This window comes from Gilvibacter sp. (genome assembly GCF_965601605.1).
Taxonomy (GTDB): Bacteria; Bacteroidota; Bacteroidia; order Flavobacteriales; family Flavobacteriaceae; genus Gilvibacter.
The window spans coordinates 1-57,671 of record NZ_CBFCWJ010000018.1 but is presented as its reverse complement, the minus strand read 5'-3'; the positions used below and the strand labels follow the sequence as shown (position 1 = coordinate 57,671).

At 43.8% G+C, this 57,671-nt stretch carries 50 protein-coding genes and 1 pseudogene (1 of these 51 running past the window's edge); 26 read left to right on the top strand and 25 right to left on the bottom strand.

Features of this window, described 5'->3' with window-relative positions; all coding sequences use genetic code 11:
* On the bottom strand, positions 1-249 hold the 5' end (the start) of the coding sequence (locus tag ACSLP7_RS05125; protein WP_435578313.1) for a ribonuclease H1 domain-containing protein. It extends 393 nt beyond the left edge of the window; the window shows 249 of its 642 coding nt (coding positions 1-249); it begins with the start codon at positions 247-249; the stop codon falls past the left edge of the window.
* Positions 250-251: 2 nt separating this feature from the next.
* Positions 252-824 (bottom strand): phosphoribosylglycinamide formyltransferase, encoded by a 573-nt coding sequence (locus ACSLP7_RS05120; protein WP_435578312.1) that lies wholly within the window; start codon positions 822-824, stop codon positions 252-254.
* Between the two features lie 178 nt (positions 825-1,002).
* Between ACSLP7_RS05120 and ACSLP7_RS05115 the strand changes: the two genes are divergently transcribed.
* Genes ACSLP7_RS05115 through pyk form a run of 5 tightly spaced genes read left to right on the top strand, consistent with a single transcriptional unit; the run spans position 1,003 to position 5,202 of the window.
* Positions 1,003-1,236 (top strand): acyl carrier protein, encoded by a 234-nt coding sequence (locus ACSLP7_RS05115; protein ID WP_034259990.1) that lies wholly within the window; start codon positions 1,003-1,005, stop codon positions 1,234-1,236.
* Between the two features lie 8 nt (positions 1,237-1,244).
* Entirely contained in the window at positions 1,245-2,498 is a 1,254-nt protein-coding gene (fabF, locus tag ACSLP7_RS05110; protein WP_272831074.1) for a beta-ketoacyl-ACP synthase II, read from the top strand.
* A 6-nt stretch (positions 2,499-2,504) separates the two neighbouring features.
* Positions 2,505-3,281 (top strand): ribonuclease III, encoded by a 777-nt coding sequence (rnc, locus tag ACSLP7_RS05105; protein WP_435578311.1) that lies wholly within the window; start codon positions 2,505-2,507, stop codon positions 3,279-3,281.
* Entirely contained in the window at positions 3,278-3,775 is a 498-nt protein-coding gene (locus ACSLP7_RS05100; RefSeq protein WP_291187864.1) for an IPExxxVDY family protein, read from the top strand. The genes rnc and ACSLP7_RS05100 overlap by 4 nt, the downstream gene beginning before the upstream one ends.
* Positions 3,775-5,202, top strand: a complete 1,428-nt coding sequence (gene pyk, locus ACSLP7_RS05095) for a pyruvate kinase (protein ID WP_435578310.1) — start codon at positions 3,775-3,777, stop codon at positions 5,200-5,202. The genes ACSLP7_RS05100 and pyk overlap by 1 nt, the downstream gene beginning before the upstream one ends.
* A gap of 39 nt (positions 5,203-5,241) precedes the next feature.
* Here pyk and ACSLP7_RS05090 read toward each other — a convergent pair whose 3' ends face one another.
* The 3 genes from ACSLP7_RS05090 to dinB all read right to left on the bottom strand — a co-directional run bounded on the left by ACSLP7_RS05090 (position 5,242) and on the right by dinB (position 8,585).
* Entirely contained in the window at positions 5,242-6,045 is an 804-nt protein-coding gene (locus ACSLP7_RS05090; RefSeq protein WP_435578309.1) for an SH3 domain-containing protein, read from the bottom strand.
* Between the two features lie 201 nt (positions 6,046-6,246).
* A complete protein-coding gene (locus ACSLP7_RS05085; RefSeq protein WP_435578308.1) occupies positions 6,247-7,434 on the bottom strand; it encodes a hypothetical protein in 1,188 nt (395 codons plus the stop codon).
* A 50-nt stretch (positions 7,435-7,484) separates the two neighbouring features.
* On the bottom strand, positions 7,485-8,585 hold the full coding sequence (dinB, locus tag ACSLP7_RS05080) for a DNA polymerase IV (RefSeq protein ID WP_435578307.1): 1,101 nt from the start codon (positions 8,583-8,585) through the stop codon (positions 7,485-7,487).
* A 43-nt stretch (positions 8,586-8,628) separates the two neighbouring features.
* On the opposite strand from dinB, the gene ACSLP7_RS05075 reads away from it, so the two are divergent.
* Positions 8,629-9,102: a CYTH domain-containing protein gene (locus ACSLP7_RS05075; RefSeq protein ID WP_435578306.1), complete on the top strand. Its 474-nt coding sequence runs from the start codon at positions 8,629-8,631 to the stop codon at positions 9,100-9,102.
* Entirely contained in the window at positions 9,090-9,605 is a 516-nt protein-coding gene (locus tag ACSLP7_RS05070; RefSeq protein WP_435578305.1) for a YciI family protein, read from the top strand. The genes ACSLP7_RS05075 and ACSLP7_RS05070 overlap by 13 nt, the downstream gene beginning before the upstream one ends.
* On the opposite strand, the gene ACSLP7_RS05065 is transcribed toward ACSLP7_RS05070, so the two are convergent.
* The 6 genes from ACSLP7_RS05065 to ACSLP7_RS05040 all read right to left on the bottom strand — a co-directional run bounded on the left by ACSLP7_RS05065 (position 9,602) and on the right by ACSLP7_RS05040 (position 22,116).
* Positions 9,602-10,267 (bottom strand): copper homeostasis protein CutC, encoded by a 666-nt coding sequence (locus tag ACSLP7_RS05065; protein WP_435578304.1) that lies wholly within the window; start codon positions 10,265-10,267, stop codon positions 9,602-9,604. The genes ACSLP7_RS05070 and ACSLP7_RS05065 overlap by 4 nt on opposite strands.
* A complete protein-coding gene (locus ACSLP7_RS05060) occupies positions 10,267-12,588 on the bottom strand; it encodes a beta-N-acetylhexosaminidase (RefSeq protein ID WP_435578303.1) in 2,322 nt (773 codons plus the stop codon). The genes ACSLP7_RS05065 and ACSLP7_RS05060 overlap by 1 nt, the downstream gene beginning before the upstream one ends.
* Positions 12,589-12,615: 27 nt before the next feature.
* On the bottom strand, positions 12,616-14,976 hold the full coding sequence (gene pbpC / locus ACSLP7_RS05055; RefSeq protein ID WP_435578302.1) for a penicillin-binding protein 1C: 2,361 nt from the start codon (positions 14,974-14,976) through the stop codon (positions 12,616-12,618).
* A 3-nt stretch (positions 14,977-14,979) separates the two neighbouring features.
* On the bottom strand, positions 14,980-20,535 hold the full coding sequence (locus ACSLP7_RS05050; protein ID WP_435578301.1) for an MG2 domain-containing protein: 5,556 nt from the start codon (positions 20,533-20,535) through the stop codon (positions 14,980-14,982).
* Positions 20,536-20,734: 199 nt separating this feature from the next.
* Entirely contained in the window at positions 20,735-21,049 is a 315-nt protein-coding gene (locus ACSLP7_RS05045; RefSeq protein WP_435578300.1) for an antibiotic biosynthesis monooxygenase family protein, read from the bottom strand.
* Complete coding sequence (locus tag ACSLP7_RS05040; protein ID WP_435578299.1) at positions 21,049-22,116, bottom strand: isoaspartyl peptidase/L-asparaginase family protein; 1,068 nt, start codon at positions 22,114-22,116, stop codon at positions 21,049-21,051. The genes ACSLP7_RS05045 and ACSLP7_RS05040 overlap by 1 nt, the downstream gene beginning before the upstream one ends.
* A 230-nt stretch (positions 22,117-22,346) precedes the next feature.
* Between ACSLP7_RS05040 and ACSLP7_RS05035 the strand changes: the two genes are divergently transcribed.
* The 4 genes from ACSLP7_RS05035 (at position 22,347) to ACSLP7_RS05020 (ending at position 26,526) form a co-directional block, all read left to right on the top strand.
* Positions 22,347-22,826: a CAP domain-containing protein gene (locus ACSLP7_RS05035; RefSeq protein ID WP_435578298.1), complete on the top strand. Its 480-nt coding sequence runs from the start codon at positions 22,347-22,349 to the stop codon at positions 22,824-22,826.
* A gap of 75 nt (positions 22,827-22,901) precedes the next feature.
* Positions 22,902-23,438: a 3-hydroxyanthranilate 3,4-dioxygenase gene (locus tag ACSLP7_RS05030; RefSeq protein ID WP_291186440.1), complete on the top strand. Its 537-nt coding sequence runs from the start codon at positions 22,902-22,904 to the stop codon at positions 23,436-23,438.
* A gap of 81 nt (positions 23,439-23,519) precedes the next feature.
* Entirely contained in the window at positions 23,520-25,073 is a 1,554-nt protein-coding gene (gene amaB / locus ACSLP7_RS05025) for an L-piperidine-6-carboxylate dehydrogenase (protein ID WP_435578297.1), read from the top strand.
* 52 nt (positions 25,074-25,125) lie between these two features.
* Positions 25,126-26,526 carry an MGH1-like glycoside hydrolase domain-containing protein gene (locus tag ACSLP7_RS05020; protein ID WP_435578296.1) on the top strand — a complete coding sequence of 467 codons (1,401 nt, stop codon included), beginning with the start codon at positions 25,126-25,128 and terminating at the stop codon, positions 26,524-26,526.
* On the opposite strand, the gene ACSLP7_RS05015 is transcribed toward ACSLP7_RS05020, so the two are convergent.
* From ACSLP7_RS05015 to ACSLP7_RS04995, 5 genes are all read right to left on the bottom strand, one after another.
* A complete protein-coding gene (locus ACSLP7_RS05015) occupies positions 26,523-27,248 on the bottom strand; it encodes a metallophosphoesterase (protein WP_435578295.1) in 726 nt (241 codons plus the stop codon). The genes ACSLP7_RS05020 and ACSLP7_RS05015 overlap by 4 nt on opposite strands.
* A complete protein-coding gene (locus tag ACSLP7_RS05010) occupies positions 27,245-28,366 on the bottom strand; it encodes a DNA helicase PriA (RefSeq protein WP_435578294.1) in 1,122 nt (373 codons plus the stop codon). The genes ACSLP7_RS05015 and ACSLP7_RS05010 overlap by 4 nt, the downstream gene beginning before the upstream one ends.
* Positions 28,367-28,386: 20 nt before the next feature.
* On the bottom strand, positions 28,387-29,517 hold the full coding sequence (locus ACSLP7_RS05005) for an SPFH domain-containing protein (RefSeq protein WP_435578293.1): 1,131 nt from the start codon (positions 29,515-29,517) through the stop codon (positions 28,387-28,389).
* A 137-nt stretch (positions 29,518-29,654) separates the two neighbouring features.
* Positions 29,655-30,791: an ATP-binding protein gene (locus ACSLP7_RS05000; RefSeq protein WP_435578292.1), complete on the bottom strand. Its 1,137-nt coding sequence runs from the start codon at positions 30,789-30,791 to the stop codon at positions 29,655-29,657.
* Between the two features lie 3 nt (positions 30,792-30,794).
* A complete protein-coding gene (locus tag ACSLP7_RS04995) occupies positions 30,795-31,553 on the bottom strand; it encodes an SDR family NAD(P)-dependent oxidoreductase (protein ID WP_435578291.1) in 759 nt (252 codons plus the stop codon).
* A gap of 260 nt (positions 31,554-31,813) precedes the next feature.
* Here ACSLP7_RS04995 and ACSLP7_RS04990 point away from each other — a divergent pair, with 260 nt between their 5' ends.
* The 10 genes from ACSLP7_RS04990 to ACSLP7_RS04945 are packed head-to-tail and all read left to right on the top strand — an operon-like array spanning position 31,814 to position 40,740.
* Entirely contained in the window at positions 31,814-32,818 is a 1,005-nt protein-coding gene (locus ACSLP7_RS04990; RefSeq protein WP_291184517.1) for an AAA family ATPase, read from the top strand.
* 43 nt (positions 32,819-32,861) lie between these two features.
* Positions 32,862-33,728, top strand: coding sequence for a DUF58 domain-containing protein (locus ACSLP7_RS04985; RefSeq protein WP_291184514.1), 867 nt, complete (start codon positions 32,862-32,864; stop codon positions 33,726-33,728).
* Positions 33,729-33,762: 34 nt separating this feature from the next.
* Positions 33,763-35,382: a DUF4381 family protein gene (locus tag ACSLP7_RS04980; protein WP_435578290.1), complete on the top strand. Its 1,620-nt coding sequence runs from the start codon at positions 33,763-33,765 to the stop codon at positions 35,380-35,382.
* Complete coding sequence (locus tag ACSLP7_RS04975) at positions 35,382-36,386, top strand: vWA domain-containing protein (protein WP_435578346.1); 1,005 nt, start codon at positions 35,382-35,384, stop codon at positions 36,384-36,386. Before ACSLP7_RS04980 ends, ACSLP7_RS04975 begins: the two co-directional genes overlap by 1 nt.
* Positions 36,386-37,432 carry a VWA domain-containing protein gene (locus ACSLP7_RS04970; RefSeq protein ID WP_435578289.1) on the top strand — a complete coding sequence of 349 codons (1,047 nt, stop codon included), beginning with the start codon at positions 36,386-36,388 and terminating at the stop codon, positions 37,430-37,432. Before ACSLP7_RS04975 ends, ACSLP7_RS04970 begins: the two co-directional genes overlap by 1 nt.
* Positions 37,429-38,259 (top strand): tetratricopeptide repeat protein, encoded by an 831-nt coding sequence (locus tag ACSLP7_RS04965; protein ID WP_435578288.1) that lies wholly within the window; start codon positions 37,429-37,431, stop codon positions 38,257-38,259. The genes ACSLP7_RS04970 and ACSLP7_RS04965 overlap by 4 nt, the downstream gene beginning before the upstream one ends.
* Before the next feature lie 10 nt (positions 38,260-38,269).
* Positions 38,270-39,721, top strand: a complete 1,452-nt coding sequence (locus tag ACSLP7_RS04960) for a BatD family protein (RefSeq protein WP_435578287.1) — start codon at positions 38,270-38,272, stop codon at positions 39,719-39,721.
* Complete coding sequence (locus ACSLP7_RS04955; protein ID WP_435578286.1) at positions 39,690-40,040, top strand: hypothetical protein; 351 nt, start codon at positions 39,690-39,692, stop codon at positions 40,038-40,040. The genes ACSLP7_RS04960 and ACSLP7_RS04955 overlap by 32 nt, the downstream gene beginning before the upstream one ends.
* A complete protein-coding gene (locus ACSLP7_RS04950; RefSeq protein ID WP_435578285.1) occupies positions 40,040-40,360 on the top strand; it encodes a tetratricopeptide repeat protein in 321 nt (106 codons plus the stop codon). Before ACSLP7_RS04955 ends, ACSLP7_RS04950 begins: the two co-directional genes overlap by 1 nt.
* Before the next feature lie 32 nt (positions 40,361-40,392).
* Positions 40,393-40,740 carry a hypothetical protein gene (locus tag ACSLP7_RS04945; protein ID WP_435578284.1) on the top strand — a complete coding sequence of 116 codons (348 nt, stop codon included), beginning with the start codon at positions 40,393-40,395 and terminating at the stop codon, positions 40,738-40,740.
* Between the two features lie 51 nt (positions 40,741-40,791).
* Here the strand turns inward: ACSLP7_RS04945 and ACSLP7_RS04940 are convergent, their stop codons facing one another.
* Together ACSLP7_RS04940 and ACSLP7_RS04935 are read right to left on the bottom strand one after the other, a co-directional pair.
* Positions 40,792-41,088, bottom strand: a complete 297-nt coding sequence (locus ACSLP7_RS04940) for a CvpA family protein (RefSeq protein WP_435578283.1) — start codon at positions 41,086-41,088, stop codon at positions 40,792-40,794.
* A gap of 20 nt (positions 41,089-41,108) precedes the next feature.
* Positions 41,109-41,303, bottom strand: coding sequence for a CvpA family protein (locus ACSLP7_RS04935; protein WP_435578282.1), 195 nt, complete (start codon positions 41,301-41,303; stop codon positions 41,109-41,111).
* Positions 41,304-41,396: 93 nt separating this feature from the next.
* On the opposite strand from ACSLP7_RS04935, the gene ACSLP7_RS04930 reads away from it, so the two are divergent.
* The 3 genes and pseudogenes from ACSLP7_RS04930 to ACSLP7_RS04920 all read left to right on the top strand — a co-directional run bounded on the left by ACSLP7_RS04930 (position 41,397) and on the right by ACSLP7_RS04920 (position 43,234).
* Positions 41,397-41,753: a hypothetical protein gene (locus ACSLP7_RS04930; protein WP_435578281.1), complete on the top strand. Its 357-nt coding sequence runs from the start codon at positions 41,397-41,399 to the stop codon at positions 41,751-41,753.
* 61 nt (positions 41,754-41,814) lie between these two features.
* A pseudogene (gene pheS, locus ACSLP7_RS04925) lies at positions 41,815-42,821 on the top strand (phenylalanine--tRNA ligase subunit alpha).
* A gap of 92 nt (positions 42,822-42,913) precedes the next feature.
* Positions 42,914-43,234, top strand: a complete 321-nt coding sequence (locus ACSLP7_RS04920; protein WP_435578280.1) for a hypothetical protein — start codon at positions 42,914-42,916, stop codon at positions 43,232-43,234.
* Between the two features lie 139 nt (positions 43,235-43,373).
* Here ACSLP7_RS04920 and ACSLP7_RS04915 read toward each other — a convergent pair whose 3' ends face one another.
* From ACSLP7_RS04915 to ACSLP7_RS04885, 7 genes are all read right to left on the bottom strand, one after another.
* On the bottom strand, positions 43,374-45,698 hold the full coding sequence (locus tag ACSLP7_RS04915; RefSeq protein WP_435578279.1) for a T9SS type A sorting domain-containing protein: 2,325 nt from the start codon (positions 45,696-45,698) through the stop codon (positions 43,374-43,376).
* Between the two features lie 177 nt (positions 45,699-45,875).
* Positions 45,876-51,485, bottom strand: a complete 5,610-nt coding sequence (locus ACSLP7_RS04910; RefSeq protein WP_435578278.1) for an HYR domain-containing protein — start codon at positions 51,483-51,485, stop codon at positions 45,876-45,878.
* Positions 51,424-52,206, bottom strand: a complete 783-nt coding sequence (locus tag ACSLP7_RS04905; RefSeq protein WP_435578277.1) for a hypothetical protein — start codon at positions 52,204-52,206, stop codon at positions 51,424-51,426. The genes ACSLP7_RS04910 and ACSLP7_RS04905 overlap by 62 nt, the downstream gene beginning before the upstream one ends.
* Before the next feature lie 105 nt (positions 52,207-52,311).
* Positions 52,312-52,731, bottom strand: coding sequence for a response regulator transcription factor (locus tag ACSLP7_RS04900; protein WP_435578276.1), 420 nt, complete (start codon positions 52,729-52,731; stop codon positions 52,312-52,314).
* Between the two features lie 80 nt (positions 52,732-52,811).
* Positions 52,812-53,456 carry a response regulator gene (locus tag ACSLP7_RS04895; RefSeq protein ID WP_435578275.1) on the bottom strand — a complete coding sequence of 215 codons (645 nt, stop codon included), beginning with the start codon at positions 53,454-53,456 and terminating at the stop codon, positions 52,812-52,814.
* 126 nt (positions 53,457-53,582) lie between these two features.
* Positions 53,583-55,475 (bottom strand): tetratricopeptide repeat-containing sensor histidine kinase, encoded by a 1,893-nt coding sequence (locus ACSLP7_RS04890; RefSeq protein ID WP_435578274.1) that lies wholly within the window; start codon positions 55,473-55,475, stop codon positions 53,583-53,585.
* Positions 55,476-55,589: 114 nt separating this feature from the next.
* Positions 55,590-56,594 (bottom strand): NAD(P)H-dependent glycerol-3-phosphate dehydrogenase, encoded by a 1,005-nt coding sequence (locus ACSLP7_RS04885; protein ID WP_291184487.1) that lies wholly within the window; start codon positions 56,592-56,594, stop codon positions 55,590-55,592.
* Between the two features lie 213 nt (positions 56,595-56,807).
* Between ACSLP7_RS04885 and ACSLP7_RS04880 the strand changes: the two genes are divergently transcribed.
* The gene (locus tag ACSLP7_RS04880; protein WP_435578273.1) at positions 56,808-57,185 is read left to right on the top strand and encodes a hypothetical protein; all 378 of its coding nucleotides are present in this window, start codon (positions 56,808-56,810) and stop codon (positions 57,183-57,185) included.
* Entirely contained in the window at positions 57,157-57,645 is a 489-nt protein-coding gene (locus ACSLP7_RS04875) for a hypothetical protein (protein ID WP_435578272.1), read from the top strand. Before ACSLP7_RS04880 ends, ACSLP7_RS04875 begins: the two co-directional genes overlap by 29 nt.
* Positions 57,646-57,671: the final 26 nt, after the last annotated feature.

The window sequence follows — 57,671 nt, the reverse complement described above, 5'->3', positions numbered from 1 at the left end:
ATATAATTCGGGTTCACCATAGGCTGCCTTCTCTTCTGGAGTTAGTGTTTTTTTCTTGGAACCGCCTTTACCTTTATAGTCTTCATATTCTCCTTGATAATAGGCTTTCTGCGCTTCCAATCTATTTTCAAAAGACTTGTATTGGGCTCCTTTCACCCCTTTAATAGCCTTTTGACAGGCTTCCCAGGTTTCAAAGATGCCAGTTTGAAGGCCGTACCAGACTACATAGTATTTTTTCTTTTTGGCCATTACTATAAGGAGAGGATCAAGTTTTCTAGAACCTGAGGGAAGTGTTCGTATTCCAATTTGTGAATTTTCGCAGCGACATCCTCAGGACTGTCCTCAGGAGTTAAGCGAGTTTTAGCTTGAAAGATGATCCCACCTTCGTCATAGTGTTCATTTACAAAGTGGATAGTGATCCCGCTTTGGGTCTCTCCGTTTTCCACAACTGCTCTATGCACGTGCATGCCGTACATGCCTTTGCCACCGTAGTGAGGTAATAGGGCGGGATGAATATTAATGATCTTATCTGGGAAATCCGTCACCATATATTCAGGGATCTTCAGTAGAAATCCAGCAAGTACAATAAGATCAGGATCAATTTCTGAAAGTCTCTTCCCAATGATCTCCGGGTCGTTGAGGTCGGATTTTGAAAAGGAATCAGCAGTAACGTTTAAAGCCTCAGCACGAGCTAAAACTTTGGCATCCTTCTTGTTAGACAGCACTTGAACCACCTCGGCGGTCTCCGTAGTCTGGAAGTATTTGATGATGTTTTCTGCGTTGGTACCGTTTCCGGAGGCAAAGATCACAATTTTGGGCTTCATAGACCGTAAAATGGGGGGTTTGAAACTAGTAAATTAGTATAAATCACAAAAGTAAGGCAAATCAGAATTACTTCTATTAAAATTGATTACATTGGAGTTACATTTTGTAGCCAAAATGCTGTTTTAATTTAAAATATTTTATTTTTGCCACTTAATTAAAACCTTAAAAACAAACATTATGTCAGACATTGCATCACGAGTAAAGGCGATTATCGTTGACAAACTAGGAGTTGATGAAAACGAAGTAGTTAACGAAGCGAGTTTTACAAACGATCTTGGAGCCGACTCATTGGACACTGTAGAGCTTATCATGGAGTTCGAAAAAGAATTCGATATCCAGATTCCAGATGATCAAGCAGAAAACATTGCCACTGTAGGACAAGCAATTTCATATATAGAGGAAGCCAAGTAAATTTTACTATGGAACTTAAGCGAGTAGTAGTTACAGGACTTGGAGCCTTAACCCCAATCGGAAGTAATATTCAAGAATATTGGGACGGTCTTTCTAATGGAAAGAGCGGCTGCGCTCCTATTACCTATTTCGATACGGAGAAATTCAAAACGAAATTCGCCTGCGAGCTTAAGAACTATAATCCTCAAGATCATTTTGACCGGAAAGAAGCCCGTAAATTAGATCGATTTGCACAATACGCTTTGGTCTCATCAGATGAAGCCATCAAAGACGCTGGTATCAACCTTGAAGCGGTTGATAAATTTAGAGTTGGTGTTATCTGGGGAGCTGGTATTGGTGGGCTGCAGACCTTTCAAGATGAAGTTATAAATTATGCAGAAGGGGATGGAACACCGCGTTTCAACCCCTTCTTTATCCCCAAAATGATCGCGGATATTGCCCCAGGTAATATCTCGATCAAACACGGGTTCATGGGCCCGAACTACACCACTGTATCCGCATGTGCATCATCGGCGAACGCCATGATCGATGCTTTGAACTATATCCGATTGGGTCACTGTGATGTGATCGTAACTGGGGGTTCTGAAGCAGCAGTTACTATTGCAGGTATGGGTGGTTTCAATGCCATGCATGCCCTTTCTACAAGAAACGAGAGTCCTGAAACCGCGAGTCGTCCTTTTGACGCTACGCGCGACGGATTTGTACTTGGTGAAGGAGCAGGCGCATTGATCTTAGAAGAATATGAGCACGCAAAGGCTCGTGGCGCTAAGATCTATGCTGAGGTTCTTGGTGGTGGTATGTCCAGCGATGCCCACCACATGACTGCACCACATCCCGACGGTATCGGAGTGGAGGCCGTAATGCTGAACTGTTTAAAGAACGCCGGACTAAATCCAGAGGAAGTTGATCATATCAACACCCACGGAACTTCAACACCTTTAGGAGATGTTGCCGAACTTAAGGCCATTTCTAAAGTATTTGGAGACCACGCGAACAACATCAGCATCAATTCTACAAAGTCAATGACTGGGCACCTTTTAGGAGCCGCCGGAGCTATTGAAGCTATTGCTTCTATCTTGGCCATGCAGCACGACTTGGTTCCTCCAACGATCAACCACACTACGGTAGACGAGAACATCGATCCGAATCTAAATCTTATACTCAACAAAGCAGAGTCACGTGAAGTGAAAGTTGCCATGAGTAATACCTTCGGTTTTGGAGGGCATAACGCTTGCTTGTTGTTTAAAAAAATGGAGGCGTAAGACTGAATGACTTCCATACGAAACATATTCAATTCCCGTGCTGAAAAGGACGGGAATTTTTTTCGCGTTATAAAAAAGATTCTGGGCTTTGCTCCGGGGAATTTGGCCTTTTATGAAGAGGCATTTACCCACCGTTCCATGAATCAAAAAGATGACGACGGCATACAACAGAACTATGAGCGTTTGGAGTTTTTAGGCGACGCGATGTTGGGTGCTGTAATTGCTGCTCATCTGTTTAAAAAAGTTCCGCACGGCAATGAGGGTTATTTGACCAAGATGCGCTCTAAGGTGGTGAGTAGAGAGCATTTGAACGAGTTGGGAAGAGACCTGGATCTAGTCAGTTTGGTACGTACCAATATCCCTGTGGAGAATTTCAGTGGAAACATTCACGGCAACGTTTTTGAAGCTCTGATCGGAGCGATTTATCTGGATAAAGGATTCAAACAGTGTGAGCGTTTTATTCACAAACGCGTCATTAAGCCTTATGTAGACATTCAAAAGTTAGAAGGGAAGATCATTTCCTATAAGAGTTTGCTTATTGAGTGGTGTCAGAAGCATAAGAACAGCTTCAAATTCATGGTTTATGAAGACAACGGCAACGACGATCTCAAGCATTTTGCCGTAAAACTGACTATAGATGATCGCGTGATGGCCAAAGCGCGAGCTACTTCTAAAAAGAAGGCCGAAGAGCGCGCCGCGAAGCGTGCCTACTATAAACTTCAACGCAGAATTGAAGGCGATAAGCAGGCTGCAGAAGCCGCCCAAACTTCTCAGGATAAATGAGTACGCTCAAGTTAGAATTGACCTTAGACGACGATCTGGACAACAGCGTTGTTGTGGCAATTCACTGTAGCGAACCTGACTTTAGAATGGCTTATAAGATCAACCAGATTTTGCAGCTCAATTTGCAACGAGAACCGCAAGATTTAGAGTTTGTCTATGCCGAAGGAAAGGCAGAATATCCCTTCTTTTATTTTGAGGATTGGACCCACGACAGACAGTTCCATTTAGTGGCCAATTCCACAGAACTTTTGGTGGATAAACCCTTGGCTTTAAGCGCCGATCTCTTTGGAGAAACCGCTGGTCCTAAGGCGAGAAAAGTACATTTATTGCCCGAATTAAAGCAGGCAGATTACCTCTTAAAGATAACTTCAACCAAGAATAACCATTCCGAAAACGTTATCGTTTCAAGAATTAACGAAATTGCTCAAGTTATTACCGCGTATGTCGTAGATTTACAATCGGTGAAATCGAAAAGCAACTTAATTTTTGAGTGATGCCTACCCAAAAGAAGACTAAAATTGTGGCCACTTTAGGCCCTGCAACTTCAGATCGTGAAGTGCTAAGAGATATGATCCTTGCTGGGGTCAATGTTTTTAGAGTTAATTTCTCTCACGCGAATTATTCAGATGTGGAGGAGCGTATCGCTATGATCCGTTCTCTCAATGAAGAATTGGATATTTCCACAGCAATTCTTGCTGACCTTCAAGGACCTAAATTGCGTGTTGGGATCATGAAGGAAGAGGTTGTGGTGAGTCCCGGTGATACTATAAAGTTTTGCACGGGTGATGAGTTTGAAGGCACTTCAGAAAAGGTCTATATGAATTACGATCAATTCCCTGCCGATGTAAAGGTTGGGGAACGCATTCTTTTGGACGATGGAAAGCTGATCTTTGAAGTACTTACTACTGATGGAAAATCAGAAGTAAATACCAAAGTGCTTCAAGGAGGCCCTTTACGCTCGCGCAAGGGGGTTAACCTGCCTAACACCGATATTTCGCTGCCAGCACTTACGGAGAAAGACCGTGAGGATGCTGTCTTTGCTATTTCTCAAGAAGTGGATTGGATTGCGCTGTCTTTTGTGCGTCACGCAGACGATTGTAAACAGCTCAATGCGCTTATTAAAGAGCACAGCGAATACAAGATCCCGATCATCTCTAAAATTGAAAAGCCAGAAGCCGTTCAGAACATCGATGAGATCATCGCTTATTCAGACGGATTGATGGTAGCTCGTGGAGATTTAGGTGTGGAAATTCCTGCTCAGGAAGTTCCATTGATCCAAAAACAGCTAGTTCACAAGGCTAAGAAGGCGCGTATCCCGGTAATCATTGCTACGCAAATGATGGAGACCATGATCTCTTCTTTAACGCCAACACGTGCAGAAGTAAATGACGTTGCCAACTCGGTAATGGATGGCGCTGATGCGGTGATGCTTTCTGGAGAGACCTCTGTTGGGAAGTATCCGGTAGACGTGATCAAAACTATGTGTAAAATCTGTAAAGGAGTAGAAGAATCACCGCTGATCAAGGTTCCGCAGAACCCTCCGCATATTAAAACTAACCGTTATATCACCAAAAGCATTTGTTATCACGCCGCTTTAATGGCCAATGAGATCGATGCTCGTGCTATTTGTACCTTAACCAATAGTGGATATACAGCCTTTCAAATCTCCGCTTGGAGACCGGCTGCCCACATTTTGGTATTTACCTCTAACAAGCGCATACTTTCGCGTTTGAACTTGCTTTGGGGTGTTCGTGCCTTCTACTACGATAAGTATGTCAGTACTGATGAAACTGTAGAAGATGTCAACCGCATTGCCTCTGCTAAGAATTATGTAGTAAAAGGAGATTATCTGATCAATCTGGCGGCCATGCCGATCGTGGATAAGGGAATGGTAAATACCCTGCGCGTTTCTCAGGTATAAAAAAAGACCCCGAAGGGCCTTTTCTTTATTAAAAACATTCTATTTATAAGCACGGATCTGTTGGATCTTCATGCCTTTTTCTGTGGCCGTAATACTCACGGTTCGCTTTACCTTTTTGGCATCGTAACTGTATTGTAGCTCTACCAAACCATTGGCGTCTCGGGTTACGTTAAGTGCGTCAAACCAGCTGTCAGTTTCTTTTTTAGGCCCTTTAATTTGTTGAGTCTCTTTCCCGGTTTGCTTTGGGAACGTGAACTCGTTAGGGATATCAAAGATCTTCTGAGCAATGAAATAAGCTTCATGCCATTCAGCTCCAGGAAGCATTAGTGTCTCTGTGTTTACAGGCTTGCTGGCGGTGCCTCCATCAGCTTCTGTATAGCTCACATTTGGGTAGGCCTCTTTAAGCTCTTTGGCATAGCCGGCTGGCAACATATCGTCTTCAGGCGGGAAGTACTTAGACAGGTAACCGTTAAAGACATAACCGCTTTTACGGTTAAAGTTAACCTTGTCCATGCCGCCTTTGATATTATTGACCTTCATGGTTTGCTGCGGCTCATGCTCAAGCACTTCCAATCGCGTTCCATAAGGAATAATGGCGAGTTTTTCGCTGTTGAGGTTATCGAATGCACGCAAGCTCAATCCTGTGCGGGCTGTGACGTAGAGATAGGTAGTTTTGACTTCTTCCATCGCCTCGCCGACTTCTTTGAAGTCTTCTGTCATGGCCAACTGTTCGTTGATCACGCTTTGCGTTTCCGATTCTTGAATTTCTTGAGGGGCTTCTTTACAAGCTACTAGGGTGAGCGCTCCCAAAAGAGCTAGGCTCGATAATTTTACTGTATTCATCTTTGCAAGTTTTAGCGTTAATAAAAATGTTATCGTAGCTTTCTTTGCAAGGAATTGCAGTCTTTATTTTGGGTGTTGGATGCCCGGTTTGTTTTTATAACGTCGACGGACAAAATAAATTTTTCAAAGGATGTGCCAACTCTTGATTTTTGACTCTTTTTAGGACTTTTTTAACGAAAATGACCTCATTTTGGTCAATTTCTACTCAATTTTGGACAAAATTTGATCAATCCAATAGGTCTTAGAATCCAAATAATGATCGGGAGCGATCCCAATTTCCTCATATTCGAGGTATTTTTCATATCTCGATGTGGTCAAGCCCAGAGAATAACCAAAACAAGGCGTAATTAAACTGGGTTTGGAATAGTTACCAAAACCATAGGCCAAGGCACCACGGGTATTCTCCCCATAGGTGGTTAGCTTGAGTTGTTTTTTAGCCTTGAGCAGGAAATGTTCCGCATTACTGCCTACATAGATGTTTTGAATCAAGTGGAATTCGAGATCCTTTTTGCGTTTTTTGAACAATTTTAGAAAGGGATCAGAAGTTCTTGGGCCTCCGCCGCCATTATTTCTCAGGTCCAATATGACCTTGCCAGAGGTTAGTTTTTCTTCCAAGACCTTTAGTAGCTCCATGGCCTTTTTATAGGTATCGTTGTCTCCGCCAAAATCACCCAAACGCACATAGTGGATTCCGTTGCCGTAGTCTTCATATTGGAAGGTGTCGCCTTCTAAATAGTAGTTGTTGGAAGCCCATTCTGCAGCCGCTTCTTCTCGCACCCATCGTTCTGGATACAATCTTCCGTTCACTAGATTAACTTCATTGCGCTGCGGTTGGTGCTTTCTATTGTAAAATACACCCGAATAATATTCTCCTGTTTTGCGCAAGGCAAACTTTAAGGTACCCGCTGGCCAATCTTCGTGTTGACTTTCCAATATATATCCGCCGTAATCAAAAGTGGCATCATTTATCTTAACCACAGCTACACGGTATACCCCGGCTAGATGGTAAATTCCAGTTATAGGATCGTCAGTTGTGGTTACAGCGTTTGAGGTTAAGGCCTCCGGAGAACCCTCGTAATAAGGACTAAGGCTTGTATAGTCTCGATCTTCATTGCGGTCAACTATGTAAATATGATTGTCTTTAACCACATCCAGATAGGTTTGCAAATAGTACAAACAGTTCAGTTCAATGTTCTTGTCCTTAGCGATCATATCCTTTAGACCTGCAATAAGCACTCGGTCCGCCATAGGAGACTTCCATTGTGATTTGAAACTCGGAGCAGTTTTGGCCTGCTCGGCAACATAGTCCAACTCACTGGCACAGTTGCAATCCTGAGCAAATCCAACACTAAAAAATAAAAGGAATAGTAGGCTAAATGTAGCTTTCATGAAATGATGGTTTTATGTGATATTAATAGTGATTTGGGGAAATTGTTACACTAAAATTCAAATTTTAATTGTTCGCTAATGCTGTCTTTTTCTATGGGTTTGTCTGATTTGTCGTTATTCAAATTGGAGATGGATATCCCCAGTAATCTCACCGATTCTTTGAGTTTTTCCTGATACAAAAGCCCTTTTACCTCCTCCAAGATAAGCTCGGCGGTTGCAATATAAAAGGGGAGCGTTTTGCTTCTCGTTTGAAGACTGAAATCACTGTATTTAATCTTTAAAGTTACCGTTTTCCCAGCGATCTCACTCTTGCCCAAACGCCGCTCAATCTCTTCTGCGATGCCTTGCAGGCGTTCTAACATAAATACTTCCGAGGTTATATTTTCACTAAATGTGCGCTCTGCAGCAAGGGATTTTCTCGTTCGATCTGGTTTTACTTCGGATCGGTGGATTCCGCGAACCACATCAAAATAGTACCCTCCACTCTTACCAAAATGCTTATCTAAGAATTCTCGGGAGCGCTCTTTGAGATCAGCTCCTGTAAAGATTCCCATTTGATACATTTTCTCTGCAGTGACCTTACCCACTCCATAGAACTTGCGAATATCCAAGGCTTCTAAAAAGGCCTCCACTTCTTCTGGTGGCACTGTTTTTTGACCGTTGGGTTTATTGACGTCACTGGCCACCTTAGCAATAAACTTATTGATCGATATTCCTGCAGAGGCATTCAAGCCAGTTCGTTCTTTGATTTGCGCCCGTATTTCGCGGGCTATGAGTGTAGCACTGGGATTTCCTTTCTTATTTTGAGTAACATCCAAATAGGCTTCATCCAAAGAGAGCGGCTCTACCAGATCTGTATATTCAAAAAAGATCTTTCTAATCTTTCTAGAGATCTCCGTGTATCTATCAAAGCGCGGCTTCACAAAGATCAGATCAGGGCAGTTGCGTCTTGCCATAACTCCGCTCATGGCAGAGCGCACTCCAAATTTTCGTGCTTCATAACTGGCTGCGCTGACCACCCCACGCTTGGAACTCCCGCCAACGGCAATGGGTTTTCCTCTTAGTTCTGGCCGGTCCAATTGTTCCACAGAGGCGTAGAACGCGTCCATGTCCACGTGAATTATTTTCCGATTTGCCAGGCCAGCTTCCATCCCATAAATTTATGATATCTTCGTTAGACTTCAGTAGCAAAACATGGTAGAAGTAGAGCGAAAATTTTTGGTAAGATCCACGGCCTTTAAAGCCTTAGCTGCACAGGTTGAGCAGATGCAGCAGGGCTTTCTTTCAACGGACCCAGAACGTACGGTCCGTGTGCGTTTGGTAAATGGGCGCGGGGTATTGACCATTAAAGGCGCTAGTAGTGATGACGGAACTTCCCGTTTAGAATGGGAACGAGAAATCCCTGCGGATGAAGCCGAGCGTTTGTTGAGCCTCTGTTTGCCGGGAAGCATTCGTAAAGCTCGGTATCGTGTTCCTGTGGAGCAGGTCACTTTTGAGGTTGATGTGTTCTACGGAGCCAATGAGGGCCTTATTGTTGCAGAAGTAGAACTGACCCGTCCGGACCAGGACTTTCCCAAGCCAGATTGGTTGGGAGAAGAAGTCACTGGAGACGTTAAATATTACAACAGCCAACTATCTAAAAACCCCTATTCAACATGGGAAGAATAATTACTTTACTCGCACTAACCAGCCTGCTCTTGGTGGGTTGTAATAAAAAACGATTCGCTCATGATGACATGGATGTTGATGCTGCTCTACTCGATGAGCCGTTTCCTAACGAAGTTACAGTAGCGCAGCAAAAAGACCAACTGCTCAAAGACGGTTTTGAGATCTTTGATTATGTAGATGAGGCTACTGGAGATACCATCATTATGCAGAAATATTTTATGGCCTTTTTAAAGAAAGGTCCAAATCGGGATCAACCTAAGGCAGAGGCAGACAGCTTGCAGGCCTTGCACATGGCGCATCTAGGACGGATGTATGAGCTGGGCTACGCAGATCTTTCGGGTCCTTTTGATGATGAGAGTGATATCAGCGGCATTACCGTTTACAATGTTCCTACCCTAAAAATAGCCGATTCACTGGCCAATATGGACCCTATGGTAAAAGCAGGGCGCTTGGTCATTGAGATCCATCCATGGTGGGCGGGAAAAGGCTATCCGTTGCGTTAGCCGACAAGTGCAGCCTTCATTTGACTCACTAAAGATTCGTTGGAATGTAGTTCTCCTTTTTTTATGGCTGCGGAGTGAATCGCTCCGAATCCTTGATTGCTGAATTTTGAAATGTTCTCTGGGCGGATACTCCCTCCAGGCATAATAGTAATCCGATCTCCAAACTGAGTTTGCCATTGTTTGAGTTTTCCTAAACCTTCCACGGCGGTTTGAGCTCCTGCGGAGGTAAGAATGCGCGTAAATCCCATTGCAATTAATTGCTCAATGGCAGCATCTGGATCTGTCATTTCATCAATGGCTTTATGAAAGGTGATCTCTAAATTTCCAGCGGCTTCAATCATTGCATTTAGAGCTTCAACATCAAGTTTACCATCAGCAGTTAGGGCCCCAATAACGACTCCATGTGCACCTAAACTTTTGACTTTTTCAATACTGTGGATCATTTGCTGAATCTCTTCCTCAGAAAAACAAAAATTTCCTCCACGCTTACGTATCAAGACTTGAGTGTCTATTTGAAATTGATTGAGGACATCTGTTAGAAGTTCCATGGAAGGAGTTACCCCTCCAAGGTTCAGTTGCTCGCAGAGTTCAATGCGGTCAGCGCCGCCTTTTACAGCCGCATGAACAGATTCTAAACTTGGGGTACAGATCTCTAGCAGCATTATTGCATCACAATTTCGTCCAGAAAGGTCCAAGCTTTGTTGCCCGCTCCTTGTTTTCCTTCTGGAATGATCCCGTAATTAGGAATGTCAATACGAATTCGGGTGATCATTTCTTCAGGCATCCCAAAGACCTCATTGGCCACATTGGACAAAGAGTCTTTTTTGATCATAGCTGTGGTGTTGTAAGCGCGTCCATCGGCCAAAGTTGCTCGGATTTGACTTTTAGTTGGTGCATAGATCCACTGCCCAGGAGCGTGATAGAACCCGAGTTTTAGCGAATTGAGTTTAACAGGAGTTTCGAATCGAATATCTACCCGGAGATCATCACCCCAAAAGCCCAGCCACTCTTTATCTCCATGTCTATTCTTACTGCCGTAAACGCCATTATTCAAGGCTGCAACTCCTCCGCTATTGTAGGCCGGATGCGGTTTTTTGTCAAGTTTTATGGTAGCATTAATGCCTTTGTGTAAAGTGAAATCTTGTCTAAAATTGACTAGATCAGCGTCTGCTTGACCTTCAAAACGCGCTTCAAGAATTGCCGAGCGTTCTACCATTATGGGCTCGGTATAATCAATCCAAGCCTGTTCATTAGACCAACGATACTGTATCTTTTGATCCGGCAGAGGACCGTTAAGGCTAATGCGCAAATTGTCTTCTTTGTTTATTTCTGAGGTGATCTTTTGCAGCGGATTGTAATAGCTTCTATCCATCACATCCAGTCTGTTCAAAAGCGGCTTGAGCCTTCTTAGGAAATCTGGATAGGATTGTTCTGAGTCTTCCTTGGCGCCACTCCAAACCACCTCTGCCATAGCCATGGTTCTTGGGTAGGCCATATACTGCATCTTTTTTTCTGAGGTCATATACTCGGTCCAAACGTTTCCTTGAGCTCCTAGGATCAATTGGGCTTGTTTGCTGTTTAATTCTGAAGGGATCGGATCAAAACTGTAGACCTTTTCCAACGGCAGAAAGCCGCCAATGGCCAAAGGTTGATCTTCTGAATCGTCTTGATAATAGTCAAAATAAGCATGAGAAGTTGGACTCATAATTACGCCGTTCCCAGATTTGGCAGCGGCAATTCCACCTTCCACACCACGCCAAGACATTACGGTAGCTGTTGGGTCCAAACCACCTTCTAGAATTTCATCCCAGCCCAGTAGTTTTTTGCCTTTACTGTTGAGGTAACCCGCTATCTCGCTTACAAAAAAGGACTGCAGTTCGTGCTCGTCTTTTAAGTTTTGTTCACGGATCAATTCTTGACAAAACTCAGAACTTTTCCAACGCGCTTTGGGCGCTTCATCTCCACCAATGTGGATGTATTCTCCAGGGAATAAGGCAATGACTTCGTCCAAAACCCCAAAGAGAAATTCAAAGGTCTCTGGCGTTGGACAGAAGATATCCTCAAAAACACCCCATTTGGTTGCCACATCTATCGATTCTCCAGTGCATCCTAATTCAGGATAAGCACTGATCGCCGCTTGTGCATGCCCGGGCATTTCAATTTCAGGAATCACCTCAATACTCAAAGATTGGGCATAGGCCACTACTTCTTTGATCTGCTCTTGGGTGTAGAATCCACCGTAACGTTTCCCGTCAAATTTTTGGGGTTGGTCGTTGTAGTGCCCAATAAGGGTTTCACTTCTGTAGCCTCCGTGCTCGGTGAGTTTAGGGTATTTTTTGATCTCAATGCGCCATCCTTGATCGTCGGTCAAATGCCAGTGAAAACGGTTCATTTTTAGCATTGCCATTACATCTAGATAGCGTTTAACCGCATCTACCTCAAAGAAATGTCTGGAAACATCCAAGTGCATACCGCGATGTTGGAATACTGGTCCGTCCTCTATACTGAGGCCAGGCAGCGCAAACTGCTCGTAATCCAATACCTGATCGGCTTCAAAGGCTGCAGGGAGTAATTGCCTCAAACTTTGTAATCCGTAAAAGGCTCCAGCAACGTCTTTAGCGTAAATATTGATTTTTTCGTTGTCAATTTGAAGTTTGTAGTGCTCGTCCTCCAAAGTATTATCACTGATGATCTTCAATTGAGCCGCATCGGAATTGGAAGCTCTCTGAACGGTAAAACTAGAATTCAAACCAAAGTATGATTCCATAAATGGTGTAACCTCTTCAGCAAAAGAGTCTGCAAAGTAAGAGAGCTCCGCGGGCCAAATGAATTGCGCTTCAACAGCCTCAATAGATTTGGGTTCGGGAATTATGGCGACCTCTTCAAAAGCGAGTTTGGGATAGTCTTCTTGCTCGCCGCAACTGACTAAAAACAGCAGACAGCATAGGAGCGAAATTCGAGCGAATACAGCAGTAAAATGCATTAGGTTTTGGTTCGGTTCTTCGCTAAGTTACGGATTCCGAATATGAATTTCACGGCTGATCTCATTTCCATCCGCATCTACTACGGTGAGTAAATGATTGCCAGCTTTGGGCAGCAAAGCCATTTCATGGAATACATCTGTAGTTCCCATATAGGTGTTGTTTAAATACCAATACAGAGTCGTTTCGGACTTTCTGTGTGCCACCTTAAAGACTACTTCGTTGGGCTGCTGACTAAAATCTTGTGCCAAAACTATGTCTGAGGTTTCTTTAGGGAAAATGAACTCCATATTGGGCATTTCTGCAGGAAAGCAGCCGGGTTTATAACTCGGTAATGCTTTGTATTCCGGATGATTCTTGGCGTAGTAATGAGCCACAAAAGGTGGAAGCACAAACCAATTCTCGTTTTTGATAGCTGTTGATGGATAACAGTCCAAGTTGACCTGATATTTCCTTTCAGCATCTAAGAAAATGCTTTGGTGATACGAGCAACTCAATGTGAGCACCTTGGCATCGGCAACCCACTTTTGCACGTTATGTTCACAATGCGGACCTGCAATATGCCCACTTTTACTGCATAGGGTTCTTTGAACCATATCATCAAAGGGTTTAGCAAAGAATTCAGACTTGGGTAATTGGTCAAAAACCTCAAAGAGCAAAGGAGCAGCAGCTTGTACTCCGGTGAGTCCTGGACGGCCTTCTCCATCAGCATTACCAGCCCATACACCCACGGTATATTTTGGAGTCACCCCTACAGCCCAAGCATCTTTAAAGCCGTATGAAGTTCCTGTTTTCCATGCGATCTGTTGCGCGCCATCAAAGCTGTCCCAAAGCTCTTGTCCAAAAGGGCGATTGACTTCCTGCAAAGCTTCAAAGGTGTTGTAAATACTGCCTGCAGTCCAAATTGGGGCTTTAAAATCTAGGGAACCGTGATCAGTTGATGCATCTAACTGTAAGACGGGAGCATGGAATTCCTGAGTTCGGTATTGAGAAGATTCTTGATCAAAATGAATCAAGGTCGCTCCTAAACCTGCATAGGCAGCCGTCACTTCCCATAATGAGGCTTCAGCACCGCCCAAAATCAAAGAGAGTCCGTAGTGATTGGGCTGCTGATTGATGCTGTTGAAGCCGGCTTTTTTCAACTTTCGGTAAAAGCGTTCCAATCCATAAGATTCCAACAAGCGAACCGCTGGGATATTCAAAGAGCGTGAGAGGGCTTGACGCGCACTAATGACTCCTTGAAAGTCCTTGTTGAAATTCGTTGGGCTGTATCCGTTAATGCTGGTGGGAATATCTTTAACCAACATGTCCGGCAATAGACTTCCTTCTTGCAAAGCACTTGCATAAAGCAGTGGCTTTAAGATACTCCCTGTGCTGCGTCGGCTTCTAATAATATCCACATTGACTTGATGTGCTGCGGAGGTTGGACTGTTTCCAACGTAGGCCAGAACTTCTCTACTATCGGTACCTAAAACCAAAACGGCAGCATTGTGAATTTCATTGGACGCTAAATTTCCGTGATGTAATCGCATACTGTTGTTCAGCTGTACTTGAAGCTTGTACTCCAAGGTGGTCACAATTCGCTGTCCCGGTTTTTCCTGTACCATACGATCTAAAAGATGAGGTGCCAATTGGGGTAAGGGCAGCGGCTTACCCGGTAAAGGCTCTTGCGTAGAGAGTTCGTAATCTGTGGCGCTGATCTCTCCGCGATCCATCAGTTTTTTAAGTAGGCGATTGCGCTTTATTAGCAAGACTTCATGACCTTTGCCGGGATATACAAGGGCTGGAGCATTCGGCAGCACTGCTAAGGTGGCCATTTGCCCCCAACTGAGTTCAGCCGCTGGTAAGCCGTAGTAACGCCAAGCTGCTGTTTCAAGACCGATCACATTGCCGCCAAACGGCGCGTGTGAGGCATACATGCTCAGAACTTCTTCTTTGCTATAGCTAAACTCCAGGCGCGTGGCCTGAACCATTTCAATGAGTTTTTCTGTGTAAGTTCTCGCCTTATTATCTCTGGACAGACGAATCACTTGCTGAGTTAGCGTACTCCCGCCACGGCGTGAATCTGTGGTCAAATTGTTCCACAGCGCCTTGGTCACTGCCACTGGATTAACACCTGGGTGCTTGTAGAAATACTCGTCTTCAAAAAGGAGGATACAGCGTTCAAATTTATAGGGAACACTGTCTGTTGCGGGGAATCGCCACTGGCCATCCGCAGCAATTCTAGCGCCTAACAAAAAGCCTTCCCGACTTTCAATAACTGTTGAGGTCGGCGCTTCAAAAAGCACTTTGGGCAGGCAGAAAAGCCAGTACCCAAAGGCAATTATAAGCAGGCTTCGCTTAAAGCCTAGCCATTTGAAAAATGATATGGTTCGCTTTTTGAGCTGCATATCTTATTGCTTGACGTTGATCCATTGCCCTTTTAAGCGGGCGTAATAATTATCGCTATACATGGTAGCTGCATGGGTACCTGCCAAATAGTATCGACCCAAATAAGACGCATTGACCGTCATCTCAAATGTCATGGACTTACCTGCTCTTAGATCAAAGTAATAGTTGATTCGATCGTCACGGATGTCTGTATAGCGAGCCGGATTTAAATTGCTCTGAGCAGCATCGGTAAAGCTGGTATTGACAATCTCCCAACCACTCGGAACCAATTGCGTCAAGGATATATCGCGTAAATGATCATTGGAACTGTTAACTACATTGATCTGAATTTTGAATTCTGTTCCTTGTCTGAGCTCACTCACATCCAGTTCGATGCCATCCTTATCCAAGAATTGGGTTCGTAATGAAAGGTTCTTGGTTGCACTGGTCTCTGCTCCCATAGGGTAACGTCCGCGTTGAATTAAAGAGGCATATACACGACTGCCACCAGGATTATTTATGCTGATGGTATTCTCCCCCATTACAAAAGAAAGCTCCTCCAGCAGCATGCTCTTTTCAGAGCTTAAGCTTCGGCTTTGTCCATTTTGATCCAGACTGACTTGAAAGGCCTTCCCTCCATTGACCTTGACCATTTTTCCAAGAGCCAGCAAACTATACGAGGTCTCCTGTGTACTTAACCAATTACGACTGCTGAGTCGTGCTGCAATGGATTCTGCCATTTCTCGTTCACGGGAATCTTGGACCAAAGTCATGATCTCGAGCGCCATGGCCATATTGCGTAAGGCCGAGCCATAGGTGTACCAGCTGTCTGTATAATCATTGAATTTTAGCGTGGCACGATCCAACAATTCTAAAGCAGCTTTTTTATTTCCAGTGAGTGCATAGGCTCCTGCCAATCGCCACAATGCTGCGTTTGTGAGTCCAGAGCTTTTACGCAGACGATTCATAGCTGCTAACTCCGGTTGCCCTGCAAGTGCCAAGGTATACAAACGATAAGCCTGAGCATGCGTTGTATTGTATGAATGTGCCGCTTTTCGCCATTGTTTAGCGGCCAAGCGTTGGTAACGGACCCAATTGGATAAGAATCCTACTGGCAGGGTATAGCCTTGTTGTTTGGCTTCCAGCATGAAATGTCCGGCATAGGTAGTTCCCCAATCGCTTGATGTTGATTCTCCCATCCAATACCCCAGACCGCCGGTACCGTTTTGGAATTGCCCTAAACGTCTAATGGCACTCTTTATATTCTCTTCCGTTTGTCTGGCTTGAGTAGAACTCATGGTCACCAAATCCTTGAGATAAAGCTGCGGGAAGGCTCCAGATGTGGTTTGTTCTACACAACCGTGCGGATAGCGAATCAGATAATCCAAGCGCTTTTCAAGGTTCATCGGGGGAACTGTGGAGAGCTCCAAAGTCACTTTATTGCTTCCCGCTGTTCCAAAAGGAGTGAAGTTGATCTGCTGCTGGGCTCCGGGTTCTACCGTATAGATCTTTGCAGTTCTGCTGATTGGATTCGGATTGTAGATATCAATTTCTAAAGGATAAGAAGCTTTGTGAGCGCCACTTTGCGCCAATACTTTGATCTCTTGAACCTCATTACTGGCCTGAATCTCATATTCAAAATTGACAATTTGCTCTCCAGGTTTATCAAATCGAACCGTTTTAATGGCATCGCCGACAGGTTTGAGTCCGTCCGTAGTTTCAATGCGGATTTGAGCTTGCTTTACCTTGGGATCCATAGCGAACACGGTCACTGGGAGTGTGAGTTTTTCTCCCGGAGACAACTTGCGAGGCACGGAGGCCAAAACCATCAGCGGTGTTCTTACGGGTGTTACTTGTTCTGCCTTGCCGTAAGCTTGTGAAGCATTGTCTCCTGCTACCACCATGGTCTTTACAGAACCGACATAATTAGGCATAATCAAGGTATGGGTTGCAGACTGTCCGGCTTCCAGTTTGAATGGCCCTAAATAGCTCACTACCGGTTTAAAGCGATCGGCTTTTCGGTTTTTGGCTCCCGCGGCCTCATCACCACCTCCAACAGCAAAAATATTATCTACCTGGGTTGAGAAGGCACCCATGACCAAGTCATAAATATCAAAGGTTTTCACCCCAAGTGCTTGACGCGCATAGAAGGCCTTGTGTATATCTGGAGTGCTGAAACGGGTCAGGTCCAAAAGTCCTTCATCTACAACTGCTAGGGTATAAGTCATGGCCTTCCCGTCCATCTCAGATACGGTCACCTCATAATTGGATTCCGGTTTGAGTTCTTTAGGCATGCTTAGTTGTGGTGACAGTTCTGTTTCTGGGTTGTTTACCATAATAGGCACCACCCCATAGAGGCGCATGGGCAGATCGTTTTTGGTACGCTCGTGCGGTTGTAAAAGCGAGATGTTCACATATACATTCGGGGCCATTTCTGGGGTGATCTCAAATTCATAGGTAGTGCTTTCCTCTTGGGTTGGAGCCCACTGGTAATTCAAGACTTCTGTGCCATTTTCTATGCTGATCAGCGCCGTGCTTCCCAAACTTGAAGGGAATTGAATGCGTGCCTTTTCGCCTACGGTATAGTTGTCTTTATCTGCATTGAATAGCAGCATTTTAGCACTTTCTGAACCCGCCTGCCCCGTTTGCCACCAATCTTTAAAGAAATAAGAGGTGATTCCAGTTGCGTGTCCGGAGGCCTCATCCATCACTCGGATCAAATAACGCCCGCGATCTTCATCTGCGATCTGTAAGTTGAAAGCACCTTTTCCATTGGCGCCTGTTTTAACCTCAAATTGTTGTTTGGGTCTGTAAACGCTGCTGTTTTCGTATCGAGATAGATTATCGCGCCCACGATTCCACCACCAACGCCAGGAGATTTCAAAGACTTCTACCTTGAGTTTTCTGTTTGCTGCAGGCTTGCCTTGGGCGTCCACAGAAACTACCTCAAATTCGTGATCTCGGCCAGTTTCAAAGGAACCGTATCTGCCCAATTTGGGTGATTTTAGCCCTACGAAGTTTGCATAAGGCGCCAGCGATTTATTGATCACATCAATAGAGAAGTCGCCTCCGCCTTCATAAACCTTGGTAACAAAAGATGCCTTAAGCATGCCAGGAGCTATGTCATTGAGTTGAATGGTTTCTGAAAAGTCCAATTGTCCTTCACTGTTGAGCTCGCCTTCCATAAAGCTGAACTGCGAGGTGTCAAAGCTGCGAACCGGATCATTGAAACGATAGCTGCTATAAGCTTTAAAGGGAACCGAGGCTTCAGCCAAAGTCAATTCCATAGTGGCTTTAAGGTTGCGAGCGGGTGCGCCGTGCAACCAGGTACTTTGTAAGCTGCCGCCTATTGGTTTAGCCGCCTCAAGTACAGTGTCGTCAAAGTCGAGTTGCACTTTAAGGCGATTCGGTTTAATGGTAGCCACCCTCAAGGTTTTTCCAAAACTGGCTCCACCCACTTTTACTGTCGCATTCCAATTGCCTGTTGGCGCCTCTGCTGAAGTCGCAATCGGGAAGTAATAAAAACCATTCACGCTTCCACGTACCACACGGCGTTGAACTAATTTCCCACGAGCATCGGTCAGCTCCAATTTTACAGGATGGTCTTCCGGTAAAGGATTGACCGCATCGTTTAAAACAAAGGTCAAGTGAATACTATCTCCCGGGCGATGTACACCGCGCTCGGTATACAAAAATCCTTTCAGTCCCTTTTGGACGCTCCCTCCAGAAACATCAAACTTGCTCAAGGAAAGTGCCATGCCATCATCCACACGAGCATAGGCATAATTAGAACCTTGTTGTGCCATCACAAAGGCTGCTTTCTCATCGGTATCGAAAACAATTTGACCTTGTCCGTCTGTTGTGCGCTGCGCAATGGCTTGCTGCTGATAATTGTAAAGACCAACTTGAACATTGCCCATGGGTTTAGAGCTGATCAAATTATTGGTGAATACATGATAAGTGCTGTTATTCCCTTTCTTAACGGTAATCCCCAAATCAGAAGCTAAGAGATTGGTACGTACCAATCGCTCATCGTTATAATATGCAGGATGGCAGGGATTCTCACGTTCTTGCCAATTGTAAGTGTAGCTGCGCCAGCGATAAATTTCATTATCCCAATAACGGGTTTCTAAGGCGTCTTCCTCTGCATTATCTAGGCTGCCATCGTTGGGAGAATCGTCGTAGTATTCTTCATAATATTCGTCTTCATATTCGGCTTCTTCTCCAGCTAAAACAGCTTCGCAAGCAAACATGCTGTACTGCGGTTTAAAGCTAAATTCAACTCGGTACAGGCTTCCCGGGCTGGCTTGGAAAAGCTCTGTCAAGTCCAAGGCATGCGCCTTCCAACTGTTGGTTGCGCGCAAATTGGTATCTACTAAGGAGAGCGTCTTTTTAGCTACACGTCTACCAACGCGTCTCAAATAGTAGTCTTCTGAGTTGCTCAATAAAGACTCTTGCAAAAACTGCAATACATTGTCTTGGAAGATCTCCACCACGCGCACATCTACTTGAGCCAGATTCACCGTTTCAAAATAGATGGGGTTGTTTTGTGCGTTGGGCAAAATGGTTCCTTGAGAGAGCAAGCGTACTTCTGGTTTTAAAGGGTCAAAGGACACAGCCTCTGTATAACTGCTTTTTAGCTCATAGCCCTCAGTATTTTTTAGACCGGCAAAGACGGTAAGATTCATGCTGCCTTCTGGTCTTGTGGCGGGATAGATCAGCAGAGAATTTCCATCAGCTTCAAAACGCAAATTCTCATCGCCACCTAAACTAACCAGGCCTCTAAAATCCTGATCTTCTTCCACAGGATCGGAGAAATTAATAGACATTCGCGTACTAGGTGCCTCAGAAACACTTACGTCTAAAACCGTGAAATTGTTACGTCCAGGAATGGTAAAAGGAGATTCTCCTCGGTTGTCTGCGGCAATGGGTTTTCCATCCCAGCTAATTGTAATTTCACTGTCTTCCTCTGCGCGATTGATACTGTCAATCACAAAACTGTAATAGTTGTTGGCTCCGCTCAGGGAGTCCCATTTGATACTGAGTTTGGCACCATTTTGAGAAGCGCTGACGAGCTTTCTAGCTTCGGATAGATACAATCCATCTGCAGACTGCAAATTACCTTGCAGAAACTGATAACTTTTGTCATAAGACTGCAATTGCCCAAGATCCACTTTAAAGTTGGGCGTTATGGTTTTAAAGGAAAATGTGAATTGACGTTTATCTTTTGGGAGATTTTCTAAAAAGTCAGAAAGGTTTACGGTGACTGTGTATTCCGTATCAGCCTTCAAAGGTTCGTTCGGACTAAAAACTAAAGAGCGACCGCTTTGAAGCTTCAAAGTTCCTTCAACCTTAGGACTGATCTTAAAACTACTCGCAGACAGGTCTGCCTCTGCATCAAAATTGGGCAGGGCCCTTAAAAAATCCAGCACCACAGGAGCGTGAACAGAGCGTACGCCTTGGGTGTGATAAGAGAGGTAGTCTCGGTATTGAAAAAGTTGATCGTCTTGAGAAGATTTAGGCTTACAGGCAGTTGCGAGCAGCAGTAAAATAAGGCTCGCGCGGAATAGTGACTTCATAGTCGGAGATGGTTTAACGTCAGTAATTAAAGGTACAAAAACTCCAGGTCCATAGCGGACCGGTTAATTCCTGAAGTTAAACTGTAAGGCCTTCGGAATAAGGCTCGTTGGTGGTTGAGAGGATAGTCCTTTAACGGGGATTATTTTCTGCTAGTATGACTACGGCTGGAATTTGGGAAGAGTTTAACAGATGCTTGAATCAGTCCGCTGAAAAATCATACTCCCGTTCCACTTTACAGATGCGAACTTTAAAGCTTGAATACCATTGGGTTTTGCCCATTTTCTGCGCCAAGAGATGATCTGCTTGTTGCTTCCATTGGGCAATAGCGTCTAAAGATTCCCAATAACTCACGGTGATCCCCAAACCGCTACGCGCACTTTCAATGCCTAGATAGCCCGCCTGTTTCTGAGCGAGTTCTTCCATCAATTGTGCAGTGGCGGAATAGCCCTCTAGGTCATCGGTTTGATAACTGCTAAAAATAACTGCGTAATAGGGTGTTTTTATGGAACCCATCAGTCTTTATAAATCCCAATCACTAAATCACCAGCAGCGTTCATATGAGCGCGGTACATGCCTGCAGTATTGAATTCCATGGCGATGTTACCGTCCTTATCAATGGCAACAATTCCACCATCGCCTCCAAGACCTCCAACTTTATCGTGAATTACGGTGCGAGCTGCATCTTGAATACTCATGCCTTTGTACTCCATGAGTGCAGAGATATCATGAGCTACCATGGCGCGGATGAAATATTCTCCCCAACCTGTAGAAGAGACAGCACAAGAAGCGTTGTTGGCGTACGTACCGGCTCCAATGATTGGCGCATCACCAATACGATTCCAACGCTTGTTGGTCATTCCACCTGTCGAGGTTCCCGCGGCGAGATTCCCATTTTTATCTAAGGCTGCGCAGCCAACTGTACCGAATTTATAATCTTTAATATAAGGATCTACAAAGGCGGTTTTATCGTCGTGATCCAATTGGGTTTTTTGTTGTTCTTTAATGCGCTGCAAACTGTTGTAGCGATTCTGGGTGAAGAAATACTCTGGATCCACCATTTCAATTCCACGGGTCTCTGCAAAGATCTCCGCGCCTTTCCCGGCCAGCATTACGTGGTCGGAATTGTCCATTACCTCGCGGGCTAGATCAATGGGGTTTTTAATGCGAGTGACTCCAGCCACAGCTCCTGCATTGAGTGTTTTTCCGTCCATTACAGAGGCGTCCAATTCGTTGGTTTCCTCATGGGTGAAAACTGCGCCTTTTCCTGCGTTGAATAGCGGAGAGTCTTCCATGACATTGATGGTAGCCGTAACGGCATCCATTGCGTCACCGCCTTCCTCCAAGATTTTATGTCCAACACGAATTGCCTTCTCCAAGGTTTCCTTGTAAGCGATTTCTAAGGAATCGGTCATGTTCTTTTTTAAAATGGTTCCTGCACCTCCGTGAATGACGATCCCAAATGTGGGTTCGCTAGCCGTTGTTTCTGAGGTGTTTGCTTGCTGATTTTGAGCAGAATCTGAATTATTTACGCAGGCGAGAAGCAGCGAAATTGTTAAAACTGAAAAAATTTTTTGAATCATGATCTTGGCACTTAGTGTCTTACGAATATACGCTAAAAAGCCCACAGTTACTGGGTTAGTGAAAATTCCCGATTGTAGGAAATTAATATTACAAATAATACAAAAATATCGACGAAATGCACAAAAGATAGCTGAAATGCATTTATTTGGATTTTTTTTCTATATTTGACACAGCATCAAGCCCCAAATCTGATGCTCCCCGTATTATGAACCTACTTAGAACCAGCCTCATGGCAGTGGTCCTCCTTTTTGTGGCCACTTCCTGCTCCAAGGACGAAATTCCTGTGGAGCCAGAATCCAATTTTTCTGTGGATTTAGGCCTTGCCAACAAAACTGATTGGAACATGGCCAACGACATCCTAGTTTTAGTAAATGATCACCGCAGAAGTATGAACCTTGAACCCATCAAGCTCGATCGCAAATTAGCGACAGCTTATGCGGTTATGCACACTGAATACATGATCGATAACGAGAGCATTAGCCACGATGGTTATGCGCAGCGTTCTTTGGCACTTCAAAATGAAGGTGCTGAGAGCGTGGGTGAAAATGTTGCCCGTGGTTACCGATCTGCAGAAGATGTTGTCAATGCATGGCTCAATAGCCAATCGCACCGTCGCGTAATTGAAGGAGATTACACCCATTGCGGCTTTGGTGTTATGCAAGACTTTAGAGGAACGTTTTACTTTACACAGCTCTTCTATTCAGAATAATTACGCTTAGTCACGCACTTTTATATTCGCCGGAATCGCCGTACTTTTAGTGTCAATCACTAATTAGACGGCGACATGGCACTATCTAGACCCTTTAATCTAAACAACTGGTTGGAAGAGAATCGAGAGCTTCTCAAACCTCCTGTTGGCAATAAAAATCTTTACGTCGATGCTGATGATTATATCGTTATGGTTGTGGCGGGTCCTAACGCGAGGAAGGATTACCACTACAACGAGACTGAAGAACTCTTCTATCAATTAGAAGGGGAGATCGAAGTGGTTGTCCAGGAAGACGGCGAGCGCGTTGTGATGCCGCTAGGTCCTGGAGATATGTATCTGCATCCCGCAAAGACACCGCATTCGCCGGTGCGAAAAGAAGGCTCCATTGGTTTAGTTATTGAACGCAAACGCGCTGGTTTGGGTTATACGGATGGCCTTTTATGGTTTTGCGACAATTGCAATCACAAGCTTCACGAAGTCTATTTTGAACTCCACGATATAGAGAAAGACTTCTTGCCTCACTTTAAAAATTTCTACAATTCAAAGACCTTGCGTACCTGCGATAATTGCGGGACTGTGATGCAGGCTGACGCTCGTTTTACAGAGGATTAATCTTCCATTAAACATTTGGCGAAATCGTTTGCGAATGACTACCTTCGCAGCACAATTTTATTGTCAAAACTTATATTCGATATGGAAGCAGTTGCAACGTCCTTTGGAATGGACAAAGCCCTTAAAGAACTTGGTCTTGAGGCGGTAAATCAAGGAACATCAACAGGATCTGATTGGTTCTCTTCTGGAGACGAGATCGCATCTTATTCTCCAGTAGATGGACAGTTGATCGGAAAGGTGACCACTACCACCAAAGAAGACTACGAAAAAGTAATGCAAGCTGCGACCACAGCTTTTAAAAGTTGGCGTGTTATGCCGGCTCCCCAACGCGGTGAGGTGGTTCGTCAATTTGGAGAAGAGCTGCGCCGTTTGAAAGAGCCACTAGGAAAACTTGTTTCTTATGAAATGGGTAAATCCTACCAAGAAGGTTTGGGTGAGGTTCAAGAAATGATCGATATCTGTGACTTTGCTGTTGGGCTTTCTCGTCAGTTGCACGGACTTACCATGCACTCAGAGCGTCCTGGACACCGCATGTATGAGCAATACCATCCGCTTGGAGTAGTTGGGATCATCTCCGCCTTTAACTTCCCAGTAGCTGTTTGGTCTTGGAACACTGCCTTAGCCTGGATCTGTGGAGATGTATGTGTTTGGAAGCCGTCTGAAAAGGCACCTCTTTGTGGAGTTGCTTGCCAAAAGATCGCTGCTCGTGTATTTAAAGAAAACGGATTGCCAGAAGGTATTTCTTGTTTGATCAACGGAGATTATAAAGTTGGTGAGTTCATGACCACAGACGGTCGTGTGCCACTCGTTTCTGCTACGGGATCTACTCGAATGGGGAAAATCGTTGCACAGACTGTAGGAGCGCGTCTTGGAAAGTCATTGTTGGAGTTAGGAGGAAACAATGCCATTATTGTTACTCCGGATGCAGACATTAAAATGACCGTGATCGGTGCTGTATTTGGTGCTGTGGGTACTGCTGGACAACGTTGTACTTCTACCCGTAGATTGATCATTCACGAGAGCATTTACGATCAAGTAAAAAATGCTGTAGTAGATGCTTACAAGCAATTGCGTATCGGGAATCCATTAGATGAGAACAATCACGTTGGACCTCTAATCGATACGGATGCTGTTGCGATGTACCAAAAAGCCTTAGACAAAGTAGTTGAAGAAGGTGGAAACATCGTGGTACCTGGAGGTGTATTAGAAGGTGCTGGTTATGAAAGCGGTTGCTATGTAAAACCAGCCATTGCCGAGGCAGATAACTCTTTTGAGATCGTTCAACACGAGACCTTTGCTCCAGTATTGTACCTATTGAAATACTCTGGAGATGTTGAGAACGCTATCGAAGTACAGAACGGTGTTGCTCAAGGATTGTCTTCTGCAATCATGACCAACAATTTGCGTGAAGCAGAGCGTTTCCTCTCTCATGCCGGATCTGACTGCGGAATCGCTAACGTGAACATCGGAACCTCGGGTGCTGAGATCGGTGGTGCCTTTGGTGGTGAGAAAGAAACCGGAGGTGGCCGCGAGTCTGGTTCTGATGCTTGGAAAGTATATATGCGCAGACAGACCAATACCATTAATTACACTACAAATCTTCCGCTGGCTCAAGGGATTAAATTCGATCTTTAGGCTCGGACTAAATCAGAATGATTTAGTATTTTCATAGATCAAATAACGGTTTATGGATAGAAGAGATTTTTCAAAAAATATGGCCCTTGCTGCCTCTACGGTTGGCTTGGGCCTTTTTAGTTCCTGTAAAGAAAACCCTCAAAGCGTGGGAGAAAATGAGTGGGTTTCAGATTTTGCTGAAGCTTATTCCGTTTCTGATGATCTGGCCAAACGCATGTACGACAAGGCGCTAGAGATCACCAAATCCAAAGTGCGTGGAGGTGACAGCGAACCTTTCTTTAAGGAACCCTTTATCGACGCAGCCTTTTCTCCCAACATCTTTTTATGGGATACCTGTTTCATGTGTTGTTTTGCAAAATATCACCTTGATGAGCTGCCTGTTTATCAAGCCTTGGATAACTTCTATGACCGTCAAGAAGCCGATGGCTATATCTGCAGAGAGTACCGTCAAACCGGGGAGCCTCTATGGCCCAAAACGCATCCGGTTTCTATCAATCCACCACTTTTGGCTTGGGCGGAATGGGAACTCTATCGCGTTTCTCAAAACAAGCAACGTTTAGAAGAAGTATACCCGATTCTTTTGAAGAATTTTGACTTCCACGTGAACACCTATCAAATGGAAGACGGTCTCTTTTATGGAGATACCCTAGGGATGGGAATGGACAATATCCCAAGACAACCTCGGGATTGGGAGCCTACAGAAGGCAACGGCTTGACCCATCATGAATTGGGGGATAAACTTGCCGCCATGAATGAAAGTCCAGAAGTAAAGCTCAATTATTTCATCAAAGAATACGTGAACACCAAACAAGGCGTGTGGAACAAACAGGCGCGTTTGGTTGATTTCTCAGCGCAAATGGGCATGTTTGCTCTGCAATTGATTGACATTGCAGAAGCCATTGGTCAGACTGATGAGGTGAAGCGTCTCAAGGCCTTTCACTCAAAATTAAAGACCGATATCAACGCACTTTGTTGGTCAGAAGAGGATCAATTCTATTACGACCTAGGATTTGGCAAGCAGGTAGTTCGCCGTCATATTGGAATGTATTGGATGCTCCTTGGCGAGCTGGTTCCAGAAGAGCGCATGGAGTCATTTTTGGGTTATTTATCTGACCCAGAAGAGTTTTATAGGCTCACACCTTTACCAGCCCTGTCTGCTGCCGACCCAGACTATGTGGGTTGGGGAGACTATTGGTTAGGTGGCGTTTGGGCACCAACCGTTTATATGGTCTTGAAAGGATTGGAGCGTATCGGAAAAGATGAGCTAGCCAAAGATCTTGCTACAAAAGTTTATCGTTCTGTGGCAACAGTCTTTGAAGCTACCGGTACTTTCTGGGAGAACTATGCTCCAGACTTAGTCGCTTACGGAATGCCTGCTAAGAAGGATTTCTGCGGATGGACGGCTCTAATCCCTATCGCAGTTTACAAGGAGTTCATAGCTAAAGAAGCTTAATTTCTTCCTGATTCGTCAGGATAGAAATCTTGAACGGGATCACTGGTGTAAATTACTTTAGTTGCAACATCAATTGCTGAAAGCGGTCCTTTATATGCCGCCGCAGTATCTATATTCCAAACAGTAGCACTATTCACCACGGATTGTTCTCCAATTTTGGTCACGGGAGTATGACCAATGTAGATCTCTTTAAAAAGCTTCAGTCTTTTGGGATATCTGGGATGATCCTCGGGCATGTGAGGATCAAGCGCACAAGCCATTTCCCAAAGGGTGCGGTCCCAATAAACCATATTGGGATAGTATTCGTGTTGAGGCCCATGCGGATTGGTGAATCCTGCGTGTACATAAAGCCTGTTATCCTGATCTACCCAATAGTTGACCAACTGGTCCAAGAATTCAATATGTTTGGCTTTATAAGCTGCGGATTTATCTCGGTAATTCGCCCTGGTCATTTCGCCTCCGGAGGCTAACCACAGGGGATTGTTGGAATGCACTTTAAGGTGCTGAGACAATAGGTAGTCGTGATTTCCTCGTATAAAAATGCACTTGTGCTGCTCGGCAAAACCAATCAAAAATTCAATGGTATTGGCCGCATCACTCCAGCCATCCACATAATCGCCTAGAAAGACAAAGGTATCATCCGCAGCAAAGGGAATACGCTCTAAAAGCTGCTTTAGAGCCTTTAGACCACCATGGATATCACCTATTGCGTACGTGCTCATTGTTGTTTGTCTGCCAGATCTATTAAAAAAATGATCAAAACTATCGCTGCAATAATACCCACCACCAAGAAGAAGATCTTCCAGAAGGAGTACGGGCGCTGCCCGGAGAGTGTTCCAGTTTGTCCGTTGACAAAGAAGTTGTACTGCTTGCCTTTAAAGTTATATGCGCTGATGTAAATCGGCAGTAAAATATGCTTAAAGGTCTCATCGGTGAGCTTCATATTCATAGAAGACACACGTTGGGTGTCTCCACCAATATCTCTACACACCCAGTTATGGGCTATTCGTTTGGCTTCCTTATTGGATTCAATATGTCCTTCTTTAAGCGGAATGGTGTACTTCTCTGTGACAAAACCGGCCAAAAAAGAACTGTCAAAGGCCTGTAATTCTTTAAGATTCCAGCGGGCAATTTTGTTAGGAATTCGCCCGGATTTTTGCTGAGAGGCTTTGATCAAGGTATCATCTACAAATCCAGAAATGCTTCCACTAGCAGGAGACCAACGGGTTCTGCGCTCCTGTCTCATGCGCGTTACCGTTTTTCCATTAACCGTCGTGGTGTAGGGAACCGAAACGTAATAGTAATCCCCACGTTGTCCGGTATAAGTAGCAAAAAGTTGGGCATCAAAGGTCCAATAAGGTACATATAGGCCTTTGGTGAACTGCGGATCCAAAGCTGCCTTTTGGAGTTTGTTCGGTGCAAACCACAGCTTTTTGACCCAAGCCTTAAAAATGGTGTGCGCCTTCTCTTTGGTAAGCTGAAAAGGCACTATGGCCCCGGGAAGTATCCAAGCTTCTTTTTGCTGGTCTTCAATGATCAGCGGCATACTGCAATACACACAATGCAAGGATTTGTAGGTCTCTTCTATATGCTGATTGGCTCCACAATTTTTACACTGAATTAGCGAGATCACCTCACTGTGAGAAAGATGCCCAAGTTCTTCCAAATACGGACGAAGTTCCAGTTCTTCAAAGCTGTTTTCTTCCGTAGCAATGGTTTCACTGTGGCCACAATATTCGCATTGCAACTCGGTGGTCCCGGGAGCATACAGGAGTTCCGCCCCGCAATTGATGCAGGCTTTCTTTAATTCTGATTTAGACTTGGGCTGTGCAGCCTCCATCGGTTATGTGGATTCTGAGATTAAGCAGGCAGTGGCGGTGGGGTCGCTCCTCCTAAAAAGGCTTTTAATTCTTCAACATCTTTTAAGGGTGCCCAAGCTCCCATACCTTGCTTCCAAACCAAGGAATCTTTGTTCACGGTTCGGTTTGCAAATAATGCGCGTAATTGCTCAAAGCTTACGGGCCCGGCTTGCTGTCCGTTGTAGGCGTAATAGTATTGTACCGCTGCTGGCATTGGTGGCGGCACGGCTCCACTAGGAGCCGCTGCAGGCGCTGCAGCTTGTCCTGTAGTTCCCATAAGGCCTCCCATTTGTTGGGCGAGCACAAAGCCCATTCCCATGCCCATTCCGGCGCCGGCAGTTCCGCCTTCATTGGCGGCTGCCGCCTCTATGGCTTTAGCGGCTTTGAACTTGGCAAGTTTGTCCAGATCCAGTTTGTCAATACGACTGTACTCAAAGATCTCCTTTTTAAGATCTTCTGGCATAGAGACGTTTTCAATAAAGAATTTCTCCAGCGAGATACCCACGCTTCCGAATTCAGGTTGCATCACCTCTTTACAGGTTTCGCTGAGTTCGGTAGAGTTAGCCGCGTATAGTTCGATCGGTAATTTAGCCTCTCCAATGGTATCGGTAAAACGGGTTGCGATCAAACTTTTAAGGTGTTCGTTGATCTCAAAGTTGGTAAAGTTGTTGTCTGTTCCAACTATGTCTACGATGAACTTTCCAGCATCGCTGATCTTAAAGGCGTAGGTACCAAAAGCGCGAATCTCTACCAGTCCAAAACGGTCGTCGTTTAAAGTAATTGGGTTTTTAGTTCCCCATTTCTCATCAGTAAATAAGTGGGTGTTTACAAAATAAACCTCCGCCTTAAATGGACTGTTGAAGCCATACTTCCAACCTTTTAAAGTCGCAAGGATCGGTAAGTTCTCGGTGTTTAACGTATAAGTTCCCGGTTCAAAGACATCGGCCAGCTCTCCTTCATTGATAAAGACCGCTGTTTGTCCTTCTCGTACAATGAGTTGTGCTCCGTTCTTAATTTCATTCTGATAGCGTTCAAAGCGATGACAGATCGTATCATCCGTATAATCCAGCCACTCAACAATGTCAATAAATTCGTTGCTGAGTTTCTCTTTAATCTTGTCAAAAAGCCCCATAGGTAGATAGTGTTTAATGTTGATGGTTAAAGATAGGAAATTAGCGACTTAATCAAGTTACCATTACTTTACTAAGCCGAGCTTCCGTTTGATTAGTGTACTTGGACGGATTTTGTTACACTTTAGCCAGTCAACCCTTAGTTATACTTGACTTTTCTGAGGATTCTTATGCACTCTCTGTAGGACTCATAAACCGATTTATTGTAGGCTTTTAAATAGGGTTTGGCCTCGACCAAGCGATCCTTGGCATCAGAGAAATCGTTGAGGTAGCAGATCAAATAGGTGCTGGGAAGATTCCGAATATCTTTGGTCTCCATTTTTGTCAGTGGAATCTGTTTTTTGAGCTTGTCTAAAAGGGCGTTGCTGGCGTTGTAAAAATGATGGAGTGTCTTTTTATCAAACTGCGGCGGGTCAAAGAGTAAATCGGTTTCAATGGTGTAAGATCCGTTGTCTTCAAACTTAATGATCACCTCTTCTAAAGGGTAGTATTTGGTCTGATTGTTCAGCCCCAACGAGACATATTCTATAATTTTAAAATAGTCGTCATTGTATTTAATGCTGACTTCATCCAGAGCCGAATAGAACAATCGTTTCTGTTCGTTGATGAGCTCAATATCCACCCGCGAATAATAGGTTTCCTCATCCACTTCTTTGGTGTTTCCTGCCCAGCAAAGCACAAAAAGCTCCTTAAAGACGCGATAGTGTGAGGGCATATCGGAATGTCGGTTATTGATAAAGTCAATAACTCCATCCAGAGTAAGTTCTATATTATTTCTGGCATGTTGTTCTATGGCCGCAACAATCTCAGAATTGTGATCTACCAATTCAATATCAAAGACCTGCGGTTTAGAGATGCTGCCCTCTCTAAAGAACACCGTGCCACCCCAATACTTCCAGATGTTTTTGCGCAAGGAAGTGATCTCGTTTATGGGTCTAATTGTTACCAATCCAACTACTTTGCCATCTTCCAAATCGGGAAAGTTGATGTTCTCGTATTGAATTTGCGGCGGATTGGTCAGGTAAGCATTGATCAGGTTTTGGATCTTAGAATCGTCAAAGAAGTCCACCCCCAAAATCTCGTTATTGTTATCCTCAACTCCAATGATGATGTACGAGTTATTAGCGGGGTTGGAGTTGCTCAAAGCGCAGATGTGCTTTAAAAATTTGGCCTTGCCTTCTTTGGATCCGATGTCAATCTTGCGCTTTTTGTCATAAAAGCTGCTCTCGTCATTGTGTGCGAGCAGGTATTTGACCAAAAGACGTTTGTTGATCATCCTTTAAACGGTCTTGTTTACTATCATGGAGGAAGCCTGATCCACGCACATCAAGGTGAGATCTGCAATATTTACATGTGGCGGTCTGGTTACGGCAAACCAAATGGCCTCTGCGACATCTTGCGGTTTTAAAGGCGTGTATCCTTGGTAGACTTTATCTGCCTTTTCGGTATCGCCCTTAAAGCGTACCTCGCTAAATTCTGTTTGTACCAAGCCTGGATTTACCGCCCCAACACGGATTGGAGTTCCGTTGAGATCCATGCGCATGCCTTGGTTAATAGCATCAACGGCGTGTTTGCTCGCACAGTAAACATTGCCTTTGGGATACACCTCTTTTCCAGCGGTAGAACCAATATTGATGATGTGTCCCTTCTCTCGTGCTAACAACCCGGGCAAAACTGCTTGGGTAACATAAAGCAAGCCTTTGACGTTAATGTCCATCATGGCATCCCAATCGTTGCTGCTGCCGTTTTGTATGAGGTCCAAGCCGTGTGCATTTCCGGCATTGTTGATTAGTATGTCTAGAGCTTGAAAGGACTTAGGAATGCTTGCAATAGATTCATTTACAGCGTCTTGATCGCGAACGTCAAATTGTAAAGTGTGTATTTCGGTTAGCGCAGAAAGTTCCTCCGCAATGCTTTCTAAACGCTCGGTTCTGCGCCCACACAAAACCAATTTTACGCCTTCTTTAGCCATAAGTCTGGCAGTGGCCGCACCAATCCCTGAGGTTGCACCGGTAATTAAAGCAATGGAATTTTTCATCTTTTAAGGCAATTTTAATGTTGAAAATAATGCAATTTTTTGCACTTTTAGATGCGCAAAATTTCACTCCTGAATCCAAACGTTATTTTCCTCTTAAAAACAGGTCTTAAAATTTATAAAAAACGCTTATTTCTCAGGCATTAGCGCTCGTTATCTTATCAAGAACTTTTAACCAACTGTTAACAAGAGTTTTCGCAGAAAATGGGCAATTTGCGCATACTAAAATTACCATCTAAAAAAATTCAGAAAAAAGAGCATTTATGGAACAAGCTACGGCAAGTGTTGATATAGGAGCATTAAATGCAAAAATAGAACAAGAGAGCGCCTTTGTGGACCTGCTTACTTTGGAAATGAACAAGGTGATCGTGGGGCAAAAGCACATGATAGAGCGCCTTTTAATAGGACTACTCGGGCAAGGACACATCTTGCTTGAAGGGGTTCCAGGTCTGGCAAAGACCTTGGCCATTAATACCTTATCTCAAGCAGTACACGGCAGTTTTAGCCGTATTCAGTTTACTCCGGATTTACTTCCGGCAGATGTGATCGGAACCCTGATCTACAACATCAAAGAGAACGATTTTAGCATCAAGAAAGGACCGATCTTCGCCAATTTTGTCTTGGCAGATGAGATCAACCGTGCACCAGCCAAGGTGCAATCGGCCCTACTGGAAGCCATGCAGGAAAAGCAGGTGACCATTGGCGATGAGACTTTCAAACTGGACCGTCCGTTCTTGGTAATGGCAACCCAAAACCCAATTGAGCAGGAAGGAACTTACCCACTGCCAGAGGCTCAGGTTGACCGTTTTATGCTAAAGACTGTGATTAACTACCCGCAGCAGGCTGAAGAGCAATTGATCATTCGTGCCAACCTCAAAGGAGCCTTTGAAAAGGTGAACCAAGTGGTGACGCTAGAACAGATCACAAGAGCGCAACAAGCAGTTCGTGAGGTGTATATGGATGAAAAGATCGAGAAGTACATTCTGGATATCATCTTTGCAACACGTAATCCGAAGCAATACGGATTAAGCGAATTGGAAGGCTTGATCGGTTTTGGAGCATCGCCTCGTGGTAGTATCAATTTAGCCATGGCCTCAAAGTGTTATGCGTTCATCAAGCGCAGAGGTTATGTAATTCCAGAAGACGTTCGTGCTGTGGTACACGATGTACTGCGTCATCGCGTTGGAATTACCTATGAGGCTGAAGCAGAAAACATTGACTCCGTAGCCATCATCAACAAGATTGTCAATCAGATCGAAGTACCATAGAAGCGCACCTTACTAACCAAGACAAACCCAAGTCAGCAGAGTAATGGATACAGCAGCACTTCTTAAGAAAGTTCGCAAGATAGAGATCAAAACCCGCCGCCTGAGCGACCACATTTTCGGGGGCGAGTATCACTCTACCTTCAAGGGTCGTGGTATGACCTTTAGCGAGGTGCGTCAATACCAGTACGGTGATGACGTGCGTAATATTGATTGGAACGTGACGGCCCGCTACAACGAGCCTTATGTGAAGGTCTTTGAAGAAGAGCGCGAACTTACCATGATGCTTTTGGTAGACGTCAGTGGTTCTGAACTTTTTGGAACTAAAGAACAATTCAAAGAAGAATTCATTACGGAGATCGCCGCAACCTTAGCTTTTTCTGCGCTGCAAAATAACGACAAGGTCGGACTGTTACTCTTTTCGGATCAAATCGAACTCTTTATTCCGCCTAAAAAAGGAAAATCGCACATCTTGCGCATCATTCGTGAGTTATTGGAATTTGAGCCTAAAAGCCGTCGAACCGATTTGGACCAAGCCTTAAAATATTTGATCAACGTCATGAAGAAGAAAGCCATTGTTTTTGTGCTTTCTGATTTTATGGCCGATGGCTACAAGGACACGGTAAAGCTTGTTGGCCGTAAACACGACTTGACAGGAATCCGCATTTACGATCCTCGGGAGGAAGAGATTCCCAACCTTGGGGTGGTACAGATGTTAGACGGGGAAACGGGAGAGACCCTTTTGGTCAATACTGGATCTAAATCCGTCAGAAAAAATTACAACCGCCATTACCGTGATCGTGTGGAATATTTTCAAGAGGTGTTCTTGAAAAGCGGTAGCGGACAACTCTCTTGTAGAATTGATGAGAGTTATGTGAAAAAACTATTGGGATACTTTAAAAACAGAGCCTAAGTTGTCTAAACGCAAAACATACAAGCCGTTTCATATGGGGCGAATCATCGCCCTGCTGCTGTTTTTAGTGGCAGGCTATGCGCAGGCACAGGTTAGAGCCGAGTTAGACTCTACCAAGATCAAGATTGGTGAGGAATTGCGTTACCGATTGGTTGTGGAATCAGACACCACGGATCTGGTTCAAATGCCTGAGGGGCAGACCTTTCTTCCCTTGGAGGTCATTGAAAGTTATCCTATTGATACGTCTTACAACCAACAGCGACAGACTTTAATCAAGGAATACGGATTGACCCAATTCGACTCAGGACAGTACTTGATCCCAAGACAGCGAGTGGTGATTGGTGAGAAAGCCTTTTTTACCGATTCTCTTTTGATAGAGATAGAAGATGTTGTCGTTGATACTACCAAGCAAAAAATGTTTGACATCCGCGAAAAGATGGATGTAGGCAATCGCCCGGCGAGTTTTGGTTGGTTGTGGATCTTATTGGCCGTTGCCGCTATTGGCTTTGGAATCTATTGGTTCTTAAAGCGCAAAAAAGAATTAGAAGAAGCTGAGGAGTTGATTCCCGCTTATGATGAGGCGATTGCAGCATTAAAGGCTTTGGATGACTCACCCCTTTCTGCTCAAAAAGGATCCAAGGATTATTATTCTGCATTGACGGAGATTGTCAAGCGTTATTTGGACCGAGAGGTTGATGCTACGGCTTTGGAGAGTACTTCCGCAGAGCTTATTACGCGCTTACAAATGCACAAGGATGCAGGCAGTTTTGCCTTTAGCGATAATATGATCCGAGCCTTAGACAGCATTTTAAGACGTGCAGACTTGGTAAAATTTGCCAAGCAAGAAATAGCTCAGGAGATCGCTGCCGCGGATAGACAGGAGATTGAGCAGGTGGTGAATCTTACCAAAGAAGCCATTCCAGAACCAACGGAAGAAGATCTTTTGGAAGACCTCGAGTATCAAGAAGAGCTCCGAAGAAAAGAAATTAGAAAGCGTTGGATCCTAGGAAGCCTTGGAGGTGTAGCGGTCATTCTTTTGGCAATAGTGATCACAGCCAACGTGATGGGCTATCAGAATTTCAAAGAGACCTTCATTGGTGATGCCACCAAAGAGATGCTAGAAGAAGGCCAGTGGTACACCAGTGAATATGGAAATCCTTTGGTCATTTTGACTACTCCAGAGATTTTATATCGTGTTGATATGGAATTGCCGGAAGGTGCTGATGCTCAAATCAAAGACATAGAGATCTTCCAACTGGGTGAAGAAAGCGATGATCTTTCGGTAACGGTTAATGTCACTGAATACAATTTAGCACAGCAATCTGACGTCAAAAAGCTAATTGACGAAACGCTACAGATCTTTGAAGAGAACGGGGCTCAGAATCTCTTGATCAAAGACGAGTCTTTCAATACCGGAAAAGGCCTGAGTGGAACCCGAGTTTTTGGCTCCTTCAACGAGACTAAATCCAACGGCAAAAAAGGAAGAAAGATCAAATATGAGCATTATTTCTTCTCTCAGCCTGGCTTGCTGAGTCAAGTGAGAATACTTTATGACGGAGAAGATCCATACATGGAAAAGGTGGTGAAACGCATCACAGAATCAATAGAACTAGAAGTAAACCAAGGTTTACCGCAAATAGGAGGTGCCCAATGATCGCATTGAATTTTGAATTTGTAAATCCAGAACTGTTCTGGCTCCTGCTTTTGGTGCCGGCGGCAGGGGTATGGTATTATTTCAAGCGCGACAAGCAAACGGCTTCTTTGCGCATCTCTAGTTTGAATGGATTTAAGACCAGCAGTAATTTACTGGGCAAAATAAAGCCGCTTCTTTTTGTACTGCGGATTTCGGCCTTAGTGATCTTGATCACGGCTATGGCCAGACCGCGAACCTACAGCGAGAATTCCAAAACCAAGACCACCAAAGGGATTGATATTGTAATGGCCATTGACGTCTCGGCAAGTATGCTAGCCAGAGACTTAAAGCCAAATCGCTTAGAGGCACTAAAAAAAGTGGCTTCTCAGTTTATCAGTGAACGCCCTAACGACAGAATTGGTTTAGTAGAATATGCGGGAGAGAGCTATACCAAGACGCCGCTCACCAGTGACAAGACCATAGTACTGTCTGCCATGAATTCCATTAGATACAACCGTATCATTGAAGGCGGAACCGCCATTGGGATGGGGCTTGCCACTTCCATCAATCGTCTTAAAGAAAGCGAAGCTAAGAGCAAGGTGATCATCTTGCTTACGGACGGGGTGAACAATACTGGTTTTATAGATCCGAAGATCGCCAGTGAGCTCGCGGTAGAGTTCAACATAAAAGTTTATACCATTGGTTTGGGAACCAATGGATTGGCCATGTCGCCTATAGGTCAAAAATCAAACGGAGATTTCCACTACGGAAAAACTCCGGTTCAGATTGATGAAGACCTCTTGAAGGACATTGCCGCCCAAACGGGAGGAAAATATTTTAGAGCTTCCAGCAACACCAGACTGGAAGAGATCTATGATGAGATTAACACTTTAGAGCGCACGGAGATTGAAGAATTCAAGTTCACTACCTACAGCGAAATGTTTCGCAATTTAACCTTGGTAGCCTTTGGACTCTTGCTCTTGGAAGTGTTATTGCGTTACACCCTTTTTAGAAGTTTTGTCTGATGATACAGTGGGAAGAAATGACATATTTCTATTTGTTAGGCGTAATTCCAGTCCTTCTGGTATTGCTGCTTGGCGTGCTGTATTGGCGTAAGCGTACCCAGCGTCGTTTTGCCAATCAGGCTTTGCTAGATAAACTCTCTCCAGAGCGTTCAAGTATTAAAACTTGGTTAAAGGCCCTTGTTTTGGGGCTGGCTTTTGTTAGTTTGGTTTTGGCCTTGGTTAATCCAAAGATCGGAACGGAGTTAAAAACCATTAAACGAGAAGGAGTTGATCTGGTCTTTGCTTTGGATGTTTCCAAGAGTATGTTGGCGGAAGACATTGCGCCAAACCGTTTGGAAAAAGCCCAACAGCTCATCAATGAGGTAATCAATTCTCTAGGAGGTGATCGTGTAGGGATCATTGGATATGCAGGAAGTGCGTTTCCGCAATTGCCAATTACCACAGACTTTGGTTCGGCAAGGATGTTCTTACGCAATATGAATACCGATATGGTGTCGTCTCAGGGAACGGCCATTAATGAGGCCATTACTCTTGCGCAGACCTTTTACAATGATGAAGACCAAATCAATCGTGTGCTTTTCATTGTTTCTGACGGAGAAGATCATGTTGGTGAGGTTGCTGAAGTAGCTCGAGAAGCTGCTAGACAAGGCATTACCATTTACACCATTGGTGTAGGGAAGGATGATGGCGAAGGCGCTTGGATTCCGATCAAACGCGATGGTGTTTTGCTTCGTTACAAGCGCGATGAGAATGGAGATCGAGTAAGAACAAAACGCAATGAGCAAACTTTGAAGGACATAGCAGAAGCTTCTGGGGGTGCTTATTTGGATGGAAATAAAACAACAGAGCTAGTTGAAGCAGTCAACGAGATTTTGAACAATTTGGACAAATCTACTTTTGACGCGCAGCAAGTCGCAGATTTTAAAGACCAATTTCAATGGTTCTTGGCGGCCGCTGTCTTCTTTCTGCTGTTGGATATTTTATTTTTAGAGCGTAAAACCGCGTGGTTAAGAGGATTGAATCTATTTAACGAGAAGGACACATGAGAACATCATTGAAGTTCATACTGTTTTTATTGTTTGCATCAGCAAGCTCACTAGGCTTTGCTCAAGAAGATCCTGAAGCGTTCGCGAAGAATTCTCAGATCTATCGTGCTGACGCAGACGTTGCGATTAACAAGGATGAGTTTATCGATGGAGAGGCCTTGTACAGAAAGACGATCTCTATGGAGCCTCAAGTTGCTGCGAGCAAATACAATTTGGGGAACGCCTATTACAAAAAAGACAAGAATGACGAGGCCATGAGACGTTTTGTGCAAGCAACAGAAGTGGCTACCTCTAAAAGCGAAAAACACAAAGCGTTCCACAATTTAGGGAACACTTTGATGAACTCGCAACAATACAAAGAAGCTGTGGAGGCGTATAAAAATGCGCTGCGTAACAATCCTACCGATGACGAAACCCGTTACAATTTAGCCCTTGCCAAAGAGATGCTAGAAAAAGAGCAGCAAAATGGCGGTGGCGGTGAAGGTGATGACGAGAACGAGGATAAAGACGATGAGGATAAAGATGAAGGTGACGAAGGAGATCCTAAGGATGACGGGGAACAAGAAGAGCAGGAAGATCAGCAAGATCAGAACGATCAACAACAGCAGCAAGATCAACCGGGAGACGAGCAAGAAAAGAATGCCGATCCTAATAAACCAGATAAGCCTCAAGAGCAACAACAGCCACAACAGCAACCTGGACAGCTCTCCAAAGAGCAAATTGAGAGCCTGCTAGAAGCCATGAATAATGAAGAGCAGAAAGTTCAAGAGAAGATGAACGTCAAAAAGAAGAAAGGACCCAAGGTAAAATCTGCGAAGGATTGGTAAGATGGAGAAGATGAGATCGATACTATTTGTTTTAATTGCGCTGTGCGGATTCCAAGGCTGGGCTCAGGTACAGTTCAATGCCTCGGCGAGCAAAGAGAAGCTCGGCATCAATGAGCGCGTGCGTATCGACTTTCAAATGAATAAGGATGGAGACAACTTTACCCCTCCAGATTTTGACGGCTTCCGTGTTGTGGGTGGCCCGAATCAATCCGTGAACAATATTTACGCAAACGGTAAGAAGACCTATTCCAAAACCTTTAGTTACTTTTTGTCTCCGATGTCTCGCGGTAAGTTTACCATTAAACAAGCTACTGTTGAGATTGACGGAGAGCTTTACAAAACCTTGCCATTAACTATTGAAGTCACTGCTGCAGTAGACGTACCCAAAGATGGTAATAACGCCGAGTATGTAGCCAGTGAGAACGTGCATTTGGTGGCTGAGGTATCCAAACGCAATCCGTATCTCAATGAAGCCATTGCCGTTACGTATAAGCTCTATGTTTCTGAGGACGTAAGTGTGACTCGCGCATGGCGAGAGATAGACATTCCAAAATATGCTGACTTTTGGAGTCAGGTTAAAGAGAACCGACAGCGCCGTGTCTTTGAAGGGAAGTTCAAAGGCCGTAATTACCGCTATGTCATCCTTAAAACAGCGGTACTCTATCCGCAGAAAACCGGAGAACTCAATATTGAACCTTTAGTATTGGATGTTCCTGTAGAAGTTTTGAGTAATAAACGGGATTTCTTCGGACGCCGATTGACCACTACCGTAAACCAAACCGTTGCAGCCGGAAATCTAACTATCGATGTCAAACCGCTTCCAGAAGAAGGCAAGCCAGCCAACTTTACGGGTGCCGTTGGAGACTTTAAATTCAATATTAGTGCATCACGCAATCAAGTGGATGCCAATGAATCTTTGGAGATTCGTGTTCAAGCAGAGGGTGATGGTAACCTCAAGTTATTCAACTTACCAGAGCTTACTTTGCCAAGCACTTTGGAGGTTTATGACCCGAAGCGGGAGGAAAACATAAAGACCAATTCCAGTGGAATGAGTGGTTCCGTAGCCACGGTGTATACAGTGGTTCCGCAGTTTAAGGGAACCTACCCGGTTCAACCTTTGCGATTCTCTTATTTTGATTTGGCCACAGAGACCTATAAGACCATTACTTCTGATGGAACCGTGATCACTGTGGAGAACGGACCGGTTTCTACAGACTCCACTGCCGATGATAATACAGCCACGGCTGGCGGAGGTACCAAAAAACATCATTCAAACAGGAGATCAGTTCAATTATATCAAACTAAAATCTTCCTTACAACCCATTGCATCACCGACTTTTTTCAAGTCTGCACTCTATTGGTCGCTGATGGGAGGACCTCTATTGTTGATCCCGATCTTTATTATTGCTGGGAAGAAACGCAAAGAACGTTTGGCAGATGCAGAAGGTCAACGCAAGCGTAAAGCTGATCGTTTGGTCAAAAAATACCTTTCTGAGGCTAAAAAGAACTTGGGTGATTCTGCCCTTTTCTACGAGTCTCTGGAGCGTGCTATGCATAATTATTTACGCGCTAAACTCCGTATTGAGACCACAGAGATGGCCAAAGAAAAGATCGCTCAAATGTTGGAGGACAAAGGAGCTCAAACGGATTCCATCACCCAATTCATTGAACTGCTCAAGAGCTGTGAATTTGCTCGTTACGCCTCCGGAGCTAGTAATAATGTGGCTGCGGATTATGAAAAGGCAACCTTAGTGATCACCCAACTTGATAAACAATTGTAATGAAAAAGGTACTGCTGCTTATTCTCTTGTTTGTTATCGTACCCTTAAGTGCGCAGGACGCTAATGCGCTTTTTGAATCTGGAAAAGAACACTACAAAGCCGATGCTTTTCAAGAAGCCATTGACGACTGGAAGGCTGTTTTAGAAAAAGGACAGCACTCAAAAGCCTTATACTTTAACCTAGGAAATGCCTATTACAAATTGGGCGAGGTTGCTCCAAGTGTCTATTACTATGAAAAGGCCTTGCAATTAGACCCAACGGATAAAGAAGTCCAAAACAACTTGGTATTTGCCGAGAAACTTGCGCGTAGATGTTATTGAACCTTTGCCAAAAACCGTTTTTACTAGAACTTATGACAAACACCATTGGAAGCTTAACCAGCAATCTGTGGGCTTGGTTGTCAATTGGATTTATCATAGCTGGGGTGTTGTGTTTTCTAGGCTATTATTTTTCCGGAACTACCTCACGCAAACGCCTGCTGTTTGTGGGGACTTTTGTGCTTTTAGCCTTAACCCTCTTCAGTTTTACTGCTGCTTATATGACCTATACCGACGCTCAAAATGAGCGTTTGGCTATCGTTTTTTCAGACAGTATGGAAGTTCGAGAGGCTCCTAAAAAGACCGGAACCATTGCTTTTGAATTGCATGCCGGAACCAAATTGGAGATCATTGACCAAGATGGTGACTTGGGTTCGTATTAAGCTCAGCAATGGAAAAGACGGATGGGTGGCTGCCACTGCCGTTAAAGAACTCTAATTCTCTTCGTTTAGACGCAGATCTTCTTTAGTGTCATCTATGATCTGTTTAGCATCTTCAATCAGATCGGGTAGTATTGCCGGAGCGATAGGCTCAATATTGGCGTAGAGTATAGAATCTTCTTTGCGATCTTCTGTGAGGAGGAATCCAGACATTCCCCAATTGTTGAACCACATAAGCGCTACAGAAAGGATAAAGACCATCTTGAGTCCGCCGAAAACTGCTCCCAAAAGCTTATTGAGAATGCCCAAAGCCGCAAAATCTGCAATTTTGGTCAAGACCTTGCCGGCCATTTGAATGACTACTACTATGATCAGAAAGGTAATGGCAAAGGCAGACAGGTTAATGTATTCTGTTCCCAGTCAAAGGAGTTTTCCAACCAACTGCCTGCGTATCCAGAGAAGTAAATGGCACCAAAAACACCGGCGACTACTCCGATCAGGGAAGCTACTTCTACAAAAAGACCTTTTTTCCAGCCGCCCCAGGCTGCAAGACCAATGATCACCACTAGGGCTAAATCTAAGCTATTCCATGTTGCTAATTTGCAATAAATATACAAATCAAACGCTGGGCTGCGTATCTTTGTTGTTCAATCCACAGTATGTCAAGAGATCCATTACTTAAAGAGCGTTGGGAAGCGGTGACCGCAATGATCACAGAGCGCTTTGGTGAAGGAGCTCCATTGGACCTAGACGCGATCATCTACCTGATCGGCCTACAGGAGTTTGGGCAATTTGACCGTCGTTTTAAAAAGGACGATAAGGTCAATCTCATGCATATTGCCATTTGCCGTCTTTTGGAGCCTTATGGCTACTACCGCTTTGATTTTGAAGATGAAGACGGCTGGCCGCATTATGAAGTAGTCACGCCTTTACCCCCTTTGAAGGCTGGAGAGCAAACCGTGCTCATGAAAGAAGCCATTGTACAATACTTCTTAGAAAAAGAAGTCATTGAATAAGTGGGCCTTATTGGGCATAAAATTTTAAATTTGCCCTCTGCAAAGAAGATAATGATGCAAGATCAGATCAAATAAGTACATAGACGAAGTAAAAGGATTCGCTACCGAGACTGCCGATGAGTTAGAAGCTTTCCGTATTAAGTTCTTGGGCAAGAAGGGAATTCTTCGTGGATTGTATTCCGATTTAAAAGAAGTTTCTGCAGATCAGAAGCGCGATTTAGGACAGGCCATCAATGCCCTTCGCCAAAGCCGCTGATGAGAAATTGCAAGAGATCAAAGATTCCATGGAATCTCAAAACACGGTTCAAGGCCAGTTTGGTGATTTGAGTCGTCCTGGGAATCCGCTTCATGTAGGTTCAAGACACCCGATATCGATTGTAAAGAATCGTATCATTGAGATCTTCTCAAGAATTGGATTCAACGTGTCTGAAGGACCAGAGATCGAGGACGATTGGCATAATTTTACCGCTTTGAACTTGCCGGAATATCACCCAGCGCGTGATATGCAGGATACCTTCTTTATCCAAACAGATCCAGATATCTTATTGCGTACGCACACCTCTTCTGTGCAAGTGCGTTATATGGAGAACAATCAGCCGCCTATTAGAACCATTTCTCCGGGGCGTGTTTATAGAAACGAGGCTATTTCAGCCCGTTCTCACTGCTTTTTCCACCAAGTGGAAGGTTTGTACATTGACAAGGATGTTTCCTTTGCAGACCTCAAGCAAACGCTTCAGTATTTCACTACGGAATTGTTCGGAAAGTCTAAGATCCGTTTGCGACCATCGTACTTCCCATTTACAGAGCCTTCTGCAGAAGTTGACGTGTATTGGGGCTTGGAAACTGAGACGGACTACCGCATGACCAAAGGAACCGGCTGGTTAGAGATCATGGGATGTGGTATGGTAGATCCAAAACGTTTTGGGAGGAACTGCGGAATTGATTCAAAAGAATACTCCGGATTCGCCTTTGGAATGGGGATCGATAGAATTGCGCTCTTGTTGCATCAGATCTCAGAACATCCGAATGCTTAGCGAGAACGACATCCGCTTTTTACAACAATTTTAAAGGCTCTCTTTAAGCCATGCGAAAAAGATATTGAGATCCCTGAGGTAACTCGGGTTCACATTGTTGCCGTACGCGAATGGGACAAGGAATTCTTGGCCCAAAATTGGTTTGTGTATTTGATCAACGATTGGGATCAAGTCCTCCAGACTACTTTGGTGATGTCTCGCGGAAACGATTCAGACCGAAAAACCTCTACCTTAAGACACGGCCTAAACGATGTTGCTCCAGGAACCTCGGCTAAGATTGAATTGCTCCCGGATGAGGTTTTAGGCTTTACCAATGAGTACTTACTCACTTTCTTTGCAGACGGCAAACTCTACGACAAGACCTTTGTCTTTGAGCCCTACAGCGTAAAAGAAGAGCTGGCGCAGGAGCTTCCGGTGATGGAAGAGTCTGGGGTGATGGCTAAGTAGTGAATACTTCTATTTTATCGAATACCCGCAATTGATCGCTAATAAAAAAAGCCACCCGAAGGTGGCTTTAGCGTCGCTGAAAAATGTAACTAACCAGCAACGATGTCAGCTATTTGGACCAGAAATAGCTACACTTAACTTAATTCTTAATCAGACGTTTGATCTGCATGCCTTGGTCCGTGTAAATACGTACAAAGTACACCGCAGTCTCTAGGTAACCCACGTTATAACTTTTCTGAGCTTGGAATGTCATAATGGTGCGTCCATTGAGGTCTAATAATTCAACTTTCTCTACTTGAGCATTTCCGGTCTCTAGATTAAATATTCCAGAGCTAGGGTTTGGATAAATGCCAAAGTCTGAGCTGGCTACAGAATCAACATCCAATACTTTTTCTTGGAAGAACAGTACGAAGCGGTCGTTGTAAGTTCCAGAATTTGAATTAAAGCTGTAGTTTCTCTCACTGAGGTTAGTCACTGTTCCTGTATATTGATCTTTAAGAAATACGGCGACAGTTTCATCCATCAAATAGGCTTCTAATTGAGCAATGCTGATGGTAAAGAGATTGTTCTCTGCAATTTGGGAACGGAAGCCTAAAGCAACCTCATCATTTATTTCAAAAGCCTGTCTTCCTTGAATTGCAAGCTCCTCGCCTGTATTTAGAACTGAATAAAGAGAAACTGGAGTGGCTAATCTGGTAGCGTCATAAAAACTTTCATATGCAACGGTTGCACCTTCAACAAAAGCTATCAAGGTCTGAGATGCTAATGCATAACTTTCATCGGTGACATTGAGCCATATACGATCTTTACCTAATGGAGCAGATTTAAAACTGGAAGCGTTGTTAACACGCATGCTGTTATTGAAAACTGCGGTTCCCGAGGCTTTTGCCTTAACTGCAAATCCTTCTCCGACTGCTATATACTTGTCTGGAATAGCTCCTCCATTGGCAGCAGCAACTCCACCTGATCCAGGCGAATACATGGAGATATCTCCCATGTCGTAGTTTGATCCATTATAACCCGGGTAAGCAGCTGACGGAGCGCTTATGTGTTCCCAGAAGAAGTAAGTATCGAACAAGGCGCTGTTCTGTGCAGTGAGCAAGTCTGCATCTATTGGAGACGCGTAGGGGTTGGCCAAAATATTTGGACTATCATTTTGATCGTCACCAAAGATTACATCAAAATTAATAACCCCGTTATTTAAAGTGGCGTTGTTGGTGCTAGAAAAACCTCGGTAAATGAATGTATAGCTCTGATTGTCGGGCACAGTTGGTGATGTCTGTGGCATCATCAAATACCCTTCACCAGGGTTGATTACACCGGTATGATTGAGCCAGTTATCGCCTTCTTCATCAGCAAAATTTGTGGCCAGAGGGTCAAATGCTGCAACGGCTGCATTGGGGGTAAAATTATTGGTGTTGTGGTGTCTGAATTGAATGAAGTCGATGAAATTAACATCGTCTCTAGCAATGATGTTAAATGGGCTTCCTGCAATAACAAAATCTCTGTTATTCAATCCTGTGTATTCGGTATAGACATAAATTTCTCCACCATTAACGACTTCGGCATCGTCATTTACCTGTACTAAGCTGGCTCCTGGTTGTACTACTATTGCTCCAACTAAACCACCGCCAGAGGCTTGAGTAGTGATGTCGTTTTCGACCGTTACGTAATCTCCATCACCGATGATAAGGACTCCGGTATCAGTTACTAGGAGACTACAAGCGGTGAAACTCACTTGAGAACCAGTATCTGCTGTTTCATAATACCCATCTATAATTGCATTTTTAGTAGCACTTGGGGCACCATTGTCCCAGCTTGAACCGTTCCAAGTTGTTACTGCCTGACATCCCGCTGGTGCGGCACCACTACAATCAAAATTGTCATTGGTGATTTGAGTTCCTGGGTTATCGGTGCAATTTGGAAAGCCTACTGCTGCAGGACCGCAGGCCGTAAAAAATTGATCGTCAAACAGATCTCCACTCTCATAGCAAACTCCAGGATCTACCATATTATCAACCATAACCATACTCATATGAAACAGTTGGGTTGGGGTACTGGTAACATTGTCTGAAGGAATGGTACCGCTGCTAACGCCCTGTTGAAACGCAAAAGAAACACGTGAAGGCGTATTGTCATTTGTAATGAAATCACGGTAAGCAGGGAAACCGAAAACTTGTCCTAGGATACTTCCATCGGGTTGGGATATGGTGATATTACCGTTTGTGAATACACTGTTGCCAAAGGCAGCGGTATTGTAGTTTAAGTACACCTGTCCTGATCCCAGCTTGAAGTCTGAATCTGAAGCGATGAATACATCAACTTCATAGGTAAAGAAACTGCCTTGATCTACAATTTCGGCGTTTTCAAAGGTCAATTCGATCTGTTGACTAAATGCTCCAACTGAGCACAAGAGTAACATACTTATAATCAAAAGACTTTTCAATTGTTTTTGCGGTATCATAGTAGAAATTTTGCTTCGTTTTATTTGGGTTTTATTTTCAGTATGTTTTGTAATTGTTTTCATGGTCCTTTATTTGTTTATTGGAGTTTGGGAAAACCCACGGCAAGATGTTATAACCTATGGCTTAAACTTGCCCAACTTGCCGTGGTAGCGACTTTTAACTAATCTCTAATCGAATCAAAACTGTTCGCCTTTCCCTAGATTTGGATTCAGTATTAAGTTGATGTCGGCGTTCTGAATTTGACCGTTCATATCCAGGTCAGAGGATTCGTATCCTGCCCCACCCAGAAGTGGTATGATGGTACTTAAATCTGTATTTTGGATTTGAGTATTCCCGTCGAGGTCGCCCGAGATAAGGGCATAATAACCGTTGGCCAATTGAACTGTCGCGATACTGCCGCCTTCATAGGCAGAAGCAGAAGTCGTAAAATCATAGTTAGCCGTGCTTAAGGCAGCCAGACTAACAGGCGCTGAAGACAGGACACCCAAATGATTTCGGTGTTGTACAAGGATAAGGTAATCTCCGGGCACTGTGCTAAGAGATAAATCGGTCGTGCCGTCTACATCAACAATGTCACCATCGCGCTGCAATAAGGCAGAACGTCCGGTTATGACCGTAGCGTTGTTTGTTGGATCTCGAAGTTCTACCCATACCCAATCAACAATATTGTTATTAGGTTCGCCAGGAGTATAGGACGCAGTTAAGCCATCTCCATAAGGGCTGGTTGCTGGTATTAAATTCGCTACCCGCAAGTCATCGCGCATGCGGCTTTCTTGACCTGCAAAAGGGTTTATGTAAGCGCCTTGTAAAAAGACCTTAATGCTAACAATTAAGGATTGCGACGGGTTTATGCTACCAAAGGTCCCGGCGTCTGTTGGGGTGGTATCGAAACTCGAGGCATCAACCAAAGTACCGTTACTGTCAAATATCTCATCTGTAGAAACACTTATTTGATAAAAATCTCCAATACTAGCTTCTCTAAATATGGCCGATGGATTACCACCAATGCTTAACAAATCTACGCCACCAAAATCAGTACCATAAAGAACATCTAGAGGACAACATGCACCTCCATCACTAACGCCTACTGCATCGAATATTACACCAAAGAATGATAAATCATCTGCGGTACCATCATCATTTGTATCAATATCTGTTTCATTTACCGTTCCGCTAAAAGAACTTGTTAATACTGCTGTATGTGTAGGATTAGTTAAATTTGGTACTGTAGCGGTTAACAATCCATCTGCGTTAAAGCTACCAGAAATATTGGATACATCTGTTACAACGCCTCTTCCATTTCTACTATTATCTCCATCTATTATAACAAATACGCCACTAAATGATTCTCCTGGTTCTCCTTTAATTTCTATAGTTTGTGGATCGCTACCAGCTGTTATTGGTTGATATTCGCTAATTAAAATAGGCAAGGTTGCGCCATTGGTCAAGGTTAAATTGGCTGTACACTCATCAGAATTACCCGCAGCATCTATAACAGTTATAGTTACTTCAAAGGTGCCTAGGTCGGCAAAGGTCACTTCTAGCTCATCTTGACCATCGATCAAGTAGCTCACTATCCCTACATTGTCTGTTGAGCCTCCGTCAAGCATATCGCCTGTGATTACCGTAACTCCGGCTTGAATCGGTAAAGTCAAGTCGGAACAAACAGCCACAGGGTCTTCAGTGTCTTGAATTAATGAGACATCGTTTCCGTCTCCTCCTACATAGGTAATAACTCCATCGTAGTCTCCAAAGCTAATGATGGAGCTTTCTGGATAACCGTTGAAAGTACCAACCACAGGATCGGTACCATCATTATCAATAAGAATAACTTCACCACCAAATAGAGTTTCATCAAAGCCTTGTCTTGGTGTAAATGTAGCGTCGGTTAGGGTTACTGTTCCAATCACACTAACAACGTCTGATTCACCAGGAATAGGGGCAGATACCCTTGGTGAGAAGCTAGCGGCATTGACTTCGAAGTTACTCGTAGTTAGGTTATAAAAATCTCCAGGAACTCCGATGTTAGCGACAGCCTCGTTGATCACCTTTACAGTTCCGCCCACAAAGCTGCCGTCTCCAATAAGGACTCCGTTTGTAGTACTGATTTGGGCTTGGTTTAGTAAAGTGATGGATGCATCTTTGACCGTGAGCTCGTTTTGAGCATTTAAGTTTCCAAACGTTAAATTGGTTAATGGATCTGTATCTAAAATCGTGGTATTTCCATTAAAATTGGTTGTGGTTCCGGCTTCTCCCAGATATTGAGTAGGTGCTCCGAAAGTTGTACTACCATTAAAGTTTAGGATACCAGCGTTATGGTCAATAATTGCTGCTGTTGTAGACCCGTCCGGATCAAATACTTCTAGTGTCCCATTGAAATTACTAGTGCCAGTACCGTTTTTGGAAATATTTGTCGAGAACGAAGACAGAAAGATATTAGGTGCGGTGAAATTAAATTCATCAACCGTTACTCGGCCAAAACCTAAGGTACTTACATCTGTAAAAGAGATGGAATTGAAAGCTGAGGTTCCATCGCCAGAGATATTTATTATTTGGACCCCGTCAACTTCGTTGTTTTGATCCATTACAATATCACCCCCACCAAGGCTACGTGCTTCAAAGCTGAACGCTTCTAAGGTACCATCAGTTTGTGTGACGTCTCCTAAGGTTGCAACGCTGAAAACGTTGTCTCCAGCAATTCTAATATCACCATCAAAGATGATATTGCCCGGATTTACAATGATGTCATTGACAACAGTTGTCGTCTCTTGGGCTCGAATAATTCCGAAGGTTGTATCAGAACCTGAAGTAAACACTACCGAGGATCCAACTAATCTAACTATGCCCCCAAATTCATGATTGAACTGTCCTTCATCAATGTTGATAGGTCCTTGAGCCTCTATAAAGGTTGCCCCCGTCACAGTGATGGGGCTACTGCTATCATTAATGCCGGCCCAATTGTCAACCTCCAAACTGCCTGCAGTAATTTCACCCATAGTTACTGTGGTGACATCGTCTCCTTGAAGTACGAAGAATTTAGAGACCTCAATAGCGCCAGTTTGTACGTAATTATCTATTTGATCAAAGACTAAGTAATTATCTTCACTGGTTAAAGTAAGATCATTGACTAAGTTTAGGGTATCAGTTCCGTCACCTCCGCCCACAATGAAGCCTTTTGTAATATCAGCAATGGCTACTTCAATAGTGTTGGGCGAGGTTAATGTTACCCCGGGATCACCAAAGATTACCACGGGTGTGGTTAGATCTGTAACTGTGAGTATTCCCCCGGATACGGATATGGTATAAGTGTCATCAGAATCTACATTCGCATCACCCATAGACAATTCACCACCAGAGAATATTACTGTGGTTTCAGGAACGATTAAGGCAAAATCGTTGCCGTCACCACCGGTATAGGTGATTGCACCTCCAAAGGGTCCAAAACTTATTGCAGCACCTTCTGGTAGGTCATTGAATGTACCGACTATTGGATCGGATCCGTCATTTTGAATAAGTACAATTTCATTAAGGCTGTCTTCTGGTCTGAATCCGCCTGTAGGTGCAAAATCAACGTTGGTCAAGGTAATCGTTCCTGTGATTTCAAGCACATCAAATTCGGTATCGCTCTGCACCAAGGGAGCAAAAGTGGCTTCATTGAATTCAATGCTGCCTAAAGATAGCGTGGCAGGAGCAGATCCACCTCCTGGTTGAATTGTGGCGTCCAGTCGAACTACAGTTGAGTTACCTACAATACTGCCCTGACCAGAGACAATGGTTTCTAGTCTTTGAAAATCAATATCATCAAGTACTGTAATTTCAAGATCGTTTGTACCAAGATCAAACGCTCCTTGGACCTCTAGGGCACCCAGCTGAATATTTAATAAAGAGATATCGGTAGGGTTGAATTGGGTGTCACCTAAAAATCGTGTTAAGGTTCCGCTATCTGCTATCAATTCAAGCTCATCTATGTTTATGGATGTTCCTACAAATTCTATGGTTCCGCCATTATGATCAATTCGCGCTTCAGAACTTCCTGTGCTGGTAACCGCGTTGATCACTCCAGTGGACCCTAGAGATAGATTACCATCACCATTTTTAAAGATTGTGGTATTCTCTGACAAGTTAATCGTTGGAGCGAATACACTTGTTGCAGTTACTTCAAGCCAACCTATTTCGAGCTCACTAATGTTGTTGAAAACAATGAGACCCATGCTTGTTCCGGGCTGAGTGCCAATCGTGTTAATATTGTTGTCTCCAAAGAATATTCCGGTTGTTTCTCCACTAACGCGACCAATAAATTCTAATTCATCCGTGGTAATGGTACCTCCGGATTGATTAAAATTGGTCTGCGCCCTTAAGGTCAAATCTGAATTGCCCGCTGTTACGATATCTCCGGTCAAAATCATATTATCTGGAGTAGCGCGGATGTTGTTCGTTGCAGTGTCTTCACCATCTGTTGTAGTTACGGTGCCAAAAGTCAATGGTCCCCGCGCACTGAATATTATTCTTCCTGCTTCCAGATTTACAGTTCCTGTAAAGACATTGGTGTTGTTCTCAATAATATCGAGCCTGTCAATAACCTGTATGTTTGTATCTCCAGCAATTGAAATTGGAAGGCCGTCAACTCGATCTCTGATGTCTTTCACATCTGAAATATTCATATTGTTGGCCGTGAGCTGTCCCAATACCACAAAGGCGTTGGCGCTATCTGAGATGATAAAATCTCCTCCTAGATTAATGTGGCCGTTATTGTCAAAGGCCTGAATGCCTGTAGCGTTTAGTCCGCTTATGTTCAAGTCATTATCGGCTCCAGAGAGCGTAAGGTCACCTTCAAAGAATACAGTGTTTGTGCCGTCTTCTAATTGAATGTTTATTCCATTGGTAATACCGCTCATGGGAATCGTTGCAAGCCCCGTTCCGGTATCATAAAAATTCTGCCCATTGTCATCTACTGGCGCCACCAAGCCTGTAACTATAAGATCCGTGCCTGTGACTTCAAAGCTTAAAGCGTCATCAGAAACACCTCCGTTAATGTCGGTAATTGTCAAGCTTCCAGCAGTAAGATCGATAGAGGTTTCAAAAGGGTTGACTGCTACAGTTACATCAAAGGAACAAGTGCTTACATTTCCAGAACCGTCAGAAACCTCAAAGGTATTGGTAGTAGTTCCAATGGGAAATTCAGATCCAGAACTCAAACCGGCAGTTTGTGTAAAACTTGGTTCAGGATTGGTAATTTGAAAGATGTATCTGATACTTGCTACCCCTTCCAGATCAAACCAATTCCCGCTACTGCTGCTTTGAATCACATAATCCTCTTCTGGGCTGCTGCCGCTCGGTTCTCCATCAGCCCAATTGGTGTATGCTGTGCTCGATCCATCGTGCCATTCAAAGGTGCCTTCTACGTCCGCATCAGATATACCTATCCATGCGGCTGTCGTGCCAAAACCAGCGGCTTGCTTGGCAAAAAAGATTTCTTCATTGAGTTCTCTGCTTAGAATTGAGGCTACAAAGCCACCATTAGCCTCTGCATGTATCCTTGCATTGGGACCCGTATAAAAGTCATTAGAAATATAATAGCTGTTGCCGTTGGCATTCATCAAAAACGTGAAACCATCAATAGCCACGCTACAGTCCTCATAACCAACAGCGTCGTAGTTGACTACACGCGATTCTCCAGGATCAACATTCAGTACAATGTCGTCTGGACAGCTCAGAACAGGATCGTTAGGATCTATAATAGTAACGAAAGCGTCGCAACCCGCACGTTGTCCTCCAGTATCTTCCAAAAAAAACGCTCACACGATTAACACCAACGTCGTCGCAATCAAAGTCAGATTGTGAGATCACTCTAGCTACCACACCTAGGTCATCACCACTGCCTGTGGTTAACGCATTAAAGGTTGTTGAAGCTTGATTATTGCTGTCCAGAGTTAAAGTGATGTTTCTACAGGCAATGGTAGGGCGATCGTCTTTCACTTTTATGTCAAAATCCAAATCACGACTTTCAAAATTTACCCAGGGTTCACCTGGATCTTCAAGTCTACTGTAATTCCCTCCATCATAGGGATTGGTATTGGTGTATTGATATCTGAGCTCACTCACCCCGTCAGGCTGAACTAGAGCAAAAGTATACTGGGTTCCAGCAGTTACATCGAGTAAGCCGGGAATTGGGATTGATTGATTTTTCCCAAATTCATTAAAACCTTCAAAGTCGAACTCAAAACTTTTTAAAATGGCTATGGGACTTGTGGTAGTCCCTTGAAGAATAAAAACGTCTACCGTGATGGTCTCGCCAGCAGTTCCGAATGTTGCTGTTCTGAGTTCAATAGATTCAATTTGCCCCGAGCACGGAGAGGTCCAAGATTGTGCTGCTCCTTCCCAGAAGCTACTGGTTGTATTGTTGTTTGCAGTTTGCGAGATATCATCCAATCGGGTACAGGTTTGTGCCCAGCTAGGATTAAAGTAAAAAAGCAAAAGAAAGATTGGGAGTAGATAGGTCCTTTTCATGTTGTTAGTTTTATGCAGCTAAACTAACTTGACCTAAAGCCCTTACATATACGACTATCCACCTACTATCTAAGTGTTGGTACGTAGAAATCATGAGAAAATAGACTATTTCCTATCTAGGCCAATGGCTTTTGCCATCCAAGAAATTGTGTTTTCAGATGGAGCCATAGAGGTGTTGATGGCTTCTGAAATTTGATCGATTCCGTCCTCTTGATCGATTAGAACAGGGCATTCTTTAGGATGCCAATGACTTAAATCTGTGGAGTGTTCCTCCTTAGTAAGGATGATAAACTTGGTTTTTATACCCTTATAGTTGGCCATTTTTACCAAATCGATAGCGTTTAGTATGGGCAAGTTTGCCTCAATGATCATGATCTCAGGTCGAATATTGATCAAATAATTCAGAGCCTCAAGACCGTTGGCCAAACGGAAATCCGTGTAATGCGATTGCAATCGCAATTCTGAAAATAGTTCTCTGCTGTATTGGACATCGCTATGAGCGATAGCTATATCGGGGTTGTGCATAGATAGTGAATTGAGGCGCAAGCTAGCCTCAAACATCATGGCAATCCATACGGGTTAACACGTAAGTTAGTTCGTCAACGTCAGTGTTCTAAAATGGTTTTTTTGTTGAGTAAACACCAATTGGTTAGCATATTGGTTCCTTTTTCCAGTTCGAGTTTCCCGATGATGTTGCTGCGGTGTTTTTCAATGGTGCGTACAGAAACATTGAGCATTTCACTGATCTCCACATTTGATTTTTGCTTGGCAACCAACTTTAAAATGGTTAATTCTGATGAGGTTAAAAGCTTAATTTTTCTGAGCTCGTCATTGGCAACATCCAAGGATTCACTGCCAAAGGATTTGGAGAAATAAGTTTCTCCCTTCATAACCGCGGCAATACAGCGTTCTATTTCAAAGAAGGAGTCCTCTTTGAGCAAATATCCATCTATTTGTAATGTTTTTGCCTGCACGACGTATTCGGCTTCTTTGTGAAAGGACAGTACAATGAATTTCGTGTTGACCTCCTTTTCTTTGGCCATTTTAACCACCTCAAATCCAGTGAGCATGGGCATGTCAATGTCTAAAAGAGCAACACTGGGTTTGTTGAGTAATATGAGCTCCAGGGCACGCATGCCATTGTCTGCACGTCCAGTAACTTGATAACCGTTTGCCTCAAGTTCTTGAAATAGGCCGTTGAGTAACATGGGGTGGTCGTCTGCAATGACTATTGATATATCTTTTTTCATAGCTTTATTGTAGGTTGAGGTTAAGAGAAATTTGGGTGCCTTGGCTGGCGTTTGATTCTATTTGTAGATCACCTTCTAGAATTCGGGCACGTTCCAGAAGCGTTTTCATCCCTAAAACTGTTTGCCTTAATTTTTTCTCTTACGTTGAAAACCGTTACCGTTGTCTTTTATATGCAGAACCATTAGGCTGGACGTTTTCTTTAGACTTACCTCTCCAGATCCTGCCCCAGAATGCTTGACAATATTATTCAAGGATTCTTGAATGATTCTATATAAATGTAATTCGTTTTCTGGAGATAATATACCGTTGATCTCCGCAATCTCATGAGACAATAGAATTACACAATTTTTATCAATTTCATTCACCATCGATTCTATGGCTGCTTTTAGCCCCAGTCGCCTTAATGTAGACGGATGTAAACCTCGGGAGATCCCTCTTAATTCTTCAAGTGTGTTTTTAGCAAGGTTCGCTGTATCACCTGTAGCAGACTCATTGATCTTTTTTGCTAAGAGCATGAGTTTTTGGCCCACGCCATCGTGTAAATCTCTGGCAACACGGGTGCGCTCTTCTTCTTGATTCTGAATAAGCCCACGCGCAAAAAGGCGTTGCATTTTTTGCTTCTTTTTTGCAAATTCTCGCGTACTTGCCAAATATATAATGGTGAAAATGCCTAACAAGATCAAGCCGCCAAAAATCAACACTTGGGATTTGCGTTTACTTTCTGCATCCAACAAGTTGATCTCCGATTCCTGAGCTGCAATTTGAGCATCCCTCTTTTCAGTTTCATACAAGGTTTGATAATAAGTCAACGCTTGTCTTTGTTGAATCCCTAGGAGCGAATCTTCCAATTTCTCAAAGGCCTGAAAATGAAATAGAGCTTTAGCCGAATTGCCCATACTTTCATAAATATTGCTCAAAACATCATGGGCACCCATAACGTTTTCTAAGGTCTGTGAGCCTTTCAGATTTTCTAGGTTTTCTTTAGCTGCGCTTAAGGCCTCAGGATATCGTCCTTGAATATATCTAAGCTCAGCAAGGCTGCGATTATAGGCTTGTTGAAAGCGCCCTTGGGTATAACGGGACACATTATTTTGTACCTCATTGAATAAATCCTCCGCCAGTTTTAAACTGTCCGTGTCGGCATACATCTGAATCAACTTCAACTTGAATGCAGGTTCGTATTGATCATACAATTCAGATCCTTCAACCAATTTCAATCCCCGTTTTAGATCTGCAATACTGGCGGCGTAATTTTTCACTTTGCTATGGTCGGTTGCAGCATTGTACAAGGCTGCAACTTGGCCAGGTAAATAATTGATTTTTTCTGCAGTTTCAATGGCCTGTCTGCGCTGTTTTTCTGCGAGATCAAAAAATCCGGCCATGCTGTAAAGATCTGCTCTCGAGCTTTGCGCATTCACTAAACGTAAAGTGTCGTTCAAGGATCTGTAGATTTCTTCTACCTCATTGAGCATATTGGCTCCTTCTGCTAATTGTCCCATACGGGTAAAGGCATCTGCTGTATATTTTTTGGCAATCGCGGCGAGCAAACCATTGTTGTCAGTGAGCGCAAAAGCTGCAGCTTCTTGATAGACTTCAATTGATTTTTCCACTTGTCCGGAAAAATAATAGCCGTCTCCTCCATTAAGGTATAGGCGGGCCTTTGCAGAACCTGAAGCTTTATTGATGTCGTTTTGGATAAATTCTTGGAAATAATCAACAGCCTTTGCGGGCGCTCCATTTCTGTTAGCCCAGGACCAAACCAATCGAGCAGCCGTGTATGTGGCCAATTCGGTAGAATCTAATTGCAGTGCGAATTGCGTCGTTGCGCGAGCAATGGAATCATAAGACAATTCCATTTGGTCTTTGACCAATTCTGTCAATGAATCCATCAACTCAAGTTTTTCTCCATCTTGAGCTAGAAAGATCTTTGCCTTTAGACTTACTAATTCCCGTTCTTGGGATTGGCTGTACGAGAAATTTGAAACAAGTAGGGCCGTTAACAGAAGCACAAATCTCATAGCATTGTTTTTTGTGTTCTAGAGCATAACCAACTTAACGGTCCAAATAAGTTGTGTTGCGCGTTAGATCATTTGGAATATGAAAAGTAATATAAAATGCTCAATTTTAAAAGACTAGGTTAGCTTATCTGCCAACTTTTTAAAAATCTTTTTGGGCTCCTTGCCATCGTATAAAACGGCATATACAGCGTTGATTATTGGCGTCTTGGCCTTCTTCTTTCCGTGAGCCTGATTGAGTTTGTAGGCGCTTTTGGTAGCGTAATACCCTTCGGCAACCATGCTCATTTCCATCATGGCGCTTTTTACAGTATATCCCTTCCCGATCATGTTTCCGAACATACGGTTTCTACTAAAGGTGGAATAGCCAGTTACCAAAAGATCGCCTAAATAAGCAGAGCCGTTGATGTCGCGCTTCATTTTGTGCATTTTCTTCACATAGCGCTTCATCTCTCGGATCGCATTACTCATGAGTACCGATTGGAAGTTGTCTCCATAGCCCAAGCCGTGGCAAATTCCCGCAGCCAAGGCGTAAATATTCTTAAGCATGGCAGCGTATTCCGTGCCAATGATATCATCACTGATATTACATTTAATATAGTGACTGCTGAGTTTATCAGCTACCCAAGCGGCTTTGTCTTGATCTGCACAAGCAATGGTCAAATAGGAAAGGCGCTCTAAAGCCACTTCTTCTGCGTGACAAGGCCCTGTGATCACTCCGATGTTCTCAAAAGGAATGTTGTAATGGGTGAAGAAATGATCCCCCACAATAAGGCTGCTTTCTGGTACAATCCCTTTAATGGCTGAGAAAATGACCTTGTCTTCCAAAGATTCTTTGGCTTTGTCCAGTTCGCCCTGTAAAAAGGCCGAAGGAATCACAAAGATTAAGAAGTCTGCATAGCGGATCATCTCGTCTATATCATTGCTCAAAACCAGCTTTTGGGTCTCAAATTCTACCGAACTCAAGTAATTGGGATTGTGCTTTTGTTTCTTGATGTGTTCTAAGGCATATACGGAACGCATATACCAGCCCAGCTCGTCCACATTTTCTGTGAGCATCTTCACAATTGCGGTAGCCATACTGCCACCGCCAAAGACCGCGATTTTAGGGGTTTTTGCCATTACTGCTATTTGGTTCTCAAAAATAATCAATTAAAAATAGCCCATAATTAACTGTATATCAACATATTGTAAGTTTGGCACACTGTTTGGTTTTTACTAACTGAACTTTAATACCAAGATTATGAAGACACTAAAATCACTCGCAGTACTTGCCCTTTTGGCCCTTAGTTTTCGGCCTGTTCTACGCAGGTTATAATTGAAGATGATATCGTAGTGACCGATCCGGATCCAGTTCCGGTTCCTCTTTCAGCGGTATTGAATTCCCATGAATTGTGGTACGTGGATATCAATCGTACTACAGGTAATGGAGAGATTCCATTCTTGCAAAAGGCTTTCACCGTTTCCTTTTTGAACGGGGTGCTTTGGGCTAACAACAATTTGGTTGGAATCGGGAGCCAAGGAAATGGCTTTGGATTGGACGTTGGATTCTATGATGTATTGGAATACGATTACATCTTGGAAGTGAACCACGATTTGGACGGATTCTATCCGCTTGAGATCACTCCACTAAGTCATAATGAGATCCGTGTGTATTATCGTCCGGGGAACATTAGTTATACCCTTGTGGGCTATCAGAGAAAACACCTTTGATTACGATCTGGTTTTCTACGACAATATCCATTACTTCCTACAAGAGTATGTGGCTTGGGAAAATGTAGCAACCAGTGACTATGGAGCAGAGAATCCTTTTGATAAGGAAAACTTCTTACAGTTCCTTCCTGCTGGAGGTTTAGATAATTTTAGGAGTTCCAAAGACCCTCTTGGCACGAATATTGATTTAATATTTTGGGATTACGAAGGGGTCTATAATGTAGCTGATGATGCCGGTGACCCCTACATAAAATATTTAACACTAGATTATGATTATTTGGGCAATGAATACTTTGAACTCCACGTTATCAATGACAGCACCATCGAACTATACCACCCGCAATCGGGCACGTTATACCGATACAAAGGGCGGGGGTACATACAGTACAAGAGAGCCGAAGTTAAACGCCAGAGTAAAGCGGACATACAGGCTCAAATAAAAGAGATAGTTAAGACATAAACAGTTTTTTGGTTGGTTATTTAGTT

Bases quoted from the DNA above. Each gene is read 5' to 3' on its own strand.
- ACSLP7_RS05120 (WP_435578312.1), bottom strand. From the start codon at position 824: ATGAAGCCCAAAATTGTGATCTTTGCCTCCGGAAACGGTACCAACGCA.
- ACSLP7_RS05115 (WP_034259990.1), top strand. From the start codon at position 1,003: ATGTCAGACATTGCATCACGAGTAAAGGCGATTATCGTTGACAAACTA.
- fabF (WP_272831074.1), top strand. From the start codon at position 1,245: ATGGAACTTAAGCGAGTAGTAGTTACAGGACTTGGAGCCTTAACCCCA.
- rnc (WP_435578311.1), top strand. From the start codon at position 2,505: ATGACTTCCATACGAAACATATTCAATTCCCGTGCTGAAAAGGACGGG.
- ACSLP7_RS05100 (WP_291187864.1), top strand. From the start codon at position 3,278: ATGAGTACGCTCAAGTTAGAATTGACCTTAGACGACGATCTGGACAAC.
- pyk (WP_435578310.1), top strand. From the start codon at position 3,775: ATGCCTACCCAAAAGAAGACTAAAATTGTGGCCACTTTAGGCCCTGCA.
- ACSLP7_RS05090 (WP_435578309.1), bottom strand. From the start codon at position 6,045: ATGAATACAGTAAAATTATCGAGCCTAGCTCTTTTGGGAGCGCTCACC.
- ACSLP7_RS05085 (WP_435578308.1), bottom strand. From the start codon at position 7,434: ATGAAAGCTACATTTAGCCTACTATTCCTTTTATTTTTTAGTGTTGGA.
- dinB (WP_435578307.1), bottom strand. From the start codon at position 8,585: ATGGAAGCTGGCCTGGCAAATCGGAAAATAATTCACGTGGACATGGAC.
- ACSLP7_RS05075 (WP_435578306.1), top strand. From the start codon at position 8,629: ATGGTAGAAGTAGAGCGAAAATTTTTGGTAAGATCCACGGCCTTTAAA.
- ACSLP7_RS05070 (WP_435578305.1), top strand. From the start codon at position 9,090: ATGGGAAGAATAATTACTTTACTCGCACTAACCAGCCTGCTCTTGGTG.
- ACSLP7_RS05065 (WP_435578304.1), bottom strand. From the start codon at position 10,267: ATGCTGCTAGAGATCTGTACCCCAAGTTTAGAATCTGTTCATGCGGCT.
- ACSLP7_RS05060 (WP_435578303.1), bottom strand. From the start codon at position 12,588: ATGCATTTTACTGCTGTATTCGCTCGAATTTCGCTCCTATGCTGTCTG.
- pbpC (WP_435578302.1), bottom strand. From the start codon at position 14,976: ATGCAGCTCAAAAAGCGAACCATATCATTTTTCAAATGGCTAGGCTTT.
- ACSLP7_RS05050 (WP_435578301.1), bottom strand. From the start codon at position 20,535: ATGAAGTCACTATTCCGCGCGAGCCTTATTTTACTGCTGCTCGCAACT.
- ACSLP7_RS05045 (WP_435578300.1), bottom strand. From the start codon at position 21,049: ATGGGTTCCATAAAAACACCCTATTACGCAGTTATTTTTAGCAGTTAT.
- ACSLP7_RS05040 (WP_435578299.1), bottom strand. From the start codon at position 22,116: ATGATTCAAAAAATTTTTTCAGTTTTAACAATTTCGCTGCTTCTCGCC.
- ACSLP7_RS05035 (WP_435578298.1), top strand. From the start codon at position 22,347: ATGGCAGTGGTCCTCCTTTTTGTGGCCACTTCCTGCTCCAAGGACGAA.
- ACSLP7_RS05030 (WP_291186440.1), top strand. From the start codon at position 22,902: ATGGCACTATCTAGACCCTTTAATCTAAACAACTGGTTGGAAGAGAAT.
- amaB (WP_435578297.1), top strand. From the start codon at position 23,520: ATGGAAGCAGTTGCAACGTCCTTTGGAATGGACAAAGCCCTTAAAGAA.
- ACSLP7_RS05020 (WP_435578296.1), top strand. From the start codon at position 25,126: ATGGATAGAAGAGATTTTTCAAAAAATATGGCCCTTGCTGCCTCTACG.
- ACSLP7_RS05015 (WP_435578295.1), bottom strand. From the start codon at position 27,248: ATGAGCACGTACGCAATAGGTGATATCCATGGTGGTCTAAAGGCTCTA.
- ACSLP7_RS05010 (WP_435578294.1), bottom strand. From the start codon at position 28,366: ATGGAGGCTGCACAGCCCAAGTCTAAATCAGAATTAAAGAAAGCCTGC.
- ACSLP7_RS05005 (WP_435578293.1), bottom strand. From the start codon at position 29,517: ATGGGGCTTTTTGACAAGATTAAAGAGAAACTCAGCAACGAATTTATT.
- ACSLP7_RS05000 (WP_435578292.1), bottom strand. From the start codon at position 30,791: ATGATCAACAAACGTCTTTTGGTCAAATACCTGCTCGCACACAATGAC.
- ACSLP7_RS04995 (WP_435578291.1), bottom strand. From the start codon at position 31,553: ATGAAAAATTCCATTGCTTTAATTACCGGTGCAACCTCAGGGATTGGT.
- ACSLP7_RS04990 (WP_291184517.1), top strand. From the start codon at position 31,814: ATGGAACAAGCTACGGCAAGTGTTGATATAGGAGCATTAAATGCAAAA.
- ACSLP7_RS04985 (WP_291184514.1), top strand. From the start codon at position 32,862: ATGGATACAGCAGCACTTCTTAAGAAAGTTCGCAAGATAGAGATCAAA.
- ACSLP7_RS04980 (WP_435578290.1), top strand. From the start codon at position 33,763: ATGGGGCGAATCATCGCCCTGCTGCTGTTTTTAGTGGCAGGCTATGCG.
- ACSLP7_RS04970 (WP_435578289.1), top strand. From the start codon at position 36,386: ATGATACAGTGGGAAGAAATGACATATTTCTATTTGTTAGGCGTAATT.
- ACSLP7_RS04965 (WP_435578288.1), top strand. From the start codon at position 37,429: ATGAGAACATCATTGAAGTTCATACTGTTTTTATTGTTTGCATCAGCA.
- ACSLP7_RS04960 (WP_435578287.1), top strand. From the start codon at position 38,270: ATGAGATCGATACTATTTGTTTTAATTGCGCTGTGCGGATTCCAAGGC.
- ACSLP7_RS04950 (WP_435578285.1), top strand. From the start codon at position 40,040: ATGAAAAAGGTACTGCTGCTTATTCTCTTGTTTGTTATCGTACCCTTA.
- ACSLP7_RS04945 (WP_435578284.1), top strand. From the start codon at position 40,393: ATGACAAACACCATTGGAAGCTTAACCAGCAATCTGTGGGCTTGGTTG.
- ACSLP7_RS04940 (WP_435578283.1), bottom strand. From the start codon at position 41,088: ATGGCCGGCAAGGTCTTGACCAAAATTGCAGATTTTGCGGCTTTGGGC.
- ACSLP7_RS04930 (WP_435578281.1), top strand. From the start codon at position 41,397: ATGTCAAGAGATCCATTACTTAAAGAGCGTTGGGAAGCGGTGACCGCA.
- ACSLP7_RS04915 (WP_435578279.1), bottom strand. From the start codon at position 45,698: ATGATACCGCAAAAACAATTGAAAAGTCTTTTGATTATAAGTATGTTA.
- ACSLP7_RS04905 (WP_435578277.1), bottom strand. From the start codon at position 52,206: ATGAAAAGGACCTATCTACTCCCAATCTTTCTTTTGCTTTTTTACTTT.
- ACSLP7_RS04900 (WP_435578276.1), bottom strand. From the start codon at position 52,731: ATGCACAACCCCGATATAGCTATCGCTCATAGCGATGTCCAATACAGC.
- ACSLP7_RS04895 (WP_435578275.1), bottom strand. From the start codon at position 53,456: ATGAAAAAAGATATATCAATAGTCATTGCAGACGACCACCCCATGTTA.
- ACSLP7_RS04890 (WP_435578274.1), bottom strand. From the start codon at position 55,475: ATGAGATTTGTGCTTCTGTTAACGGCCCTACTTGTTTCAAATTTCTCG.
- ACSLP7_RS04885 (WP_291184487.1), bottom strand. From the start codon at position 56,594: ATGGCAAAAACCCCTAAAATCGCGGTCTTTGGCGGTGGCAGTATGGCT.